Origin of the sequence: Paenibacillus sp. FSL K6-2524, assembly GCF_038005525.1 — a bacterium.
GTDB classification, from domain to species: domain Bacteria; phylum Bacillota; class Bacilli; order Paenibacillales; family Paenibacillaceae; genus Fontibacillus; species Fontibacillus anaericanus.
Genome location: NZ_JBBOSP010000001.1, coordinates 2359284 through 2416954, shown reverse-complemented (window position 1 = coordinate 2416954; position 57671 = coordinate 2359284). Strand labels below are relative to the sequence as shown.

General features: G+C 42.8%; 57 protein-coding genes, 1 tRNA gene and 1 other RNA gene (2 of these 59 cut by a window edge). 21 read left to right on the top strand and 38 right to left on the bottom strand.

The features are described 5' to 3' along the window. From NST85_RS10760 to NST85_RS10725, 8 genes are all read right to left on the bottom strand, one after another. Positions 1–479, bottom strand: the 5' portion of a protein-coding gene (locus NST85_RS10760; RefSeq protein ID WP_246054313.1) for a glycoside hydrolase family 43 protein. It extends 412 nt beyond the left edge of the window; the window shows 479 of its 891 coding nt (coding positions 1–479); the start codon lies at positions 477–479; its stop codon lies beyond the left edge, outside the window. 26 nt (positions 480–505) lie between these two features. After that, positions 506–2347 carry a glycoside hydrolase family 127 protein gene (locus tag NST85_RS10755; RefSeq protein WP_127193856.1) on the bottom strand — a complete coding sequence of 614 codons (1842 nt, stop codon included), beginning with the start codon at positions 2345–2347 and terminating at the stop codon, positions 506–508. A 27-nt stretch (positions 2348–2374) separates the two neighbouring features. Then, positions 2375–3205 carry a carbohydrate ABC transporter permease gene (locus NST85_RS10750; protein WP_246054312.1) on the bottom strand — a complete coding sequence of 277 codons (831 nt, stop codon included), beginning with the start codon at positions 3203–3205 and terminating at the stop codon, positions 2375–2377. Then, positions 3202–4089: a carbohydrate ABC transporter permease gene (locus NST85_RS10745; RefSeq protein ID WP_127193854.1), complete on the bottom strand. Its 888-nt coding sequence runs from the start codon at positions 4087–4089 to the stop codon at positions 3202–3204. Before NST85_RS10745 ends, NST85_RS10750 begins: the two co-directional genes overlap by 4 nt. A 92-nt stretch (positions 4090–4181) precedes the next feature. Continuing rightward, positions 4182–5585 carry an ABC transporter substrate-binding protein gene (locus NST85_RS10740; RefSeq protein WP_127193853.1) on the bottom strand — a complete coding sequence of 468 codons (1404 nt, stop codon included), beginning with the start codon at positions 5583–5585 and terminating at the stop codon, positions 4182–4184. 120 nt (positions 5586–5705) lie between these two features. Beyond that, a complete protein-coding gene (locus tag NST85_RS10735) occupies positions 5706–7478 on the bottom strand; it encodes a cache domain-containing sensor histidine kinase (protein ID WP_246054310.1) in 1773 nt (590 codons plus the stop codon). Beyond that, complete coding sequence (locus tag NST85_RS10730; protein WP_127193852.1) at positions 7475–9070, bottom strand: response regulator transcription factor; 1596 nt, start codon at positions 9068–9070, stop codon at positions 7475–7477. Before NST85_RS10730 ends, NST85_RS10735 begins: the two co-directional genes overlap by 4 nt. 97 nt (positions 9071–9167) lie before the next feature. Next, entirely contained in the window at positions 9168–10934 is a 1767-nt protein-coding gene (locus NST85_RS10725) for a glycoside hydrolase family 2 protein (RefSeq protein WP_341189267.1), read from the bottom strand. Positions 10935–11107: 173 nt separating this feature from the next. Here NST85_RS10725 and NST85_RS10720 point away from each other — a divergent pair, with 173 nt between their 5' ends. Continuing rightward, positions 11108–12022 (top strand): ArsR/SmtB family transcription factor, encoded by a 915-nt coding sequence (locus NST85_RS10720; RefSeq protein ID WP_127193850.1) that lies wholly within the window; start codon positions 11108–11110, stop codon positions 12020–12022. Positions 12023–12260: 238 nt separating this feature from the next. On the opposite strand, the gene NST85_RS10715 is transcribed toward NST85_RS10720, so the two are convergent. The 3 genes from NST85_RS10715 to NST85_RS10705 form a co-directional block, all read right to left on the bottom strand. Continuing rightward, positions 12261–12476: a hypothetical protein gene (locus NST85_RS10715; RefSeq protein ID WP_127193849.1), complete on the bottom strand. Its 216-nt coding sequence runs from the start codon at positions 12474–12476 to the stop codon at positions 12261–12263. 351 nt (positions 12477–12827) lie between these two features. Continuing rightward, positions 12828–13673 carry a hypothetical protein gene (locus tag NST85_RS10710; protein WP_127193848.1) on the bottom strand — a complete coding sequence of 282 codons (846 nt, stop codon included), beginning with the start codon at positions 13671–13673 and terminating at the stop codon, positions 12828–12830. Positions 13674–14352: 679 nt separating this feature from the next. Continuing rightward, complete coding sequence (locus NST85_RS10705; protein ID WP_127193847.1) at positions 14353–14580, bottom strand: hypothetical protein; 228 nt, start codon at positions 14578–14580, stop codon at positions 14353–14355. Between the two features lie 250 nt (positions 14581–14830). Between NST85_RS10705 and NST85_RS10700 the strand changes: the two genes are divergently transcribed. From NST85_RS10700 to NST85_RS10660, 9 genes are all read left to right on the top strand, one after another. Then, positions 14831–15520 carry a response regulator transcription factor gene (locus NST85_RS10700; protein WP_127193846.1) on the top strand — a complete coding sequence of 230 codons (690 nt, stop codon included), beginning with the start codon at positions 14831–14833 and terminating at the stop codon, positions 15518–15520. 124 nt (positions 15521–15644) lie between these two features. Then, positions 15645–16526 carry a sensor histidine kinase gene (locus NST85_RS10695; RefSeq protein ID WP_341189266.1) on the top strand — a complete coding sequence of 294 codons (882 nt, stop codon included), beginning with the start codon at positions 15645–15647 and terminating at the stop codon, positions 16524–16526. A 90-nt stretch (positions 16527–16616) separates the two neighbouring features. After that, entirely contained in the window at positions 16617–17372 is a 756-nt protein-coding gene (locus NST85_RS10690) for an ABC transporter ATP-binding protein (protein ID WP_127193844.1), read from the top strand. Continuing rightward, the gene (locus tag NST85_RS10685) at positions 17362–19218 is read left to right on the top strand and encodes an ABC transporter permease (protein ID WP_341189265.1); all 1857 of its coding nucleotides are present in this window, start codon (positions 17362–17364) and stop codon (positions 19216–19218) included. The genes NST85_RS10690 and NST85_RS10685 overlap by 11 nt, the downstream gene beginning before the upstream one ends. A 36-nt stretch (positions 19219–19254) precedes the next feature. After that, the gene (locus tag NST85_RS10680) at positions 19255–19806 is read left to right on the top strand and encodes a VanZ family protein (protein ID WP_127193842.1); all 552 of its coding nucleotides are present in this window, start codon (positions 19255–19257) and stop codon (positions 19804–19806) included. Positions 19807–21337: 1531 nt separating this feature from the next. Then, entirely contained in the window at positions 21338–21835 is a 498-nt protein-coding gene (locus NST85_RS10675) for an RNA polymerase sigma factor (protein ID WP_246054308.1), read from the top strand. Between the two features lie 100 nt (positions 21836–21935). After that, positions 21936–22283: a DUF4179 domain-containing protein gene (locus NST85_RS10670; protein ID WP_127193868.1), complete on the top strand. Its 348-nt coding sequence runs from the start codon at positions 21936–21938 to the stop codon at positions 22281–22283. After that, positions 22280–22690 (top strand): tyrosine-type recombinase/integrase, encoded by a 411-nt coding sequence (locus NST85_RS10665; RefSeq protein WP_170220247.1) that lies wholly within the window; start codon positions 22280–22282, stop codon positions 22688–22690. The genes NST85_RS10670 and NST85_RS10665 overlap by 4 nt, the downstream gene beginning before the upstream one ends. Beyond that, entirely contained in the window at positions 22656–22931 is a 276-nt protein-coding gene (locus NST85_RS10660; RefSeq protein ID WP_127193840.1) for a hypothetical protein, read from the top strand. The genes NST85_RS10665 and NST85_RS10660 overlap by 35 nt, the downstream gene beginning before the upstream one ends. 126 nt (positions 22932–23057) lie before the next feature. Here NST85_RS10660 and NST85_RS10655 read toward each other — a convergent pair. Then, positions 23058–23141: transfer RNA gene (locus NST85_RS10655), tRNA-Leu, on the bottom strand. 217 nt (positions 23142–23358) lie between these two features. Here NST85_RS10655 and NST85_RS10650 point away from each other — a divergent pair. Continuing rightward, a complete protein-coding gene (locus tag NST85_RS10650; RefSeq protein ID WP_341189264.1) occupies positions 23359–24546 on the top strand; it encodes an IS256 family transposase in 1188 nt (395 codons plus the stop codon). Between the two features lie 441 nt (positions 24547–24987). Here NST85_RS10650 and NST85_RS10645 read toward each other — a convergent pair whose 3' ends face one another. From NST85_RS10645 to NST85_RS10630, 4 genes are all read right to left on the bottom strand, one after another. Next, on the bottom strand, positions 24988–25209 hold the full coding sequence (locus NST85_RS10645) for a hypothetical protein (protein WP_127193839.1): 222 nt from the start codon (positions 25207–25209) through the stop codon (positions 24988–24990). A gap of 95 nt (positions 25210–25304) precedes the next feature. Beyond that, positions 25305–25637, bottom strand: coding sequence for a hypothetical protein (locus tag NST85_RS10640; protein WP_127193838.1), 333 nt, complete (start codon positions 25635–25637; stop codon positions 25305–25307). An 83-nt stretch (positions 25638–25720) separates the two neighbouring features. Next, positions 25721–26296 carry a xanthine phosphoribosyltransferase gene (locus NST85_RS10635; protein WP_127193837.1) on the bottom strand — a complete coding sequence of 192 codons (576 nt, stop codon included), beginning with the start codon at positions 26294–26296 and terminating at the stop codon, positions 25721–25723. Between the two features lie 54 nt (positions 26297–26350). Next, on the bottom strand, positions 26351–26980 hold the full coding sequence (locus NST85_RS10630; RefSeq protein ID WP_127193836.1) for a DedA family protein: 630 nt from the start codon (positions 26978–26980) through the stop codon (positions 26351–26353). Between the two features lie 117 nt (positions 26981–27097). Here NST85_RS10630 and NST85_RS10625 point away from each other — a divergent pair, with 117 nt between their 5' ends. Further along, on the top strand, positions 27098–28135 hold the full coding sequence (locus tag NST85_RS10625; protein WP_127193835.1) for a YkvI family membrane protein: 1038 nt from the start codon (positions 27098–27100) through the stop codon (positions 28133–28135). Positions 28136–28191: 56 nt separating this feature from the next. Here the strand turns inward: NST85_RS10625 and NST85_RS10620 are convergent, their stop codons facing one another. The 3 genes from NST85_RS10620 to NST85_RS10610 are packed head-to-tail and all read right to left on the bottom strand — an operon-like array spanning position 28192 to position 33841. Further along, the gene (locus tag NST85_RS10620; protein ID WP_341189263.1) at positions 28192–31377 is read right to left on the bottom strand and encodes an AAA family ATPase; all 3186 of its coding nucleotides are present in this window, start codon (positions 31375–31377) and stop codon (positions 28192–28194) included. Continuing rightward, positions 31374–32720 (bottom strand): metallophosphoesterase family protein, encoded by a 1347-nt coding sequence (locus NST85_RS10615; protein ID WP_341189262.1) that lies wholly within the window; start codon positions 32718–32720, stop codon positions 31374–31376. Before NST85_RS10615 ends, NST85_RS10620 begins: the two co-directional genes overlap by 4 nt. Then, on the bottom strand, positions 32720–33841 hold the full coding sequence (locus tag NST85_RS10610) for a glycosyltransferase family 4 protein (protein WP_307393287.1): 1122 nt from the start codon (positions 33839–33841) through the stop codon (positions 32720–32722). Before NST85_RS10610 ends, NST85_RS10615 begins: the two co-directional genes overlap by 1 nt. A gap of 271 nt (positions 33842–34112) precedes the next feature. On the opposite strand from NST85_RS10610, the gene NST85_RS10605 reads away from it, so the two are divergent. After that, positions 34113–34205 carry a YjcZ family sporulation protein gene (locus tag NST85_RS10605; RefSeq protein WP_211350208.1) on the top strand — a complete coding sequence of 31 codons (93 nt, stop codon included), beginning with the start codon at positions 34113–34115 and terminating at the stop codon, positions 34203–34205. 103 nt (positions 34206–34308) lie between these two features. On the opposite strand, the gene NST85_RS10600 is transcribed toward NST85_RS10605, so the two are convergent. From NST85_RS10600 to NST85_RS10580, 5 genes are all read right to left on the bottom strand, one after another. Next, positions 34309–35106 (bottom strand): Cof-type HAD-IIB family hydrolase, encoded by a 798-nt coding sequence (locus NST85_RS10600; protein WP_341189261.1) that lies wholly within the window; start codon positions 35104–35106, stop codon positions 34309–34311. A gap of 401 nt (positions 35107–35507) precedes the next feature. Continuing rightward, positions 35508–36263, bottom strand: coding sequence for a pseudouridine synthase (locus tag NST85_RS10595; protein WP_341189260.1), 756 nt, complete (start codon positions 36261–36263; stop codon positions 35508–35510). A 146-nt stretch (positions 36264–36409) separates the two neighbouring features. Then, a complete protein-coding gene (locus tag NST85_RS10590; RefSeq protein ID WP_341189259.1) occupies positions 36410–36868 on the bottom strand; it encodes a DUF309 domain-containing protein in 459 nt (152 codons plus the stop codon). Further along, entirely contained in the window at positions 36858–37673 is an 816-nt protein-coding gene (locus NST85_RS10585) for a GTP pyrophosphokinase (protein ID WP_341191098.1), read from the bottom strand. Before NST85_RS10585 ends, NST85_RS10590 begins: the two co-directional genes overlap by 11 nt. A gap of 33 nt (positions 37674–37706) precedes the next feature. Beyond that, positions 37707–38801 carry a quinone-dependent dihydroorotate dehydrogenase gene (locus tag NST85_RS10580; protein ID WP_341189258.1) on the bottom strand — a complete coding sequence of 365 codons (1095 nt, stop codon included), beginning with the start codon at positions 38799–38801 and terminating at the stop codon, positions 37707–37709. 188 nt (positions 38802–38989) lie between these two features. On the opposite strand from NST85_RS10580, the gene NST85_RS10575 reads away from it, so the two are divergent. Further along, the gene (locus NST85_RS10575) at positions 38990–39124 is read left to right on the top strand and encodes a hypothetical protein (RefSeq protein WP_281278206.1); all 135 of its coding nucleotides are present in this window, start codon (positions 38990–38992) and stop codon (positions 39122–39124) included. A 2-nt stretch (positions 39125–39126) separates the two neighbouring features. On the opposite strand, the gene NST85_RS10570 is transcribed toward NST85_RS10575, so the two are convergent. The 3 genes from NST85_RS10570 to NST85_RS10560 form a co-directional block, all read right to left on the bottom strand. Next, on the bottom strand, positions 39127–40563 hold the full coding sequence (locus tag NST85_RS10570) for a L,D-transpeptidase family protein (RefSeq protein WP_341189257.1): 1437 nt from the start codon (positions 40561–40563) through the stop codon (positions 39127–39129). A gap of 203 nt (positions 40564–40766) precedes the next feature. Beyond that, positions 40767–41009, bottom strand: coding sequence for a ferredoxin (locus NST85_RS10565; protein ID WP_127193826.1), 243 nt, complete (start codon positions 41007–41009; stop codon positions 40767–40769). A 122-nt stretch (positions 41010–41131) separates the two neighbouring features. Further along, the gene (locus NST85_RS10560) at positions 41132–42418 is read right to left on the bottom strand and encodes a DNA polymerase IV (RefSeq protein WP_341189256.1); all 1287 of its coding nucleotides are present in this window, start codon (positions 42416–42418) and stop codon (positions 41132–41134) included. Positions 42419–42603: 185 nt separating this feature from the next. Between NST85_RS10560 and cimA the strand changes: the two genes are divergently transcribed. Then, on the top strand, positions 42604–44223 hold the full coding sequence (cimA, locus tag NST85_RS10555) for a citramalate synthase (RefSeq protein ID WP_307393313.1): 1620 nt from the start codon (positions 42604–42606) through the stop codon (positions 44221–44223). 50 nt (positions 44224–44273) lie between these two features. Here the strand turns inward: cimA and NST85_RS10550 are convergent, their stop codons facing one another. From NST85_RS10550 to NST85_RS10535, 4 genes are all read right to left on the bottom strand, one after another. Continuing rightward, on the bottom strand, positions 44274–44864 hold the full coding sequence (locus NST85_RS10550; protein ID WP_341189255.1) for a TlpA family protein disulfide reductase: 591 nt from the start codon (positions 44862–44864) through the stop codon (positions 44274–44276). 279 nt (positions 44865–45143) lie between these two features. Next, a complete protein-coding gene (locus NST85_RS10545; protein ID WP_341189254.1) occupies positions 45144–45878 on the bottom strand; it encodes an exonuclease domain-containing protein in 735 nt (244 codons plus the stop codon). Then, positions 45875–46972: a DUF294 nucleotidyltransferase-like domain-containing protein gene (locus NST85_RS10540; RefSeq protein WP_341189253.1), complete on the bottom strand. Its 1098-nt coding sequence runs from the start codon at positions 46970–46972 to the stop codon at positions 45875–45877. Before NST85_RS10540 ends, NST85_RS10545 begins: the two co-directional genes overlap by 4 nt. A gap of 21 nt (positions 46973–46993) precedes the next feature. Next, complete coding sequence (locus NST85_RS10535) at positions 46994–48388, bottom strand: ammonium transporter (protein WP_341189252.1); 1395 nt, start codon at positions 48386–48388, stop codon at positions 46994–46996. A 277-nt stretch (positions 48389–48665) separates the two neighbouring features. Between NST85_RS10535 and NST85_RS10530 the strand changes: the two genes are divergently transcribed. Both NST85_RS10530 and NST85_RS10525 read left to right on the top strand, forming a co-directional pair. After that, the gene (locus NST85_RS10530) at positions 48666–49097 is read left to right on the top strand and encodes a MerR family transcriptional regulator (protein ID WP_341189251.1); all 432 of its coding nucleotides are present in this window, start codon (positions 48666–48668) and stop codon (positions 49095–49097) included. Positions 49098–49136: 39 nt separating this feature from the next. Then, entirely contained in the window at positions 49137–49814 is a 678-nt protein-coding gene (locus tag NST85_RS10525) for a zinc metallopeptidase (RefSeq protein WP_341189250.1), read from the top strand. Positions 49815–49918: 104 nt separating this feature from the next. Here the strand turns inward: NST85_RS10525 and NST85_RS10520 are convergent, their stop codons facing one another. Then, positions 49919–50830: a LysR family transcriptional regulator gene (locus NST85_RS10520; RefSeq protein ID WP_341191097.1), complete on the bottom strand. Its 912-nt coding sequence runs from the start codon at positions 50828–50830 to the stop codon at positions 49919–49921. Between the two features lie 62 nt (positions 50831–50892). Further along, the gene (locus NST85_RS10515) at positions 50893–51507 is read right to left on the bottom strand and encodes a rhomboid family intramembrane serine protease (RefSeq protein WP_341189249.1); all 615 of its coding nucleotides are present in this window, start codon (positions 51505–51507) and stop codon (positions 50893–50895) included. 114 nt (positions 51508–51621) lie between these two features. On the opposite strand from NST85_RS10515, the gene tpx reads away from it, so the two are divergent. Further along, on the top strand, positions 51622–52143 hold the full coding sequence (gene tpx / locus NST85_RS10510) for a thiol peroxidase (RefSeq protein ID WP_127193815.1): 522 nt from the start codon (positions 51622–51624) through the stop codon (positions 52141–52143). A 78-nt stretch (positions 52144–52221) separates the two neighbouring features. Here tpx and NST85_RS10505 read toward each other — a convergent pair whose 3' ends face one another. From NST85_RS10505 to NST85_RS10495, 3 genes are all read right to left on the bottom strand, one after another. Then, positions 52222–52611, bottom strand: coding sequence for a DUF1499 domain-containing protein (locus NST85_RS10505; protein WP_127193814.1), 390 nt, complete (start codon positions 52609–52611; stop codon positions 52222–52224). A gap of 186 nt (positions 52612–52797) precedes the next feature. Further along, positions 52798–52988, bottom strand: a non-coding RNA gene (gene ssrS, locus NST85_RS10500) — 6S RNA. 38 nt (positions 52989–53026) lie between these two features. Further along, a complete protein-coding gene (locus NST85_RS10495) occupies positions 53027–53818 on the bottom strand; it encodes a YesL family protein (protein ID WP_127193813.1) in 792 nt (263 codons plus the stop codon). A gap of 186 nt (positions 53819–54004) precedes the next feature. On the opposite strand from NST85_RS10495, the gene NST85_RS10490 reads away from it, so the two are divergent. Continuing rightward, on the top strand, positions 54005–54100 hold the full coding sequence (locus NST85_RS10490; RefSeq protein WP_341189248.1) for a YjcZ family sporulation protein: 96 nt from the start codon (positions 54005–54007) through the stop codon (positions 54098–54100). 70 nt (positions 54101–54170) lie between these two features. Here the strand turns inward: NST85_RS10490 and NST85_RS10485 are convergent, their stop codons facing one another. Further along, entirely contained in the window at positions 54171–55772 is a 1602-nt protein-coding gene (locus NST85_RS10485) for a DEAD/DEAH box helicase (RefSeq protein ID WP_281278207.1), read from the bottom strand. A gap of 277 nt (positions 55773–56049) precedes the next feature. On the opposite strand from NST85_RS10485, the gene NST85_RS10480 reads away from it, so the two are divergent. Both NST85_RS10480 and NST85_RS10475 read left to right on the top strand, forming a co-directional pair. Next, on the top strand, positions 56050–56871 hold the full coding sequence (locus NST85_RS10480) for a YitT family protein (protein ID WP_341189247.1): 822 nt from the start codon (positions 56050–56052) through the stop codon (positions 56869–56871). 182 nt (positions 56872–57053) lie between these two features. After that, positions 57054–57248: a hypothetical protein gene (locus NST85_RS10475; RefSeq protein ID WP_127193866.1), complete on the top strand. Its 195-nt coding sequence runs from the start codon at positions 57054–57056 to the stop codon at positions 57246–57248. Between the two features lie 223 nt (positions 57249–57471). Here NST85_RS10475 and pfkA read toward each other — a convergent pair whose 3' ends face one another. Beyond that, positions 57472–57671 carry the 3' portion of a 6-phosphofructokinase gene (pfkA, locus tag NST85_RS10470; RefSeq protein WP_341189246.1) on the bottom strand. The gene runs 772 nt beyond the window's last position, so the window shows 200 of its 972 coding nt (coding positions 773–972); its start codon lies beyond the right edge, outside the window — the gene reads right to left on this strand; it ends in the stop codon at positions 57472–57474.

Genomic DNA, 57671 nt, shown 5'->3' with positions numbered 1-57671 from the left:
ATCACGGCTACATTGCAATGGCTCCAGCCGCCATAATATAAATAGATCGAACCGTTATCGTCTTTGAAGAGATGAGCATCTATCGGTTGGGCATTGTGGATGAAACGGTCAATGATCGGTTTCCCGAGATAGCCTCTGTACGGGCCTTCTGGAGAATCCGCTACAGCGATCTCCAAGCCGCCAACCTCATCGTTACATTGAATATCGTTCGTCGCGAATACAAGGTAGTATTTTCCATTATGTTCAATATGAGTAGGTGCCCATACAGCTCTCCACACCCAAGGGAAATCTGACATTACAATGATACTTTCGTGTTTGTCCCAGCGGATGAGATCTTCTGAACTAAATGCGTCTAAATTCAGCTGCTTCGTATATTCCGTGTATGACCGAGTTGCATATACCCAATGCTTCCCTTCGTAAGTCCTTGCCTCTGGATCTGCATACCAACCTGGTACAAGGGGGTTCGTTATTCCTTTCAATGAAGACAACTCCTTCTTTCCATCATTTACAAGCTATAGAGCCCTTCATCCTCCGCTTCACGAACCCAAACTTGCATAAAGCCAGGCTCCCTGTTGTCCCAAGCATAGTAAGGGATGAATTCACAAGGTTTACCTTCTCCATTCTTACCTACCAGAATGGTAACGCCACCGAGTAGCTCCGGTAGATGATCCACTTGCAACCTCTCATGGGCAGAAAATGTATACTCATCATACGAAAGCTCAGAATTATCCGTCTGCTCTAGACAATACACGATTGGACCTCGTTGAATAGCAATACGACCTATATTCTCCGATACCTCTTGTCTCGCACGAACAATTTCTACGGGCATATCGAGCTCGAGTACAATCGTATCATCCTGTGACCAAGTTCGACTTATTACGATATACCCTTGTTCCGTCTGTGCCTCCACTCTTGATAGGTATTTCCCTCCGACCTGTACCTTATAGCCCCTGCACCAGCCTGGTACTCGCAAACGGATACTGAGAAAACCACTTGACTCTGGGTTTACAGAAAGCTTTACTTTACCGTCCCATGGATATTGAGTTGTTTGTTTTAACTTAACGTTCAGCCCACTCTCAATCACGAATTTAGCTTCACCATTCATATATTGATTTACAGCGATGCCCTGACCTGTTTGAGCATATGAATATTGACCGATGGAAGGTAGAAATCTTGCTAAATTCGTTGGGCAGCATGAGGTGTCGAACCAGGATACACGATGGTGATCGCCTTTCGAAGCCAACGGATTTACATAGAAAAACTTGTCTCCTGTCAACGATATTCCAGCCAAAGCGCCATTGTACATTTCCCGTTCTACCACATCAGCATATTTGGCATCCCCAAATAATAGGTTCATCCGATGGTTCCAAAATACCATGGCGATAGCGGCACAAGTCTCACAATAGGCCGATTCATTCGGCAAATCATAGTCATGCGTGAATCCTTCATTATGACGGGATGGTCCGATTCCTCCGGTCACATACATGTTGCGCTCTACCGTATGTGCCCATACCCTATGCAAGGCATCAACATAAGCCGGATCTCCCGAAGCGTGAACAACATCTGCCATCGCCGTGTATAGGTACATGGCGCGGACAGCATGACCGGTCACCTTCTCAATGTCCCTAACCGGAACATCATCCTGGCAGTACGCAGGCCCCCATTCCTTCTTATCCCATATCTCGCCAACTCCATGTCCATGCCCCCGTTCCTCAAGCAACCATAGGGACAGCTTCCAATATCGTTCTTCTTGGGTAACGCGATATAGCTTCACAAGAGCAAGCTCAATTTCCTCATGACCTTCCACCCAATGACGCTTGCCTGGACCAAACAGACGATCGTAATGATCAACCAAGCTACAGGCAACATCGAGAAGCGTACGTTTGCCTGTAGCTTCGTAATATGCAACCGCGGCCTCAATTAAATGGCCGCCATTGTACATCTCATGCTTCTCCATATCCGTCCATTTGCTATCAGGTGCTTCTAACGTATAATAAGTGCACAAGTAACCGTCCGATTCCTGGGCTGCGGCTAAGAGTTCAATAATCCGATCAGCCTCAGCTTCCAACTCCGGGTCCCGCTCCGACATTAGCGAATAGGCAATACCCTCGAGCACCTTGTACACATCAGAATCATTGAAATAAATACCTTCAAACTTTCCTTCCATTAATCCGCCTGCCCTGGCGAAATTCGATATACGTCCTGTCTCCTCACATTTCGTCAAGCAGGTTGGTAACGTAACTTTTCTTAGCACCTCAAGCCGCGGACGCCAGAACGCATCATCAATGATAACATTCGTGAACGGCACGCCCTGCCAATTCTTTAGCTGTGATTGTATTTGTGTCATTCTCAGATTTCCTCACTTTCATTTCAGTTATCCCTTTAGACCTGATAATGTAATTCCCTCAAGGAAATACCGTTGACCGACTAGGAATACGATAACACAAGGCAGGACAACCGCCGCTGAAGCCGCCATAAGCAAATCCCACTGCGCGGTATAAGAACCCTGAAACATCTGCAATCCAAGCGCCAAGGTAAAGAGGTTATCACTCTTCAGATAAATAAGCGGTCCCATGAAGTCATTCCAAGATCCCAAGAAGCTGAATAGCGCAACAACAATAATCGCCGAACGGCTTAATGGAAGTATAATTCTCCAATAGATTTGAAAATAGTTGGCTCCATCCACGAATGCCGCTTCATCGAAATCTTGTGGAATCGTTAAATAGAATTGCCGTAATAGAAAAATATTGAAGATTCCCCCCCCGAAATAAGCAGGTACGATTAATGGATAATACGTATCGTAGAAACCAAGCATCTGCCAGCCGAGAAAGCTTGGAATAATCGTGACGGCTGCAGGTAGCATCATGCTTGTCATTAGAATGGCAAATACAGTGTCTCTGCCCTTCCATTTGATCCGTGAAAATCCGAAGGCCGCTATGCTGCTTGTCACGACTGTACCAATAAGAACACTGACGACAATGATAATTGTATTGATGAAGAAAGTGTCAAACGGCAGCACCGTAAGTGCTCTCTGGAAATTATCCCATTTAAACGGCTCTGGAATCCATTCTGGCGGCATCGTAAATATTTGCGATAAATCCATGAGAGAGCTTCGGATTAACCAAATGAACGGAACAATAAACAAAACAGAGATGCTTATCAGGGCTACATAACCTGTCACAAGCGAAAGCTTCGATTGTCTCAAGAACGCTCTCCTCCTTCGTAATGCACCCATGACTTCGAGGTTTTGAATATAATAAAAGTAAAGAACAGAATGATGATAAACAGGACCCAAGCCAGAGCGGACGCATACCCCATCTCGGTATCTCTAAAGCCCGTACGCCAGAGGTAAAATACATAGAACAAGCTTTGGTTATTCGGTCCGCCTTCTGTTAAAATATAGGCTTCATTAAACACCTGGAAGGAGCCGATAATGGTCATAATGGTATTGAAAAATATCGTCGGTGTGACCATTGGAATCGTAATATGGCGTAGCTTGCTGTACCAGCCTCCACCATCAACGTCGATTGCTTCGTAATACTGCTTAGGAATACCTGAAATTCCCGCCAGAAAAATAATGACGGTATTTCCAATTCCCCATAATGTTGTAAGAACGACAGAAGGGATAACACTACCCTCTGAATACAACCAATTACTAGTCGGTAAATGTAACCAACTAAGTACCGAATTGATCAGTCCTAGATCAGGATTCATCAGCCACATCCAGATCATCGCTGATGCAACGGCCGGCACAATGCTTGGAAGGTAGATAATAGTCCGAAATAGGGCTCTACCCTTGACGTTCAAGTTAAGCAGCAAAGCTATAAAGAAAGAAAGAATAATAACAGCGGGTACCCGAAGAATAACAAAGTAGAAAGTAACACCTAACGATTTGTAGAACAGTTCATCCTCACCCGAGAACATCTTAATATAATTATCGAATCCAACGAAGGAAGTATTCTCCTTGAATACGTTATAGTCCGTCAAGCTTAGCACCAAGCTTGCGATCATAGGACCCAGTGTGAAAATGAGAAACCCGAGTATAGCCGGAACCGTGAACAACAACCCGTAGAACAGTCCTTTTCGCATACTAACCTCCGATCTCGAAGCTCTCTAGTAAGGAAGACGACGATCTATAATCAGAACGCCGTCTCACCGCATCGCAGAAATTGTATTTTCAATTATTGTGCAATATCACGACGCCCTTGAACTTGTTCTTGTGCCTTGGCAGCGATGGAATCCAACGCTTCTTGCGCAGTTTGTTGGCCAAGCCATACTTTGTCCAAAGCGGGATTCACGATATCCATAATTTTATTGAAGTTTTTCACATATCCAGTTGGTGTCTGATGGCTATTCGTCAATATGACTTCAACAATAGCGTCTTTATAACCAGAAGGTCTTGAATCCAAGTTCTCCGTCCATTTAGCTAATAATGCCGGATCCGTATACCATTCCTTATACGATGGCATCCAAGTACCAGCCGTAATCATATCAATAGAAGCTTCTGGATCAAGCAACGCTTTTATAAGCTCCCAAGACTCTTGGGGATACTTGGTTGACTTAAACATGGAGAACATTCCGGCAACAACGGTAGTCACTGGCTCTTTCAGTACAGGCAATACCCCTACATTGAAGTTAAACTTCGATTGCGCCAATCCAGTGCTTGCCCATTGCCCATCGATAGCCATTGCTACCTTTTTGGTTTGAAGAGCTACATTTGTTGCTGGAATATTCTTCGATTGCACGGGTGAAGGAGAGACATGGTGTACATTCATTAAATCTGATACTTTCTGTATAGCCTCCACTGCTGCCGGCTGGTTAAGCCCAAAGGTCTTCCCATCCTCAGAGACGAAATCCCCGCCATTGGAGTAAATAAAGTTACTATAGACGCCCCACCACGTAGAAGCGTTAACTCCATATTGCTTAATATTCTTAGCATCAAAGTCCGCATCATTCGCCGTTCTGCCTTTGTTATCGATCGTTAATTGTTTAGCAATTTCAACAAATTCATCCCATGACCACGCTTCTAATGCCTTAGCAGGTGGAGGTGAAATGCCCGCTTCCTTAAAGATATCTTCGTTATAGAATAGACCGAACGATTCCGGACCAGGAGCTATACCGATCACATTGCCCGGCTCAAGCGAGTACATAATGTTGGGTATCAGTTTGTCTGTACTGATATCCGGGTCAATTTCTAGAAATTCCTGAAGGTTATAGAATTTCCCCTGCTCTGCTAATGGGAACGCAATGCTACCAGACTCCATCATGGCAATATCCGGTACATCATTACCAGCTACCATTGTTGTCAGCTTCGTATCATAATCCGATGCAATATGCTGAAGATCAACTTTGATATTCGAATACTGCGTTTCAAACTTCTTAATCGCTACTTTGTAAGCAGCTACTTCATCAGGCGCGCCCCACACCGTCATACGAAGGGTAATGGGATCCTTCGATATTTCATCACCGGATACTGAGGGTGATGTATTATTGCTAGTATCGGACTTCGAGCAAGCTGACAAAATGGTGACAAGCATTAACAGCATAGCCATAAGAACGGATATCGACTTCCTTTGTCTTGACATATCCCGAACCCCTCTCAATTCCAATCCCTTTTGGTTCATAGCTGCAGTCTATGATGTTTCAATTATAAACTCTAGTTAGCGCTTACATAACCCGAACTACTTTGGATTGGTGGACTATTATTAGGTATTCAGTGGCAATGTGATAACGACCTTAGTTCCCGATCCAGGTAAGGAGCTAATCACGACACCATAGCTGTTGCCATAGGTCATTTGAATGCGAGCAATTGTGTTCTTAATCCCTATCGAAGAGGATTCCTTATACAAAATCGCATTTATAGTGTCCTTGCTCATTCCTCGTCCATTATCTGCAATCTCATAATACCGTGTTCCACTGTCGATCCAGCCACGAATGCGAATAAGCCCTCCCGCTTCTGTCTGATCGAAGCCATGTAGGATCGCATTCTCGACAAAGGGTTGAAATAGAAGTCTAGGCATTTTGTACTCATAGAGTAATGGATCAATCTCGTAACTCACGGTAAACTTGTCTTCGAAGCGAAAGGACATAATATAGAAGTAGTTGTTCATCCACTCCGTCTCTTCAGACAAATGAACGGCTCTCCATTCTTTCCTTGCAGTATAATGTAGCATATTGGATAAACTGACAAGCATCTTGCTTAATTCCTTCTGATCGTTCTCTATAGCTGTCCAATTCATCACATTTAACGTATTGTATAGAAAATGGGGATTCATCTGCATGCTCAGCGCTAGAATCTCGGCCTCTTGTTCCTTTAATTTAATCTCGTAATTTTCTATAACCAAGAGCCGAATCCGATCGTTCATCAGATTAAACCGTTGAAGGAGAATACCAAACTCATCATTCGTGCCGACGACAACATGCTTTTGAAAATCCCCATCACCAACGGACCTCATTGCACCAAGCAGCTTCTTAATGGGCTTCGTAATCCTGCCTGCGATAAAATAAGCGTAAATAAGCGCCACAATTCCCATAATAGCGGCTAAGAGTATAATAGACGTTTGGATGACTTGTACCAGACCACCCACTAGTGCGGATTCTGGCGTCCATACAATCGATATCCACCCCGTCACTTCCGAACGATCGAAGCAGACAATCATAGCCTCGCCCTCTAGCGTCATTCTTCGCGTACCGCTTCCCTCCAAGCGAAGTTGCTCTACCCATTTTTCCGTATAGATTTGTGTAATTCTTCCTTGCTCGCTGCTTGCAACGACTTTACGGTCCGCATCCATTACTAAGTATCGCGAACCTTCAGGAATACTTTCCTCGTATAGGGATTTCAGTGTATCTGGTTTGAAGCTTATCGTCAGAATGGGTCGTTCAATATGAGCGTCCATCTTCTCCAGTGTCGTATTATTCAGATGAGAGAAATCAAGCACTCGAGTCGCTGAGTACAAATGGCGGAAATCTAGCTTTCCTTCCTCTAGATAAGGCTGATCGAACATATCAACGAAATCATAAGTAGGGTACCATACCATTTTCCCGCCTGCCTGCTGCGCCTTACGGTATATATCCGACTGCGTAGGATCTCCTTGTGGTAACATTTGACCGAAAGTGAAATAGGACGTCCACAACTGGTAAGAATAAACATCCTTATTGTTGGAGAAATATTTACTCAACACAGGCGTAACCTGTCGGTCTGCTTCAAAAAGCTCAGCTTCATTCTGGGGATCCAGTTCGTTAAAAATTCGGAATAAATCCTTATCTACGAATAATGATAGGCTGTTCTGATCAATAATCTGCAGCTTAGTATCCATGATCTCATTGTTTTTCCTAACAATCTCATATACGTTTTTCTGTGCTTGTTCCGTCACGACCTGTAGGCTGGTACGGTAGAAAAGAACTCCTAATATGATGAGAGGAATTACGATCATAGATATATAGCTAGCTAACAATCGAGAGCGAAATGTCATCTTCATTCCTCGCTGCTCCTCTGTGGAAGTGACGTGTGCCTATAGGCTTCGGGCGACATTCCATTATGCTTCTTAAACACTCTGCAGAAATATTTCGTATCTTGATAACCGCACTCAGCGGAGATTTCATATATTCTGAGCTTATTCGCAGCAAGCAACACCTTAGCCTGCCTCATTCTAGCTTCCGTCACGTGATCAGAGAACGTCTTTCCTGTCCGACTCTTAATTAAGGTGCTGAAATAGGAGGGATTGAAGAAAAAGTGTTCGGCAGCTCGTTCAAGTGTCAGATCTTCCTTCAGCCTTTCATGTATCCAACTCAGGCAGCTCGTAACGATAATTTCGGTCTTATCCAGCTTCGCTTGCTTTAATGCAGCGTGTACCTTCTGAAGCGAGACCTCTAAAAGAGCTAATAACTCCGTATTAGACCCGCAAGCTTGAATATGCATCATGGCTGTATTCGTTAGAAGGCTTCCAACCTTCTTGTCCACAATATCACGAATCCTGCTCTTAACCTTCATAAGAATAAGCGAAGCATTCTCTTTCATAAGTAGCGGATTCGTATGCCCACCATCTGAAAGCTGCTCGAACGCCACCCTACACATTTCTATAGCTATGTCCGCATCGTTTCCTTGCAGAGCTTCGAATAGTCTCTCCGTGTCAAGAGTCAATAGCTTATGAGAAGGGCGTAGCTCATCCTGAAACAGAATACCCTTCCAGCAATCATGAAAGTTATACTTGTTTACCGTTTGGGCTACTCGGTATGCTTGCGATGCTTCCTCCAATAAAAACTTACATTCCGGTCCTATCCCGTGGGTAAGCTGTCCAACATTCGCCCATTCTGATGATAGAGCGGAAACGATGATGCGAATGTGATGTCTATGACCTGGGGTAAGTGGTGGGGTCCGGATTATCGTAACGGCTTGGAATCCATCTTCTTGAAGCACATTTAATGGAATCGTTATCGATTCTCCGATTGCTGACCATCCTTGCTCCAAGCTCCTCAAGAAGTAAGCGTTATCATAATTTTCATTGCTATCCCGTCGAATTCTGAGTTCAGAGAAAATAACCACACCGCCACCTTGTAGCCAATCATACGATTTCAGTTCATTGCGCTCTAGGGTCGTTGAGCTTCCATTTAGCCAAGTTAATAATAAGCGATTACTATAAGCTGAAGATGTGAGATCAAGCCGTTGCTTCAGCTCCTCTGCTTCCAAGTTCTGCATCGATTCTGTAACAAGCTCTTGTTCAATACGTCTCAATACGTCTTCTATCTTCTCTGCTTCCACAGGCTTTAATAGATAGTCATAAGCTCCATGTCGAACCGCAGTCTGTGCATATTCAAATAGATTATAGGCCGACACCATTACAACCTTCGTATGAAGTCCTTCTTTTTTAAGCTGTTGCAAAAATGTAAGCCCATCCATGTTGGGCATTCGGATATCCGTAAACACGACATCCGGACGGTCTGATCTTACAAGCTCTAATGCGTCAATCCCGTCTTTTGTAACAATGACCTGGGCATCGGGACGTAGATGGTTAATCAATCTCAACATACCTCTAAGGTGTCTTGGTTCATCATCTACGACCAATACTTTCATCCCATTCAGCCCCTTTGTTCACTTTTATTTAAGTTTTATTTATTATAACTAAGAAAGGCGCCTTCATGTGGATAGGCACCTAAATTGTAGTTTATATTTAATTTCCCTCGTTAATCGCTCTGATTACATCCACAGGCAACTTAGGCACGCGATCATATGTCAGCAATCCGTTGATTTCCTGCTCCACGTCCGTCAGCTGGGTGTAGCAATATCCCTGAACTATGCTGGATTGCAGCAAGGGTTGGATAACCGCGCGTAGCTTGCTCGCGAAGTCTTCATCATTCTCCGCCCCGGAGTATCCCCAGCCTTCCCATTCACTTTTCTTATAAGCAATGCCGCCTAATTCGGTTACAAGAATCGGTTGCCCCTCGTATGGAAATCCTTCGACGGATAATCTGCGATTAGCCGGCATTGCATTCACTGCCTTGTCCGTAGAACTATAGCGTTCAGTCAATACCTCTTGACGCCATTCGTAATCGTGAATATTGAACAGATCCGTCTTGACCATTTCCCAACCATCGTTAGATACAACAGGCCGCATCGGATCCAGCGATTTGGTGAGGTGATACATGGTCAAAGCATGCTGCTGTTGAAGCTTGTCGATCTGAATATTGGGTACTCCCCAGCTCTCATTCAGCGGCACCCATGCGACAATACTAGGATGGTTGTAATCTCGTGCGACTGACTCCTGCCATTCGTTCATGAATCGACGAACGTACACTTCGGAGAACTCAAAAGCATTCGCCGCTTCACTCCATACCAACAGGCCTAGGCGATCACACCAGTAAAGGTAGCGGGGATCCTCTAGCTTCTGGTGTTTTCGAGCGCCGTTGAAGCCCATCGCTTTCATTAGCTCAACATCCTGCTTAATCGCGTCGTCGCTTGGCGGTGTCAAGTTCCCGTCAGGGAAATACCCCTGATCCAATACAAGCTTCTGGAAATAGGGCCTGTTGTTCAGATTAAATTTACCATTCTCGATTGACACCTTACGCATGCCGAAATAACTTGATACTTCATCGACGACCGTGTCACCTTCCAGCACGGTAAAGACCACATCGTACAAATTCGGATGCTCCGGTGACCACCAACGGCCGAGACCATGATCATTGAAATCAGCCAAGTGAATCGTTCTCACCTCATTCGGTGTATTCACTTGGATTACGTCTTGGGAGATGTGTTCTCCCTTGAACGAGATGTCAATCTTCACCCGTAGGTTTTCTTCTCCCTTCAAGCCTTGAAAGATCATGCTCATCTCAATCGCGTTCTGGTCGATATCAGATGTAAATTTGACCTTATCCAGATAAGCCGGTGCTACAGCCTCCATCCAGACGGTTTGCCATATACCCGTCGTACGAGTGTAGAAGATACTCGCAGAATCGGACAGCCAGTGCTGTTTGCCTCTCGGCAATGAGACATCACGACTGTAATCCACTGCCTTCACAACGATCGTATTTCCGTCATTTCTCAGTGCATTGGTAATGTCAGCGTGAAATGGAGTGTGTCCGCCTTCATGCTGAGCGACGAGATTGCCGTTCACCCACACGGACGCACAGTAATCGACTGCGCCGAAGTGGAGTAGAACACGCTTACCCTTAAACGAAATCGGAACGGAGAAATTGTTGCGGTACCAGACTGTATCATGAAATTCTGGATCTCCGATTCCGCTTAATTTACTCTGAAAGGCAAATGGCACTTGAATCCTGCGTGAGAAGACACGTTCGCTTGAATGCCATTGCTCCTGGTCACCAACTTGGCTGTCGTCATATTCGAATTCCCATTCTCCATTCAAATTCACCCAAGCCTTGCGGATAAATTGAGGGCGAGGATGTTCGGACCTAAGTTGCTTGGACGCTTGATTTGTCATAGGATAGTACCTCCAATATTAATGATTAGGTTAACAAATAAAAATAAAAAATATGAAATAAGGGATATTACATAGGTATCTTATTCTTTACTCATTGTATTGTCAATTAAATAGTTGTATAATTAACTAAATAGTTAATGAATAAAACTAAAAACTTATGGAGGTATAATCGTATGGAAATCGAAGTAAGTACGAAGCATATGTCCCTATTAGAATGCTTATCCTCCGAGACGCGGGTTCGAATGATCGAGATGCTCCGTGAACGCACGATGTATGTTAAAGAAATCGCGGACGAGTTAAAGCTCTCATCCGCGATCATTACGAAGCATATTCAGAAAATGGAGAAGGCAGGAATTTTGTCTACTAAGCTTGTATCCGGCACGAGGGGTAATCAGAAAGCATGCACCCTCAGTCTGGATCAGTTGGTACTGCAGTTCCGTTCTCCTGTAGAGACAACAAATCCCGTTGAATCTACAAGCTACTCCGTATCTATTCCCATTGGCCATTATACGAACTATCAGGTCAAGCCAACCTGCGGTCTTGCTTCTCCCTACAAGGTCATCGGTATGCTGGACGATCCGCGTTACTTCGCTGAACCGGAGCACGTGGAAGCCCATCACCTCTGGTTTAGCAGCGGTTTCGTGGAATATTTGATTCCGAACTACTTGATCGGCAAGACACAAGCCAGAAGCATCCGTATCACGATGGAAATCTGCTCAGAGTCTCCTGGCTACAACGAAGACTGGCCTTCGGACATCGTATTCTCCATGAACGGAATCAACTTGGGTATTTGGACCTGTCCCGGAGATTTTGGCAGTCAGAAGGGAAATCTGACACCCGATTGGTGGAGAAAAACCGATACCCAGCACGGTTTGCTCAAGACGATACTCGTCACAGAGAAGTGCACATTTATTGACGGTGTGGAGTTATCGGACATCAATTCTACCGATTTGACGCTAACACCCGGTCAAGACATCCGATTCCGTATCACATCTCCGGAGGATGCCCGATATCCCGGTGGTATTAGCATGTTCGGGAGCCAGTTCGGACATTATGAGTACGACATCGAAGTAACAGTTAGTTATTGATAATTACAGGGCTATCGTTCAAGTTTGAATGGAAATTCTTTATCAGAAATTGTTACCACTGTAACATTAGAACCTGAATCTTTGACACTTACGCTGCGTATCGGAATCATCGACTGTAAACCCAAGCAGGACAAGGGATTACAGAAGATGACTCCGACTTTTTTATGATGTATTCATGGATATGCTGTTTTAAGAATGTTAGAAAAAATGTTAGAAGAAAATCTTTCGATAATTTATTCTAGGATGTACGTTTAACAAAGACAACATTTGATAAATTAGCTTCTGGTAAATGGTACATCACTAACTTCACTTCATTCCAGGCCTTCTCCACGATGCACTCGCTCATTGGTGGTATGCTTCTGACTACTAGGTATATTCGCTGTACGGTATTAGCAGGCGCTTCTTGCATCCGAGAACTATGCGCCGCTGGAGATCCTAGCGCTTGCTCCACCATCTGTTTACGAGCATGTTATTAATATACTGGAGTGGTATCTGTCATTTCCTTTTGTTGTGGGGTCGGAGTTACAAAAATACAGGATTTACAGATGTTTTTCTAATTTTAACCTCAACTATCTCGTCAACCGCTAATTTCGGTTTCGAGTCTTAATTTCACCTAAAAACTATATATCTTCCTGCTGTAATATGTACCAGACAATTTAACAAATTCAGGAGTATACTTTTGAACCTATTCGAAAGAGCTTCCTCTATTTTTACAATCCTCCTGATCTTCTATTGCGTATACTACTTGATGAATTGTAGCAGTTAAGAAACTCTTCATCATTATTCAAGATTTTCTTTCTATGTTTCATTCATTTTTTTCCTCCCTTGATACAATAGAGATAATTTTTTCACCCAAGCTAAAATTGCTAGCTTTCAACAAAGATCCCCAATTAATTTGACTTATTGTAATAGCCGTAATAAAACAATTGTTTACAATGTTAGAATAATTAATGCCATCTTGCTCATATAAAAGTCCTGTTGCATTAATTAAGATAAAAATAACAGTGTAAATTAGCATCATATGCATCTTTAGTAATTTTCTATCAAAACTTTCTGAACGTTCTGCTTGCCCCATAATTCTCGAAATAAAAAATTTATTCAATTTAACTCCAATAAATTGATAAAGGACTAAGTATATAGTGACTATTAAATATATGGCTGCTGAAGGTCTCTCAAAGTAATATGGAATATTCAAAAGAACTATACCAATAACAATCGTAGACAAAACTCCTAAGCTGAACATTGTCATCACAGTAGAATACAATTCCAACAAAGTTATAATTACAATGAATATAAAAGCATCAATTATTAATCCTAATAAAATAACCCTAGTATTAGAATTAGATATGACTATCCCCACAATGATACCTAAAATAAGGATCAAAGTCATTTGTACAGATTTTAATTGAATATTAAAAACTATAAATATAAATAAAATCCCTAAAATTGCTGATATGCCTAGAAGACAATATGTAATTACTTTTTCTATCAATTCTGGGTATACCATTTTCGAAAGTAACCCATCTGGCTGATGAATTGAGAAAAAGCCTGCCGTAACAAGAAATATAACACCAAGAAGAGGTAAAATTATTTTTGCCCAACTGGGTAAGTTATTATTAAAAATAGAATTATTAATCGTATTTTTTTTCATAAATCGATCTCTCCTACAAATAATTATTCATTCTTTACATATTAGAAAATTTGATCCTTCATAAGAGATTTCACCCTTACTTCTTACTTTTAAATTTTCCTTTTATCCTAAAGCTCAACACATTTCTTAATTTGTTCTTTAAAAAGATGAAACAAATCATCGACTCTTAGTATTGATCTAAACTATTTTTTGTTTACTTACTGATTGGTTTTGCTTTTCAACCTTTTATTCTTACTTAGAGTCACTTACAATAACTAATAATTTTCTCTCCACTCTGTATCATTATTTCTATAGCAGCACTTCTTGATTGAGATACATTTGTATTCGATCAACTCACTTATTTAAATCGATACCAAGGACCTACATATAAATAGGCCTAATTACTTAATGTAAGGTATTATTCTATGTTAGGCATGTTTTTCCTTCTTGAAGTTAATCTTAATTATTTGAAAACCGCCTCATATCATCGTTCTACGATATTCGTTGCCTTTCATCATACTGGAAGATACATGCAGATAGGCATTTGCAGACCTTCTATCCATCCCGGTTTGCGACTCAATCTCATCTAAGGCCTTGTTCAAATCAACTTGATTGTTTAAACTTTACAACCGTAATAATAAGTAGCCCTTATCATCTCTTCGTTAATCATTTTTCCCACAAGTTCAACTTCCCTTCACTTCTACTTGATTATATCTATTAATTGTAGTACTAATTTTGAAACGAATTCAGCCAATCTGTCTCCATTTTTATTGGCAGAGCTCGTTTTTTCATATTTTTCAATGACATCTAGTGGAATGTATGCCGTTGTCTCATATCCAAATGAAACATGAGCATAACTTCTATTTGAATTCTCAAACTGCTTCGCAAAACTGGCACTAAAGCTGTTAACATTTCCAGCTCCAACCAAGCCACACACTCCACATGTGTCGAATGTGCATAACAGAATAATGTACCTATCAGCTGTATACATCATGTTTTCAATAAAGAGGGAAAATAGAACCTGAATAATGAAGGCGAACTTAGATGCGTATGAAATATGTAATTATGAAGGATACCCAGCCGTTCCCATATAATTGATACATATATTATTAAGTGGGTTATACTGATAGTATCCAAGTTCATGAATCAATCCATCATTTCGGAGGAATAATTTAATTATGGAATATACCATTTTTATAGTTGAAGATGATTTGTCTATCTGTCGACTTTTAAAAGAACATATAGAGAAGTATGGGTTCTCAGTGAAGGTTGTACAAAACTTTGAACAGGTCGTAGAAGAATTTTCTTTACACCGTCCTAGTTTAGTGCTGCTTGATGTGAACCTTCCTAAGTTTGACGGGTTCTATTGGTGTAGAAGGATCAGGGAAATATCTAAAGCTCCAATTCTCTTCATCTCGGCTAGAGAAAGTGGAATGGATCAAGTGATGGCTCTTGAAAACGGCGCAGATGACTACATAACCAAGCCCTTTTCTTACGAGGTGATCATGGCCAAAATCAAAAGCCATCTTAGACGAGCTTATGGCGATTATGCCCGTTCGAATGAGCGGGTTATGACCTGGGAAGAGCTAACCTTATATCCCGAAAGATTGGAGCTCGAATTCAAAGGCCAGGCATTAACGCTTACGAAAAAAGAAGCTCTGTTGCTCGAAAGTTTGATTCAATTTTATCCGAATGTGGTTTACAGAAACTATCTGCTCGAAAAGATGTGGGATGACTCCCAGTTCGTCGAAGAAAACACCCTGAATGTAAATGTCACAAGACTGAAAAAAAAGATGCAAGAACTTGGTATTCAAAACGGAATTATAACGATCAGAGGCCTCGGTTATAAATTAAATAAATGCTGGTAGGTGTGTACCTTCAATGCGATTATTTCTAAAAGAACATCAGGGATATATTCTTCTCTATTATTTCTCAGTGATATTGTCTGTTTTTTATTGTGTGCTCGTGATAGATTTTCCATTCCAGAGTATCATGTACATATTCATATTTAACACTTTTATTCTTCTCGTTTTTTTAGTGTGGAAATATGCCAAAACGAAAGAGGTTTATGCCTTACTATATCGTGACTTCCATGCTCTAGAGGAAATTTCGTTGGATAAGGGGAGCTCCTTTTGGAGCCATCAAATCTCCATGTTGCTCAAACAACAACACCGCTTATATGAATTGAAATTGCAGCAATCCAATCAAAAACATCAAGAGCACTTAACATTCATCAACCAATGGGTGCATCAAATGAAAACGCCTCTTTCCGTTATCCAGCTGCAGTTGGAGGCTCAGGCTGGTACCATATATGTGAGCGGCATCCAAGAAGAGCTGTATAAGATTGAAAAAGGGCTTAAGATGGCCTTATCATTGGCGCGTCTGGATGCCTTTGAGAAGGACTTCGTCATTGAGAAGACACGCTTGCAGCCCCTTATTATAGATTGCATCAATCAAGAAAAAAAACAATTCATAACTAGCGGCATATTACCTAGAGCAACCATTGACGAAACCATTGAGGTCTACACGGATGTAAAATGGCTCAAATTCATCATTGAACAGCTGATCACAAACGGCATCAAATATTCCAAAGGAAAAGGGAAATATGTGAGCATCTCCGCTTATCGGAGAGAGAATGAAGTTGTTCTGGAGGTCACAGATGAAGGCATCGGAATTCATCCTAAAGATATTCGAAGAGTGTTCGATCTCTTCTTCACTGGCGCAAATGGAAGAGTGCGGGGGGAATCTACAGGGATGGGACTATATATCGCCAAAAAGGTCTGCGAGAACTTGCATCACAATATTCAAATTCAGTCAGAAGTGAATCGAGGTACAAAGGTCATTGTTCGATTTGGCAACCTTACATCCATGTAAGAAAAGTGTAATGAAGATGAATCGCTCAATGGGACTCGACCGATTACTATAGAGGATATCGCGATTAACCACAAAGGGGAAGATATCGTTATGGAAATGTTAAAGGTCAGTCAATTAAGCAAATCTTATGGCAAACAAGTGATGTTCAGCGCTTTGAATCATATCAGCTTTTCAATTGAAGCCGGTGAATTGGTTGGGGTTATGGGACCTTCCGGCAGCGGCAAAACAACCTTGTTAAATATGATCTCTACGGTCGATCAACCCACATCAGGTGAAATTTATATTGAGGGTAATAACCCATTAAGCTTAAATGGGGATAAGCTTGCTCTTTTTAGACGCAGGGAACTGGGTTTTGTTTTCCAAGACTTTAATTTGCTTGACACACTAACACTTGGTGAAAATGTAATCTTGCCCTTGGCCCTAGACGGAGTACCTGTTAAGGAGCAAGACAGAAGGCTGACGAAAGTCGCCAATATCCTTGGCATCAAGCATCTGCTGAGCAAGAGAACCTTTGAAGTCTCCGGAGGAGAAGCTCAAAGAACGGCTATTGCCAGAGCCATCATCCATAAGCCAGCCCTCCTTCTTGCCGACGAACCTACAGGAAATTTGGACTCCAACGCATCGAGGATCGTAATGGAATTGTTCGAGAAAATCAATCAGGAGGAACAGGTTACTACTATGATGGTGACTCATGATCCCTTGGCAGCCAGTTATTGCAACCGGATCTTATTTATTAAAGACGGCAGCATCTATAATGAAATATATAAAGGCAGCAGCAGGCAGCAGTTTTATCAACAGATCATCGACGTACTTTCTCTCTTGGGAGGTGCTTCGCGTGAATTTTAAGCAATTCGCCATAAAAAATGTAACGCGCAATGGGAAAGCCTATTTTGCTTATTTCCTGAGCACCTGCATTTCTGTCGCTTTATTTTTCACCTTTACCATGTTTATACTTCACCCCGACAAAGGGGCATTCAAATCCTATATTGAGGTATCTCTTTACGCAGCAGAAATCATCACTTATTTCTTCCTTTTTTTCTTCGTGTTTTATTCCATTAGCGTATTTCTGAAGAGCCGGTATAAAGAATTCGGAATTTTATATATGATCGGGACATCGAAAAAGCAGATTTTAAAGATGATATTTATCGAAAATATGTTGATCAGCATTGCAGCAACCGTCTGCGGAATTCTAACAGGATTAGTTTTCTCAAAACTCTTTTTAATTATGATCGAGAAACTGTTTAGGATTCAAGCTCTGCCGTATTATTTTCCAATTAAAGCTATTCTGATTACCTCGGTTGCCTTTATCCTTCTATGTGTCTTGGTATCTTTCTTCACTTCATGGATTATCAAGGAGAAGGACATCCTCCACTTGCTCAAAGGAACAATAGCTCCAAGGCTCGCGCCTAAGCCATCCGTGCTTTTAGCTATCTTGAGTGCTGTGCTGCTACTCATCGCTTACTATATATCCTTTACCAGTAATATTGAAAATTTAGAAAAAATCATCTTATTGGTTATGGTAATGGTTGTCATAGCCACCTTCTTCCTATTTTCGCAGTTTAGTGTTTTTTTTATCGCATTCCTTAAAAAGAACAGGCTTTTTTATTTGAAGCACACGAATTTGATCTGGGTATCCAATTTGTTCTATCGCATGAAAGATAATGCTAGAGTGTTTTTCATCATATCGATCACATCCACAGCAGCATTCATATCGATCGGAACTTGTTATGCCTTCTGGGATAATACATTAGGCAATATCGAAGAGAGATATCCTCTTGCCTTTACTTATCAAACAATTGGCGAGAACCTGACCGTCCATGAGGAAATCAATTTTATTGATCAGCAGCTGAAGGAAGGCGGTTTTTCCTATACCCCAATAACCATCGCTAACAAATCGGTTACCGATGCGGAAGAGATTTCTTATACCCTGATGAAGATGAGTGTCTATAACCAACTGGCCGAACAATTAGACCTCCGAACTGCTTCGATTCAAGAGCATGAGACGATAAAAGTAATGGCCTCTGCCGAATTCGGCAACGATATCAATCGCATGACGATTGAAGGAAACCCCATCCGGGTAACCGAGGAAATACAGGCAAAGATCATGCAAGACCAAGCATCAACCCTATATGTCGTTGCCGATACGCTATATGATCTCATTGAAAGCGATGAAGGGATTCAATATGCCTTCCATGTCGAGGACTGGTCCGACACTTATGTCGTCTATGATGAATATGAAGCCAAGTATGAAAGTAATCCTAACGGTATATTCTTATCCAAGTCGCATATTTTTGAGACAGAAAAAAGTGCTTACGGTACGATCATGTTCTTGTCCATATTTATTGGAATGATCTTCTTCGTGACTTCAGGCAGTTTTATCTATAACAAATTTTTTATCGATGTGGAAACCGATAAGAAAAAATATAAGCAGTTGAATAAGGTTGGCTTAACCTTCAAAGAAATTAAAAGGATAACCACAATCGAGATGGGAATCTTGTTCATGCTGCCCTATATCGTTGCATGTATTCATTCCTCAGTCGCACTGAGCACGCTAAATCGTATATTTGAGATAGAAGTCGGAACCGCCGCCTTTTTAATCATGGGCAGCTTTTTGATCCTGCAGCTGCTTTTCTACGTATTTATACGAAGAAACTATTTAATTGAAATAAAAAATGAACTAATCATCGACTGATCGTTCATTCACGAGCTGAAAGGAGAATCCGAGCTGATGTCTATCCAATATACAATTGAATCTTATTATGTCTTGGCACCGCTGTTTCTTATATTTCTGGTCACTCTGTTGGGCTTGACTAAATTGAAGATCAAGAGGTTTACAGCTCTGCAATATACCTTACTCGTCACGTTTGGCTTCTATTTACTAGCTGTCTTCCATTTAGTACTCTTCCCGATTGATGTCAATATTGGCCTATATGTGAACCAAACGCCTTGGTATAAACATATTAATTTCATCCCTATATTAACAATCGATATAAAATCATTTATTTTGAATATCATCATGCTAGTGCCGCTGGGAATGTATCTGCCTCTCTTGAATCCTAAATACGATAGCACTAAAAAAGCGGCAAAGTTGGTACTAATCTTGAGCCTCTCCATTGAAGTTATACAAATGGTTATCGGGATCACTCTCGGCAGCAGCAGAAGTACGGACATTAACGACATTATCGCCAATACCCTCGGGGGAGTGCTTGGCTTCCTTATCATGAACAAGTTGATGCAAGCGAATGCTATTCAACGCCTCGCGGCCAAGTTCAATCTGTAGCGCTGACAACGTCCCACATTAAGCGGCCTATTTGAGCTGGGCAAAGAGAAGGACGATGTTATTCATCCTTATTGGTTTCAGTGGCGGCAAGAACTTCCCTTTAAAATCTAATATCAAAGGACTCATTGAATATAGCTGTCCGCTATCTTAATAGCGTGCCTTAGTGTATACAATCATTAAAAACAATGCATTTGAGCAATACTGCCACATCTCAACTATTATTGAGTATCATCAATATTGAGCACTCCACATGTGTCGAGTGTTCAGTGTGAACAAATCTTATAAGATGTGCCCCCATCCAATGACTGTGAAATACCAATTGCCTTCAAGAAGTTCAGAAAACAAAATTTTGTTAAGCAACAAACAGACCCACACGTGAAGGGTGGGTTTTATTCACACTTTTTCCGGTATTTTCGCTTTGATTTCCTGCATTATTTTCTGCACTTCCAATTCGCGGTCAAACAATACTTCTAACAATGGTCCGTTATCTGAGGCAATCTCAATCCCTCATTAGTTTCAATGTTCGGAATTGACTCTAAAAAGGAATTATCATCCAACTAGAGACTCCCCTTTTTGGTAGGAAAATATCTTAGTTCGATAAATTCAGAGCAAATCCCTTCCAAATGGTCATATTTTCCTGATACTTGCGAGTCCGATCTTAGTGGTCAGAGCTAGTAGAGGAGAATTTATCGATCTGGAGCGGGTAGGTGGCAATTATGATGTTAATAAAAACTAAAGACTCCCAACGTTCTAAGAGCCATTCTGATACGTCGTAATAATTATAGCCAGTACTATTTTATGATACGTTTGTGAATATAGGAGATGGTAGGTTCGGATAAGCCCTGAATACTTGACGAAATACACTTCAGTATTCTCAATCGCTTCATCCTCAGTAAAACTCTATTACCTATGTCGCTAAAACGCTCGCACGCTACAACCTCAATAGTAATCTAAATATATTGAGCGTCATTCTTTCCGTATAGTCCTAATTACTCACTTTTAAAACTATCTATCCCGTCCCTTAATACGCATATTGATACATATTGTTGCATATTAAAAGAACAATAAAATCCAATCAATATGCACCTTGCACCATTCTCTCGCTCCAACCGCGATAACAAAGCTTAGTAAAAATCCAGCAAGGAAGACGATACTTGTGTAGATCACCAAATAGGACAATTGCCAGTTTCCCAGGTACCTTCCTTTATAATGCAGTTTTCTTGTTGCTCAACAAACGATTCTCAGGGTTGTGTGGAGCCAGTCGAAGATGGTCTGATGAAGTAGACGCATTGCGCCCATATGGCAGTGATCGCCTGCACCATCAGCGTTCCGCATCACAACATGCTTGTGCGGAGCTTTTAGCTCGGACGCAAGCTTGCTTGCCTGGCCCTTGTTTGGTCCCTGTCTCACAAACGGGGTGCAGTCCTTGAATACGTGGTTTTTTTCATGTAACCTTCTAGCTACCTACCCGATCTAATATATACGTAACGTTACGAACAATTTAATACTTCTAGTCAAGAAAGCTGAACCCTTGCATACAGATCCTATTGTCGTCAAAGCCAAAGCTGGGGACCCTGAAGCATTCATGCAGTTGATGCAAGAGATAGAGTTACCTTTATATAGAACTGCAAGGTCCATTGTCAACAAAGACGAAGATTGTGCAGATACCCTGCAGGAGACGATGCTTAAAGCCTTTAAGTCCATCCATACACTCAGAGAGCCCGCTTTTTTCAAAACGTGGATCTTCCGGATTCTGATTAATGAATGCAACAAAATGGTCAAGCAGCTCAAGAGCCCTTCCACTTCCAAGGATTATGAGAAAATCGAATTATGGGATGCCGTTCAACATCTTGATGAGAACCTACGGATTGTCATTCTCCTTCATTACCTACAGGACATGCCGATCAGTCAAATTTCCGACATTCTCGAAATTTCTACGGTAGCCGTGAAGACCCGGCTGCATCGCGCCCGCAAAAAGCTAAAGCATTCATCTCAAATCAATCAAGAAAAGGGAGTTGCGACATCGTGAACCACTAAGTTAGAAGAACAATTAAAGAACTGCCAAAGCCTACTTCCTGATCAGTCATCTAATATTTATTGCCGGCTCCAAGCTGAATGAGACTTAACAAATCATTAGAGAAACCGATAATTCCATTTCCCCCATTCAGAGAAAGACAAATGTATCAAGAACTTTTAATAAATGGTGGGTTTCCACTGCAGCCGCTTCAATCCTTGGAGTTACACTCATTGCTTCCGGCTTTGTATCGCCCGCAATGGCTGATGCACTCAAGCAAATTCCAGTTCTAGGACAAATCTATTCATTTTGGGGCGAAAACAACGGAGATCCCGGTGTTCAACAAGCCGAGGATTTCATCACAAACGTAAACCAAAGCGTGACACATGGCAAGGTGACTATGAATATTCCAACGTTGTTATTTGAATCGAGAAGATTAAAGACTATCTTGAAATCCTCTTGAAGCAACAAAAGCACAATAAGAAGGTCTACGGAAATGAATATGACAAGTCAGGTTTTGTGTGTTGTTGGCCTGATGGATCTCCCCTAAAATCAGAGTACCTTAATCATAAATTCAAGCAAATTCTTGCTGAGAACGGTTTGCCACCGATAAGGTTCCATGATCTCAGGCACTCAACGGCTAGTTATTTATTAAAGCATGGTATGAGCCTCAAAGAAATACAAGTCTGGCTTGGTCATGCTGACATTGGCACCACAGCGAATATTTACGCACACATTGATACCGAAATGAAAGTGAACACCGCTCAAAAAATTAATGACATCTTCTCAAGGAATAGACAATCAGAAACTCATCCAGTTGAAGGAGAGATAAACGATGAAGAAAGCAGTTTGGACAATGCTAATGAGTGATGAGACAGATAAAGCCCTAGTAAGACTCATCCAAAGGCAATATAGGCTTTCACTCGAGTTCACTCATAAGAACACTGGTCTTAATTGCAAATTGGCTATACAAGGGGAAATCAAGACTCTAAGAAGGGAGGTTAAACAAATTATTAATCAAGAAGCAGACCTTCAGGGGAACATACAAATTACATCAACTGAGAGTATCGAGAATCTGCATTCTCTCGCTTCAAATAACAAAATAAAATGAATGTTAGAAAAATGTTAGAAAACCATCTTAATAAATGACCTTTCCAGTCCTCTTGTCCAACGATCCCACATAGACAAAAATAAGAGAAGCCTTATAAATCAAGGCTTCTCCGGTTTAAATCTCTAATGCGGTCAAGAGGACTCGAACCTCCACGTCATTGCTGACACTAGAACCTGAATCTAGCGCGTCTGCCAATTCCGCCATGACCGCGTATTATTAGGCTTTAGAAGATGTTTCCTTCCGCAGCGACAAGATATATAATATCATATCGCTGGGAAGAGAGTCAACATTTTTATTAATCATCATCTATACTTAAAGTTCACGATGGCGTAAAATAAGTTGTGTACCAAGATTTGGAGCCTAGTCAAGGCACAAAAAAGTAGGGTATTCTCGGGATTACGACACCACCAAGAAGGGACCCTACTCGATGACTATTTTACCCGAAAATGCACTTAATAATCTATTTGAAAATCTTGTAACTCAATTTGTGAAAGACAATCTTGAATCTATTATGAAAGCAGAAATTCAACAGTTCATGGAGACCGAACAAACAGGCGAACGCAACAGCCGCAACGGTTACTACAAACGCAGTCTGCACACGAAATATGGAAATCTAGAGGACCTTGAAGTGCCGAGAGACCGTAACGGTGCTTTTCAAACGCAAATGTTTGAGCCCTACCAACGGCGAGACGGTTGGCTTGAAGAAGCCGTCATTCAGATGTACAAAAGTGGTATGGGTACACGAGACGTTGCTCGTTTTATTGAAAGCATGTTTGGTAGTCACTATTCGCCCACCACGGTCAGCAACATTACTGCCACTGTGCTGGAAGATATCCAAAAGTGGCAACAGCGTCCCTTACAAAAACGTTACTCAGTGATCTACCTGGATGGTCTGTACGTGAAACTCAAACGTAGCACGGTCAGCGGCGAAGTCGTCTACTTTGCCATGGGAATCGACGAGGACGGACACCGTCAAATTCTCGGATTCTATGTAGGTGGACAAGAGAGTGCGAACGGTTGGAGAGACGTGCTTAACGATCTTTACAACCGCGGAGCTCAAGAGGTCCCTCTGGGTGTATTTGACGGACTACCAGGACTTGATGCAGCGTTTCGGGAAACGTATCCGAAGGCGGATGTGCAGCATTGTGTTGTCCATAAGGTTCGCTCGACGTTCCCAAAAATCCGCATTCAGCACAAGACTGAAGTGATAGAGGGCTTGAAGACTATTTATACTGCAGCAGACCATGATCTAGCGCTGGCTGCTTTTGACACGGTGAAAGCGAAATGGGGCAAGTTGTATCCGAAGGAAATGCGATCTTGGGAAGAACAATTGTCCACTTTGTTGACCTTTTACAAATATCCTGCGTTGATAAAGGAAGCTATCTACACCTCTAACCCAATCGAGCGAATGAATAAAGAAATCCGAAAACGACTTAAGCCGATGAACAGCCTGACCAATATGGATGCGGCGGAGAAGATTGTCTACCTCGACGTTATAGACTACAACGAACGCTTCGCAGAACGAGTCATTCGCGGTTTTGGTGAATTAGGGGTTAGAAAGAAATTAAATGAGATGTTTGAGTCACGTTATCCCGCTTCGCCTATGCAAGCGTAACTAAGGTCGGGTGTTCTTTGGGGTGGGGTTCTCCCCACCCAAAGAACACCCAACAACTTAATAATCCGAAGAGATACTTTTACTTTGCTTACACAAACTTCTTGACGCTACCAAGTTCACCATTAAAATCACAGATTGGCGGACACTGAGTACGCTAATAACCTAAAAAGCTCCCAAATTTGAATTTATGCGGACCTAGAATCCGCTATTATCCAAAATCCCGGTAAAACAGGCATCTTTTTAGCAAATAACGGAACCTATGTCCGCCTCTGCTTTCCCGCAGGTAGAATGGGCGGAAATAAGGTACCTACAGTCCGGAAAGTTAATTTCTCAACGTAACGCTCATTGAAATTCACTCATATTCTAGCAGCAGTCTTCGTTATAGAACTCACTAAGAACCAACTCTAGCACGCGCGATAGCACGCCCGAATTTATTAATTACTACACTAAATCCAGGGGCGATACTCTTGGTTCACGTGAAGGACGGTAAATGTAATTCCGATCCAGCTTAACAACGTTTCGATTCGGTCTACGGATCATCACTTGGGTATCATTCCAAGCTACAACGATGCCTCTAATATCATTAGCTTCGATCGCATCGCGTGTGACCCGTACCTTTTCACCAGATAAACGAAAGGCGTTCAATTCTTCATCTGTTATCATGTGGCATCCTCCTTTATCTATTACTTCAAAGAAGGACCCCGCGATTACCTCGACGGAGTCCTCTGTATGGCATGTGCAATATGGCTCTTAACCGATCAACGCTGTGCGTGTTCCTTACTGTCATTCTTCTCAAACCAGAAATCAAGTACCTTAGCGGACATTACTCGTTGTTCCAGATACCCTACTTGTTGTGAGCTAAACTGCTCTTTCCAAGGAATTGACAGCTCCTCACACAACCCTGCAATGGTCAATAATTGTGACCAAGCCACGTAGCGTTTATACCAGAAGAACTGAGGGTGTTCAAGCATATAGGGATAAAGGTCATCAAATTCCGTATGTTTACAATCTAAAGCACGCTCGAAAGTAACCTTTGCATCGGCAAGTTTTGAGATGAAAAATTCCACGCTCACCACTGATTCATTCCCCATTCATATTTGCCTCCTCTCCTAGTACCCCAATTATACCGAAAAAATGAATACCTGCATAGGATTGTTGCAAATTTGCTCTGAGTTTAGTCATTGGCAAATGTTACTTTACCACCTTCAAGCGAAGTAATGACAACCAATGATTCAAGCCGGATTCCTTGCTCCCGTATTGCATTTGCACCGAGTTGGAAAGCTTTCTCTACCACGATACCAGCTCCTACAAGTTCTGCACCCGCACGTTGAATGATCTTGATCAATCCTCGCGCAGCATCCCCATTTGCAATAATATCGTCAATAAACAGGATCCGATCATTCTCTGAGATAAACTCACGGGAGATCATTATATCAGTTACAATTCCTTTGGTGAATGACGGTACCCGTTCGCACAACATATCTGACTCTGCAAGAAGTGTCTTCTTCCGACGTGCAAAAATTAAGGGTACCCCTAATTCGTATGCCGTTGCGAAAGCTATTGAAATACCTGATGACTCCACAGTTACTACTCGCGTAACACCCTCATTACGAAACCGCTCTGCAAACTCTTTGCCCATCTCCATCATCAACTGTGGATCCACTTGATGGTTCAATAGCGCATCCAGCTTTAACACTTGATCCGAAACAACCACACCATCTTCTACAATTCTTTGTTTTAGCTTTTCCATAATTAATCTCCTCCAGAATACATTTGTAGCCATTCATTTTCTCTCTACCACTTTTCAAGATGCAGGTTCTTCTCCTGTCACCCTCTGCCTCTGTTTACGCGAAATCATAATCATAACTGCGGAAATAATTAGCACCACTAGAATGAAAACCAATGTTATAAGAAATCTTCTATGTCCATGAACATAAGGCATTATCCTATGCCAACGGTGTCCAATAGCTCGTCCGATTAGCATGAAAGTCCCACACCAAACGACAGAGCCTATTGAAGCATAGAGGATATAAACCCGAAGCTTTAATCGATAAACCCCAGATAAATAAGACGTCACCTGGCGAATACCTGGTATAAAGTACCCGATCAAAATACTCCAGGTACCAAATCGTTCAAACCATACTTCCGTTTTATTCAATCGTTTGGGTGTAATCCAGATCCATTTTCCATATTTATATAGAATCGGTTTGCCAACAAAACGTCCAAGACCATAACTTAGCATCATTCCTGCCAAGCTACCTAGCACCGAAACCAAAAATGTGATCCAGAATCCAAAATGTCCCTGAGTCGTTAAACCACCAAACATCATGACCAGTGTCTCATCCGGAACAGGAATACCTAAAAATCCTAATGAGAGCAAACCGAACATCGCTAGATAACCGTACTGTGTAAGATAAGACATGACTTCACTCATCGTTTTCTTCCACCTTTCCGGGAGCGGCAGCAACTGCAGAGGACAAGTTTAAGTCATGTCCTGTTCCCGGCCAACATACCTTGTACTATATATAGCACATTCATCGGGGGGAAGACCATGAAAAATGCCGTAAAAGTTCTACAAATTTCTTTCACCTATATCGGCACCGTCGTCGGAGCCGGTTTTGCTACAGGACAGGAAATACTCCAATTCTTTACTAAATACGGGAAGTGGGGAGTACTTACGATACTCCTAGCGACCGTTCTATTCATCTGGCTAGGCACCAAAATGATGTTGCTTGCCAACAAAATCAAGGCAACTTCCTACGAAGATTTAAATCGTCGTTTATTCGGGGATACGATCGGGCGATGGCTCAGCCTCTTCACTCTTATCGTCCTGATTGGAGTCAACAGTGTCATGCTGGCCGGAGCCGGATCGGTATTCGCTGAACACCTTGGTCTTTACTATCAAACAGGACTTGCAATAACGCTAGTCGCTACCTATTTGCTTCTGGGTAAAGGGATCGGTGGCGTCATGAAACTAAATTCCATCGTTGTTCCTATGATGCTCATTCTATCGATTACTATTATTTTCAATACCGTTGGATCTCCTGGAGCTACTCACTTCATTACACTTGGCACCGATAGTGGTCTCGTTGCTACTTGGGCTTCTCCCCTTATGTATACGGCCTTCAACCTTTCCATGGCTCAAGCTGTGCTCGTTCCTATTGGCAGCCATACCAAGAGCCGCAAGGTCATTATATGGGGTGGCACTCTCGGTGGCTTAGGTGTTGGATTCATGCTGATGGCAGGTCATTTCGCCTTATCCGCTTATATGCCGGGAATCGTTCAGTATGAGATTCCAATGGGTAACATCGCCCAGCAATTAGGTACGACAGTCCAATTGATCTACGTTTTTCTTATTTTCATGGAAATCTTCAGCACGTTCGTCGCCGATGTTTACGGAGTGACCTTGCAAATAAAACAACATCTCAAACTGTCACCCCGTATTATCTCATTACTTATTCTGTTTATCTGTTACTTAACTAGCCAATTTGGTTTCAGCTCACTGCTATCCGTGTTATATCCAACATTTGGAGTGTTCAGTCTCCTTTGGGCAGTCATGCTGGCTGTTTACAAACCAAAAAAAAATTAAACGTAAGGTGTTAATTACTACTTGATCATGATCCACGGCTGACTTTAAAATACTAACTATAATTGTACAATTTGTGAACCTGGGATTCTTGCCATGATTTCATCTACAACATGCTTGTGACAAGTCATCATAATAATTTGGTGTCTGTTTGACACCTCTTTCAGTACAGAAATTGCTCCTCCCATACGAGAAGCATCGAAATTGACAAACAAATCATCAAGTAGGATAGGGAGTTTAGCATGTCCTGAAACTGCTTCTGAAAGCGCCAATCGCATCGCCAAATATAACTGTTCTGCACTCCCTCGACTTAGATAGGTGCTTTCAATAGCTCCGTGTTCCCGATGCTCTGCCATGAGTTCTTGGCTGCCCATTTTCAGCACAATTCGGCGATATACCCCGCCCGTCATTTCGGCAAAATAACCCGATGCCATCCGTAAAACTTCTGGTTGGCGCTCTTCCTCATATATGCGCCTAACCCGCGAAATCAATTCATTACAAACCGCCATAACGGCATAATTGTCTATACTCTCACTCAATGCCGCCTTATTCTCCGCAAACCGTTGGCTCAAATCCTCTTGCTTGCAACGTGCTTCTAGACTGTCCTGCTCTTGTAGTAGCCTACCACGTTGTTCCTGGAGATTCTGCCAGTTTCTCTCCGTTTCTTCCGCTGTCTCCCTGGTCTCTTTCACCTGCCTCGAGAGTTCCTCACCCGTAAGGTTTTGTAGCAACAACTCCAATTGTTGCCTCCGCTCATCATCTAATCCACCAAACATAACTAGATCACATTGCCGGATTTCCTTCTCTAGGGTCTCACGTCTGGCTGCTATAGCTCCGCGGCGCAAATAATCTTCTCCTTCTTCAGCATGTGCCTCCGCAAGTAAATTACCCTCTAGCGTCAACACTCGACCTAAGCGGTCTTCTAACCTACCTCTTTCTTCTTCAAGAGGAGGCAATTGTATAGCCAAGATGTCTCGGCGGGATTTAATTTCTTGCTGTGCTTCCAGTTCCAGAAGCATTTTCTGTAGTTGAGAGATTACAGAGGTCCGGGCTGCTCCTTCTGGAGTCTCACGAAGAGATCGGCATCTCTCCTTAAAATCTTCATTTTCCTTCTGCATTCCAGATATCTTGTAAGATAACCCTTCAATTCGGCTCAGCAACTCCCCACCTTGTTCTGTAAGTCGGAAGACTTCCAAAGCCGCCTCTGGTGAGAGATCCCGTGGTAACTTCCGTTCCGATAGCCAAGACTCCCATTCCTGCACTAGATCATCGAAAGCAGCTTCCCGCCGGCTCAACTCTCGCTCCAAGTTCTGTAATTCATCTATCGCTGTCGTAGCTCGGCTACGACAGTTTAAGACTTCAGTCTCCAAAACTTCATACCGCTGATCCCAAAGATACCAGCCTTCCATCAGCTGACGCAGTTGACGTTCTTCAAGGTCCCAATCCTCAGGGTCCATCGAGGAGACACTACTCATGTCCTTCCCTGCCGCCGTCAATGGATGACGGATAAGCTTGGACAATAACGTACTCAATCGCGCTTCTACAGGTGATACATCTCCGGTATGTCCATTACGTCGCGAGGGATTTTTACCCTTAGCTCTCCCACCTTTGAAACCTAGCCATAAGAACAAATCAAATAAAATCATTAATCCGCCGCCAATTGCTGCATTCCAAAGTTCACCGGTTGTCATCCAGAGTCCAGTTGGAAGTACCACCGTCAGGACTGCGCCACCACCCAGTAGCCGGTAATATAACGAACGCATACGATCCTGTGTTAAAGCCTCAGCAGCCGTAGCTCTGGAGTCGAGAAGATTTGACATCGATATTTCGCGCCAGCGATCAAGCTCAAGCTTAGTTTCACTCCACAGACTGCGAATCTCAGCCCGATCTTGCGGAATTAGGACGTCAAATTGATGAAGTCCATTCAACTTACTCTCTTCCATTCTTGAGACCGCACTCGTATATGCAGATTTCAAAGAGGTAATCTCCCGTTCCTGCTTGAAACGTTCAGAGTGCAGCCGCTCCATCACTTTGTCATATTCAGCGAAACGGGATATGTACTTCCGCACGTTTTCTCGCTCACTTACCGTACCGGCAAAGTTTTGCAAATCCTCAACCCGCCATACTGGATCAATACTACGGAGACATTGGGCTAGTTGACCACGGAGAGTCAGCGCTTCCGATTCCAATTCTGCAATTTGTTTCACCCTGGATTCATACCCAGGCATAAGACCAGCTAGCGTAATTAACTCACCTGACTGACCAAGAATATCCTGATTCAAAATAAGGGAAGCCATTTCTGAGTGCAGAATTTCACACCGACGATTCGTCTCTTGAATCTCTAATAATAGCCGTTCCTTCTCACCTTGAAGTGTCTCCCAACGGATTAACCCTTGCTCTGGGAATCCTCTATGTAGGGGTAGCGCTTTGAGCTCAGTTAAGAGCGCTTCTCTTTTAAACCAGTCGGTTCTAATCTCTGCTGCCTTCTCTAGCTTGTTTGCTTCATGCAAGCTAAGGGTACGTTCTATTGTACATTTGGCCCGTTTGGCTTCCACATCTTCTAGTTCTACCAACACCTCGTTATACCGCGGCAACAGGGCCTTCGTTGCATCTGTTTCCTGACGAAGCCGATCTAAGGACTGCAGCATTTGAGCCATTTCCTGATTACGGCCACGCGGCTTGTACAATTTATCCATCTCCTGTGCCAGCTTCTTCTCACCACGAAGAACAGCGGCTCCACCGCCAATACCAGCGTGAAACAAAAACCTGCTCATCTCTTCTGACTGTAGGGCTGACACCTCTTGCAGTTCACTTAGTGACACGGCAAATAACTGCTTGAACATCTCTTTGGACATACCACCAAGTAGTTCTCGCTGCATCTCTTGTTGTGTGAGTTCCTGTAGGCGCCCATCTAAATCGCTCTTAGTGATTCGAAGTCGATCACCCCGTGTACCTGATAAAGCTCGCCCTTCTGCGTGACCAGCATAACGTTCAATACTCCAAAGAGCTCCGTCCTCTCCTTTGATCGTCAGCATTCCGCCATGTACGCTCCCCTGTGTAGGCTCGTATCGTAAGTGACCAGACGCCCGGCTCGGTATCCCAAATAATATCGCTCGAACAAAACCTAGAAGAGTACTCTTTCCTGCCTCATTGGGTCCATACAGGACAGTCACAGGTCCTTGCAGTTCCACATCAACCCCATGCAGGTGTCCGAATCCACTCACCTGTAGCTTCTCCAACCTCATAGGCCCATTCCTCCTCTGGAGTCCTCTTCTACCAATAAGGAGGATGCCAGCTCCTGTGCCCGCCGCAGCAGTTCAAGTTTGGGATTTGAATTTTCTCCTTCTTCCTTTATCAACCCTCGAAGAGTCGAATTATCCATCAATGGAGCCAATGCCGATTCCACAATTGAATCTAACAACTCAAGATCCCCCTCGGCACGAGCGGATAACCGGAATAACTCACCCAGGAAGCTGTCCTCCTGTAGTAAAGTACTAGTGTCAATATCCATTCCAGTAGCTACCTTAAACCCCGCTAACCATACGATAGAGCCAAGACTGCCTACTCCAGTTTCACTGCCCTGAAGACGTACATTCTCCCTTCTCCTCAGCTCCTGAAGTAGTTCCCCACTCTCCCGTCCGGATTGAAGTAGTGAGTGTAGCGGTCCTCTACCAGTAAACGTAATTCTTACTACCTGAAGCCTTCCTACACTATTCTCACGTAACTCTTCTATTTGTTCTTCGACTGCTTCTTTCCAGTCTTCCTCCGTCAACAAACGTTCAATCGATATCTCGATTTCACTCCACCGAATATGATCAAGCTCATGAAAAATCGGATGGGCTTCTCCGTTCTCACCCACATCTACGACATAACATCCTTTTGGTCCTGTCTCTTTTAAACTCCGACCTTGGATGTTACCAGGATAAATAATCCACGGGGATTGACTTAGAACCTGACGTTTATGAATATGTCCAAGTGCCCAATAATCATATCCTGTGTTCTGTAACTCACGTAGTGAACAAGGAGAATAAGCATCATGACCTTCTTGCCCGTCCACATTCGCATGTAGTAAGCCAATATGATACAACTTTGAAGCCGAATCCCGGCGAAATTGGAGCGACGTATTCTCCATCACAGCTGCGCTTGGATATGAAATCCCACTTACAACAGCTACGGTTTCACCATCGCTACGGCGAGTCGCATTTACGCTCTCCACCTTTGCACCAAAGATAGTCACATGCGGTGGATGGGCCAGACGTAGGCGCCTACTATTCAGCGGATCGTGGTTCCCGTGAATGACATAGACCGGGATTCCATGCTGACCCAGTCTCTCCCACGCCTCTCGTAATCTAAGCTGTGCACGGAGTGATGACTCTGAAGCATCATAAACATCTCCGCTAATGACGATAAAATCAACTTCCTCGGAAATAGCAAGGTCCACCAAACCTCCTAATGCGGCAAAGGTGGAACCTTGCAAATATTGGCGTAGTTGCTCAGGTACACCGGACATTCCCGAAAAGGGAGTATCCAGATGTAAATCAGCAGCATGAATGAATCGAAATGGTAGCATACAGTCCCACTCTTTCATTATTTGTATTGCAAATACACTTTCTTTAACTGATGGACTACGCGGTTAAGTGAATAATGGTCCTTCGCTTGATCTGAGCCACTTCGAGCCAACTCGTAACGAAAAGCTGGATCAAGGATCAATTTCTCCAGTGCCGTTGCTAGGGCAACAGGATCTTCTGGAGGGACAAGCAAACCGTTTATTCCATCTTCAATCTGCTCGGGAATTCCGCCAACTTCTGTACCTACCATAGCTAGACAACAAAGAGCTGCTTCAGCAAATACCGAACCAAACGCCTCGGCGCGTGATGGCAATACGAATATATCAAAGAAAGGCATGAACTCTTCCGGGTGAAGGGTATATCCATAAAAAATAGTTTCATCATAAATACCTAAACTTTGCGCCAACTCTTCTAATTCTTTGCGGATCGGTCCGTCACCGATAATGTGTAGCACATATGTTAATCCACGTTTTTTCAGCTCGGCACAAGCTTTCAACAAAATGTCGAGCCCCTTCGCAGGAACCAATCGACAAACAGTCACCAGTTGCGCTACCTCATTTTCATGTGGCACGGGCTTAAATCGCTTCTCATCGAAACCGTTCGGAATAATACTAATTGCCTCAGGATGGTCAACATAAGGTGATAAATAGTCCATAAAAGATCTTGAAGAAGTAAACATCCGATCACATCGATGTTCCAGTTCCTTATAAATGGAAGTCAAAAAACGATGCTCTAATCCATTCTCTTCAATCACACCGTTCAAGATCAACTCACGCTCATAGCTGGAGTGAATACTCATTAACACGGGAGTCTCAGGAAATACTTCCTTCATAACTAATCCGACTATCGGATGATGTGCATGAATGAGATCGTAGGGTTGCTGAAGACGTAGCTTCGTCCACCATAAGTAATCGCGATAAGTTTGTATATATTTTTGCACGACAGGACTTTGTTCGTACTCATGCCAATCAAAGGTGTGGAATTCCACGGACTGACTTCCCTTGTTTCGTATACGTTTAGGCAGAGAAAACATTTCCATCTCCCAGTGAGGAGGATTAAATCTGTCTTGCAAATAAGGGATCATTGAAGATACGCCTCCGGGTTGTTCCGGAGGAAAAAATAACGCCTGTAACAATTTCATAAGCGTTCTCCTTTACACTCTCTGTATTCTTGCTCGAGTCAATGGGCTTGCATCTCCATTATGCCATAGGCAGTAAAGAACATCCATTCCCCTTTCACGATGATAAGATATTTTATTCAACTAAACATTTTACGTAAGATTGTCCAATGACAGATGACCTGATTTTAACCTTTCAGGTTCATTAGTCCATACATAATTGCTACTTAAACATACAATACCGTATCCCGCTAATGACGGGGAGAACATTCCAGAATATGAGGGAGGAATTACAATGGGCGAAATTTTAGGCGGAGGCTTTACTTCCACTGGTGTTATTTTGGTGTTGTTCATCTTGCTCGTTATCGTATCTCGTGCATTCATCTAAAGGCATGATCAGCAAAAAAAGCGGAAGGACCCTGCTAAAGGGTTCTTCCGCTTTTTGCATTAATTTCACTTATTCCATGTTAACATGACTACAATCGATTCAACTATAAGCAGTATTTTTGTAGTGCTAATTTAACGCCCTCATCGTTATTTGAAGCAGTTATAGCATTCGCCGCAGCCTTCACCTCAAGTGGGGAGTTATCCATAGCAACGCCAAGGCCTGCAAATGTAAGCATCGTGAGATCATTATAGTAATTCCCGATTGCCATCACATTCTCCGCAGGAATTCCTCGCTTCTCGGCCAACTTTTTCAATGCCGCACCCTTCGAAGCTTCTTTATGCATCAAATCGATGAAAAAGTCGCCACTACGCAGCATATTAAATTCCTGCGTCCAGAGGCTCCAATCCGCATAAACCTTGTCTAGTTCTTCCATCTGTCCTGTTACCGTAAATTTAACGATAGGCTCACTCATATCAGCCCATCCTGGGAGTTCTTTCGGCACCACCATAAATTTACCATACAGATCCAAAGCTTCCTGACTAAGACCAGCTGCGCCTTGTACGTAAAGAGCAAAGGTCGTATTAACGTCGAAATGTACATTGTTCTTGTGGCAATAATCAATATAACTATCTAGACCATGTGGATTCATTGCAAACTCATGAATAATTTCCTCAGTCCGTACATCTACGGTTGCCGCCCCGTTATGAGTAATAATGTATCCTTCCAAACCCATCTGCTTCATAAAAGGAATTGAGCTACCCGGAGCTCTTCCCGTACATAACACAAATTCTGTTCCTTGTTCCGCGATCTTCTTGATTGTTTCCATCGTACCTTCTGTCAACTCATGATTATCGCTAAGTAATGTTCCATCTACGTCTAATGCAATCAGTTTGTAATTCATCTCTGTCTCCATTTCTTCTAATTATAATCCCATCCCTCCCAAACCCTCCCTTATCGTAAGGGAGGGCCCCAAGGGCCTGCTGCCCCCTGGACTCCCGCCTTAAGTAATATGGGAGTTAGAGAGGCACTCCTGCTCGCTGTCCCCTACGGGGAGTCGCTCTACGTTGGTGCAAGAGCTGCTTCCTGCGTTTTGCTTCATTGCCCCACCATCCGAGCTCTTCTTCGCTGAATCGCTACACAACGTGGTGAACAAATAGCGGAGCGAGCCGTTTGAATCTAGAGAAGCGATAGCGTTCGCCTTTACAGCCGGATTGTTACCCTGTAAGGGTTAATAAATCAGACAATCTAGCTGTAACAGCGATCGAAGGATCAAACGGCTTGCGTAGCGTCTATTATTCACCATTACTTTTTGTATTGCTTCAGCGCCTCCAGCTCGGATTCGCTTAATTCGCGAAAAGCACCCTTCGGAAGCGTCTCATCCAGTAGGAGCGGGCCCATAGAAACTCTCTTCAAGTAGATCACCTTAGAGCCAGCAGCTTGGAACATCCGCTTTACCTGGTGAAACTTCCCCTCCGAAATTGTCAAAGAAATACGGGACAATACATTCCCATCCTCCTGTGTTACCCGTTCCAGCACCTTCAAATCGGCAGGAAGAGTAACATACCCGTCATCCAGTTCGACCCCTTGCTGGAATAGTTCCACTTCACGATCCCCCACGTGGCCAAGAACATCCGCTTCATACGTTTTCGGGACATGCTTGCGTGGAGAGAGCAGATCGTGACAGAGTTGTCCATCATTGGTGAGTAGCAACAGGCCCTCGGTATCCTTGTCCAAACGCCCAACAGGAAAAGGCGAAAATACTTTAAACTTGGCTGGAAGCAAATCTATAACGGTACGATCCCGATTATCTTCAGTCGCCGATACAACACCCGGCGGCTTATGTAGCATCAGGTATACATGCTCACGATACATGACGGGCTCACCATCTACCTCAATTTGATCGCTATAAGGATTACTTTGCGTACCGCTATCTTTTAAGACAATACCGTTTAATTTTACTTTGCCCTGCTTTACCATTAGCTTGATATCTGATCTGGATCCGTATCCTAAGTGCCCTAATATTTTATCTATACGCTGTCTTTTTTTCGCTTCACTCATCTTCTTCGTCATCACCAACCTTAACCATTCCATTGAAACCCTTGGTAAACTTATGTCTATTGTATCATGGCCTCTCAAGAAAATGAAAAGAAACCCGACCCCGTCATGCAAATCGGAGAGTCGGGTTCTTCATTTACCACTATGAGCTACCTCTGACGTAGTTCATGCTTGGCGCCTCGCTGAGGCCCTCGCCGCTGTGGCACATTAGGGGAAATATCCAGCGATGTGCTCGCAACTATACGTAGAAGTTCAGCATCACAAATTTCAATCGTCAAATCATAATAATCAAAGGGTTGGTCCTGATAATGCTCCAACGCCGTAATATATGCTGAAACCTCGGTGCGAAGCTTCGTCAGATTAATTCCGAGAATATCCCCAGGATACGGTGCAAGGCGTTCAATAGAGGAACGTAACATCTTCACTCCACCCGTCACATTCCCGTTCCGGAAGTGATACAGACCAACTGCAACCTGAAGTAATCCTTTGTATAGAGGATCTTTATCTTGTTTAAGCCAAAGCTCCTCTAATACCTCGTGGCACTCAAAGTAATCGCGATCCCGGTTAAAATATATGAGGTACGCTACATAGAGCGGCTCATAACTCATCTCCTGGCTCCTTGACTTTCTTTACAGCTTTAATCTGATTTTTCACTGTGGTGAGTAAATCCTTAAGCCCATCCATGTCACGTTCTTCCCATAAGACGTTGAACTGTCGCTGAGCTTCAATCGCCTCAGATACTAAATGATAGAAGTATAGCTTGTGGATGGCAGCCAGAAGAAGTGTAATCACATTCGAATCATCTTCAAAGCTCTTCTGAGCTATCAAAATTTCCTGACGTATACTGGACATTTCATTATCTAGTACAGCAGCAGCTTCGGCTGCTTTCTTAAGTCGTCTACGCATTTCATCCGGTAAGCTCTCCCGGTATTTATAATTGAGTGAGTGCTCAATCGTCGCCCAGAAATTCATCGCAAGCGTACGGATTTGAATCTCAGCTAGCACAATCTTCTGTCCCAGAGCCGTCTGAACCGGATATTCTACGATCATATGAAAGCTACGGTACCCGCTCTCCTTATAATTCGTTATATAGTCTTTCTCAAAAAGAACCTTAAGATCTTTACGCATCCGGATATATTCTGCAACTCGGCGGATATCCTCCATGAATTGGCACATAATGCGAATTCCAGCGATATCTTCAATGCCCGTCTCCAAATCATCCATAGATACATTGAGCCGTTTGGCTTTGTCCAGAATACTCGAAATTTTCTTAACCCGACCGGTTACGAACTCGATTGGTGCGTATTCCTCACGTTTTTTGAGCTCTGATCGCATAGTTTTAAACTTGACTTTCAATTCCTCAACGGCTTGATCATAGGGTAGTAAAAATGTTCCCCAATCCCTACTGTCCATCATACCTGTGCCTCCTATCTTGTGTAACTCGGTTTAACGATGATCGGCGCCCACCGCTTCCGAAATATGGGATAATCCATCCCTACGCAACAATTCTTTCAGACCGCGATGTATCTTACGGTTAATCTCAGGACCTTCATAAATCAGCGCCGTATAAATCTCAACCAAGCTAGCCCCCGCCCGAATTTTCTCGTAAGCATCGTCAGCGGTAAAAATTCCACCTGATCCAATAATCGGTAGACGACCGGAAGTTTGGCGGTAGACACGCGATATGATCTCAGTTGATCTTTCACGTAGAGGTTTCCCGCTAAGCCCACCCATTTCCTTAGCATTACTATGGCTAAGCCCTTCACGGGATAACGTTGTATTGGTAGCGATTAAGCCAGAAACACCGCTATTTTGGATCGTATCAATCATATATTCCAACTCTGCGTCATTAACGTCAGGGGCGATCTTCACCAGTACTGATTTAGAGGACCCCGACAACGCAGCCTGCTTGGACATTTCCTTCATTACTGCATCAAGTAATACAGCAAGCTCGCTCCCATGCTGTAAATTACGCAAATCAGGTGTATTCGGTGAACTGATGTTCACCACAAAGAAATCGGCATAAGGATACAATACCGAAATGCATTTCTCGTAGTCATGATGCGCTTCTTCATTTGGCGTAACTTTATTCTTACCAATATTGACAGCGATCGGAATATGTCGTGATTTCAATGATCCTAAAGACTTAGCCATTTCTTCAGCGCCAAGATTATTAAATCCCATTCGATTGATTAGTGCCTCATCCGATGGTAAACGAAACAAACGAGGTGAGTCATTACCCGGCTGAGCCTTGGGAGTCACCGTACCTACTTCCATAAAACCAAATCCAATAGCGGAGAACCCGTCTACTGCTTCACCATTTTTATCCAAACCAGCAGCAAGGCCGACCGGAGAAGGGAAACGAAACCCAAACAAATCGGTGGATAGTTCCGGTGAGTCCGGAATACCATACATCCCACGCATCAAGCTGGTGCCCCCTGGAATTTTTGAAGCTTTATGTAGACCATTGATTACAAGATGATGAGCCGTTTCCGGATCCAATTTGAAAAATAACGGTTTTCCTAGATGACGATACAACACAATTCCACTTCACTCCGTTCTCTTTCTCATGCTCTCTATATACTATATCCAGTTTAGCGGTTTCTTCGCCAAAAGAAAAGATTAACGTTCAGGTTCAAAGAAAGTCCTACATCTATAGTAGAATTTTAAAATGAAAGCCGTTACAATAAAGATGTATATCTTGTATGACACGAGAGGGGAATGGTTTCATGTCTACCGCTAAACGTAAACCGCCGACACTTCAACAAAAAAGAGATGAGGTCAACAAAAAAGCACTCATCTGGGCAGGCTCTGTCATCGGAGCGATTGTTGTTGTAGTTACTGTCCTACTTATCGTAACGTAGTCCTAGTCAAGCCAATGATATGTTCGGTGGGGATTGCTCTGATCCTGACGATTGTCCAAAGCGAACCGTTGCTTAGGCACGTTCTCCAGATCACTTAGAATCCCCTTTCCTACCGTAACCTTCGTTCCCATCGGTATAAGATCGAATAATTCTTCAACATCCTCCCCGAACATACGGATGCAACCAAGCGATTCGTCCTTACCTATGCTGTCCGGCTCATTCGTACCATGAATCGCATAATTTGTATCCGATAATTGCATGCCTCGACTACCGAAATCCCCATCATCCCGTCCATTAGGATTCACTACCTTGTCCGATATCTTATATATACCTTCCGGGGTTCTATCGCCACCAAGCCCAACAGGATAACTTCGTAATATAACTTTACCGCTGACAACAGCCAATCTATGCTGTTTCAAATCAACAATGACTTCCAATGGTTGAGTAAAATAAGGCATTGCTCCCGCTTGTGACTTCCCTTGTTCAGTCTGAGAATTACCTGTAGTTCCCTCATCCTCGGTATGGCTATCTCCATCTAATTTCCCCATACTTTCGCTATTACGTAATTGGATTAATAAAGGCTTAAACGATTGCTTCATCACCACATCCGTACCTGCGATCCAATTGTTAGGAAACGGTTTATTCAACTCACTCAACTCAGAAGGCCAATTACCGTACTTTTCTTTATAATGTTTCATTGCCGACGAAAGTACGGCTAGCGATTCCTCTGCTGAAATCCATTGTTCAGCTAACTTTTGCAGCTTTGTAGAATCAGGTGGTGTGCAATCACAAGTTAAAGGATCGTAAGATTGAAGGGTTGTCTGCCCATTTTGCGTATTACGATCTATCCCGAATACGACAGGCATATCGTCTAACCAAATTAACCACTTCCCTATGCGTTCCATTCCTAATACATGGATAGAAGGGACATTGCTGGTTCTAACATCAAGAAGGCTACCAACAGCGTTAATCCGGTCCTCAGCATTTCCGAAGTAACCTTTGGCCGTAAAAAATGGAACATTAATCGTTGAAACCGTAGCAGGATCTTGTGACTGTTCACTTGATTCTTCGTTATATGTATCCTGGTTCCAACCCATTTGAACTCCGACTCCGAGATTTTGTTCACTTGGAGTATGAACAGAAGGCATCCAGAAGATCATCATAGCAAAGAGAAAGGACACACAGATCTTACGTACCAATCGCCCATGCTTCTCCCGTTGACGTGATTCATGCAACAGTCCGTCTCTGTATCCATCCCACATTTCCTCAGTCACTTTACTTGATTCAAATGCTTCATAGATAGTCCCGGCTTGCATATAGCAATAATGAGCTTTCCCCTCTTGCCCAGTTGCTTCATACTCTTTTCCAAGCAAGTACCAAGCCATTTTGTTATTCGGATGATTTTCTACGTATTTTTTGAGGTAAGCCGAATTTTTCATCGAAATCCTCCATAAAGTTGATATCAGATAAGTTACTCCTTATTTATATCGGCATTTAAATCCCTGTTTCAAAGAGATACAACTTATATATGTAATTTTGTGACTTAATACCTATTAACTTGCTTGACAACAAAAAGCCGACACCCGTGTAATACAGGCCTCGGCTTATTGTGAAATATCATTATCCCAGTGATACTATTTCCTTAGCCTTCTTTATTAAATGGGCTATCGGCGATTTTGATGGAATCCGTCGGGCATCCATCACATGCATCTTGAAGATCGTCGAACAAATCATCTGGAATTTCCACATTACCTTTGTTACCGTCACTGTTATAAATGACTTCAGCCAAACCTTCGTCATCATAATCATAAATATCTGGTGCCGTTGCACCGCAAGCTCCACAAGCAATGCAAGTATCTTTCTCAACCCAAGTATATTTCGCCATATTAATCTGCCTCCTGATAATAAACGGTACAAGTCCCGTGCATTATTATTAACTACACCAATATAATATAAACCGAGAGCAATTTCAATTCATTATCCAGATAATCCCATTGATAATAGTTATCATTCCTCCTGATTTTCTTGGATATCGAATTTTTGCAGTGATGTACCTCGAATTTTATGATTTCTTATCAGTGTAGACGGGTCATCTCCTAGCATTCCAGCGGTCAGAATAGCATCTTCACCAAACTTGTCACGAAGCAAATCCATTACCTTGGTGAGCGAATCCTTCTTAGGTTGTTTCTCGTAATCGAATAAATCGAGCTGCAAGGCCGCTTCCTCCTTCGGTAGAAGATTTTGCAGTGTAATACCTAATAAACGAACGGGCTTCCCCCCGCGAAAATGACGACGATACAAGTCGCAAGCTTCTCGGTATATTTCTTCAGCCGAATCTGTCACGTTGCCTAGACTTTGGGACCTCGTCACCGTTACCATATCGGGTGTTCGAATCGTAATTTGAATCGTTTGAGCCATAAGATTCTGCCTGCGAAGTCTCCGTGCTACCTGATCAGCCAGGTTGAGCATAACACGCTGGACATCCTCCATATCGCTTATATCACGCGGCATGGTTGTCGTATGACCAATGGACTTGTTCTTCTCCCGTTCTTCTATTACAGGCGAATCATCGATTCCATGTGCAGCTTGTTTCATCCAAAGGCCGTTCACTCCGAATCGCTCTATCAATAAACGTTCATCCGTCGCAGCTAACTGACCTATTGTATAGATAGACATCCGTTTTAATTTTTCCGCTGTCTTTTTACCGATGCCGAACAGATCATTACATGGCTTGTCCCATAATAACTGAGGCACATCTCGAAGCCTTAATACTGTAATCCCTCGGGGCTTCTTCATATCAGAGGCCATTTTAGCTAGCAACTTGTTAGGTGCGATCCCAATGGAACAAGGTAATCCCAGTTCACTGGCAACCCGTGATTGAATTTCATGGGCAATTTCCAAAGGAGTACCGAACTGTTTGGAACCCGTAATATCTAAATAACATTCGTCTATGGACACTGCCTGTAAGAGAGGTGTATAACCGTATGCTATAGCCATAAATGCTTTGGAGTATTTACGGTATAGATGAAAGTCAGGAGAAATTACAATTAATTGTGGACATTTCTTCATTCCCTGACTGACTGTCATTCCCGTAGAGATACCCAATCTGCGAGCCGTATAGGAACAAGTCACAATGACACCCTTACGGAGTTCCACACTACCGGCTACCGCCGTCGGTTGATCCTTATATTTCTCTGGTTCCTCCGCTTCATGGACAGAACAATAGAAGGCATTCATATCAACATGAAGAACAACTCTACCTTTAGTAGGGTAATAATCCTCAACATTTCTCATGAGCGTTCCCTCATTTTTCATGGGTTACTGTTAGTGTCAGCATACCTTTTTTAGATTTAACAGGTCAATATGGTCATATGCAAAATAATAAAAAGCATGTTACATTACATTAACAGATGATATAATTAGAAAATTATTATTCAGAGCTTACAATCTGAGAACATCCAAAGGAGGGTACTTCCATTATGTCAAAGGCCTTATCTATCTTCGATACTACGCTTCGCGACGGAACTCAAGGAGAAGGCATCAGTCTGTCCGTGGACGATAAGTTGAAGATTGCCAGGAAACTGGATCAATTGGGTGTTCATTATATTGAAGGCGGCATCCCGGGAAGCAACAATAAAGATATTGAGTTTTTCAATAGGGTTAAAGAGCTTGGTCTTTCGGCAAAGATCACAGCATTTGGAAGCACTCGCCGTAAAGATAGCAATACCGAGCTTGATTCTAACCTGAACAGCTTGATCCAATCAGGCGCACAAGCCGCTACGTTGGTCGGTAAATCGTGGGACTTCCACGTACATACCGCTCTCCAAACATCACTTGAAGAAAATCTTGCCATGATTTACGATTCTATCGCTTATTTGAAACGCAAAGGTCTTGAAGTTATTTTCGATGCTGAGCACTTCTTTGACGGCTATAAGAACAATCCAGAATATGCACTCGCCGTTATGCGCAAAGCAGAAGAAGCCGGGGCGGATTGGCTTACCATGTGCGATACAAATGGAGGATCTCTTCCTCACGAAGTTCATGACATCGTTACCGTACTGGCTGGACAGGTTACCACCTCCAGAATCGGTATTCACACACATAATGACTGTGAATTAGCTGTCGCTAACTCCATCAGCGCAGTTCGCGCTGGAGCGGAGCAAATTCAAGGCACGATGAACGGATATGGTGAGCGATGTGGTAACGCTAATCTCTGTTCCGTCATCCCTAGTTTGCAACTGAAGCTCGGTTACAACATTTTGGAAGCCGACCAACTCAAACAATTGACGAGTACCGCACGCTATATCAGTGAGATTGCTAATGTGAATATGCCTATTAACCAACCCTATGTCGGATCCTCAGCATTTGCCCATAAAGGCGGGATTCATGTATCTGCGATCCTTCGCGATTCACGAACTTATGAGCATATCGCTCCGGAAACTGTAGGAAATCAGCAGCGCATACTGGTCTCTGAGCTCGCTGGACAGAGTAATATTTTATCCAAAGCTCAGGGAATGGGCATTGAACTTCGCTCGGATAACGATAGCACTCGCGAAGTAATGTCTAAGATCAAAGACATGGAACATGAGGGATACCAATTCGAAGGAGCAGACGCTTCCTTAGAACTACTTCTGCGTCAAGCTAACGGTGAGCTCAAAGAATTATTTACCTTCGAATCGTTTAAAATGTTGGTAGAGAAATCTGCCGATAAACCCGTTGTCTCTGAAGCTTTTGTTAAGTTGAACATCGACGGGGCAAGCGTCTATACAGCTGCCGAAGGAAATGGACCTGTGAATGCTCTAGATAATGCACTTCGCAAAGCACTGATAAGCTATTATCCTGGATTACAGAACATTCACTTATCCGACTATAAAGTTCGTGTCTTAGACGACAAAGAGGCTACGGCTTCCAAGGTAAGAGTGCTCATCGAATCCAAAGATGCCGCTAACTCGTGGAACACTGTCGGAGTATCAGGCAATGTAATTGAAGCGAGCTGGGAAGCATTAGTCGATAGTCTCCGTTATGCCCTATTGCGACAAACGAAGCGAGAAGATTATGAAGAGATCCCCTCGGCCGGCCGGGGTTTAATTAATCATTAATTATGAAGAAGGGGACACCTAGTTGGTATAGGTATCCCCTTTTTTAATTTCTAATCTAACAACTTTTTAAGTTTAGCTTCCAATTCATCCGCGGGTAGAATGCCAATAATTAGGTCTTGTATGACTCCATCCTTATCCACAAGCACATTCGTCGGAAAAGCCGCTCCGTTAAATTTACGAAACACTTCCTCCTTCTCATCTAATAGAACCGGAAAGGTATAACCATACTGCTCCACGAACTTTTTAACGTTGTCCAATTTGTCGTACATCGTAACATTCACAGCGTATACATCAAGCTGGTCATTATATTTATTTGCCAGAGTAACCAAATCTGGAGCCTCTTCCTTGCATGGATCACACCAAGATGCCCAGAAATTTATCAGGAGCGGCTTATCACGTTTTCCTCCCACTTGATACGTCTTTCCATCCAATCCTACGAGTGAAAATTCTGGTGACAACGTCCCTGGCTTAGGCGCTCCCTGGGCAGCGTTAGCAATTAAAGATTCGCTAGTTTGATTTAATGTCGCCTCAGATTTGTCGTTAGCCTTTAGAAAAGACAACAGTCCTTTACCACTATTTCCATACAAAGCCGCTCCAATCAGCAGGACAAGAGCCACCATAATCCATCTATTTCGGTTCATTTAACAACGTCCTTTATGTTAATGTGAGTTTATTAACAATTCTAATGGTTATTGTACCCTTTTTTCGTAAAAGGTTTCAATTCAGAACATTTTCGCCAAAAAGTAATTCAGTGATTAGATTTCCCTATATCTATTTGGCTCACTTATACAAAACAAAAAGCCGTCCGAAAATTCGAACGACTTCAAAATGTGTGGTTATAAAGTAGATCAACAATAAAATGGGTTATTCAGCCTCCATGAGGCTCGTCCCGTAATCAACAAATGATTATGGAACTATCCTTAATTTTTACTTAAATAGGCATACAGATCACCTAAAGTGATGACTCCTCTATCTCTTAACTGCCGGATTAGAACAATCCATAACTCGGCAGTCATTTTAGAGTCCTCTAAAGCATGATGCCGCTGTGTAACAGGGATCTCATAAATCGCTAACCAATCATCAAGTCCTGATTTGCCTTGTTCTGGCTCCAATTTTCGAGCAATCATCATCGTATCCAATACGCGATGTCCTAAATGAGCCTTTGTTGTCTTCCACAATGCCACATCTAGAAACGCTTTATCATGGGCACTACCATGCGCAATCAAGACTCGATCATCAACAAATGACATAAATCCCCGTAATGCTTCCAACAGTTCCGGAGCATCTTGAACCATTTCCTGAGTAATGCCAGTCAAGTCAATAATTCGCTCTGGTATCGTACAAGCAGGCCGAGCCAGAGAATAATATACCTCTTGGCTAATCTTCTCTCCCTCAACTTTAACTGCCCCAAACGACAATATTTCATCTCCATAATGATAATGAAACCCTGTAGTTTCTAGATCAAACACTGCAGTCTTCAATTCAGTAAGCGGTACGCTTAACGTTTCAGGTCTCCGCTGGCCTTTGGTTAATGAACGAACAAATGCGATTTGTTGTGCACTGGGAGCCCCAAGCATAGATGCTAACCGCGGTGAACCCCCACCATTTTTTATTGTATCCCAGAACCCTCCATTCCCCTTCATCGGTTCCTTCATAACCAGTTCCTTTCCGCATACCGATGTTGCCGCTGTAACGTACGATACATTTGCCTCACCGTACCTAGTGCTTCTCGAAGCTCAAATTTAATTTCTTTCTGTTTGATCATACTCTGAGACAAGTAATGTGTCCCAGTCAAGAAGCCATTAACTTCCGCTTCAGGCACAAGCGACCTTAATCTAACTGCTGTATCAAAGGCTTTGCGACAAGAATCTAACCATCGGACCGGAACTGCTTCAAGCTGGTCTAGTTGCGATATTCTCTCCCAAGTAGAAGAGGATTGGATTCCATAATGCAACGCTAAGTAACGGATCGCATTCACAAGTGGGATATACAAACCATACTTAACATCGAAATCTCCTGCATGTTCTCCCGATTGTTCCGTTATTACCTGACCTAGCACATTAATCGCAGCTTTATGCCGGACCGTATTACGCAGAACTGCTGCACAAAGGTCATTATCTGGATCACCATTTTGTGCCATAATTGTTGTAATAGAGCGTCTGATTGCCGATGATAGCCCCTGATCCCCTGATATATGCCGTATATCTGCTGCGATCATTAAATAACGAACTTGTTCCCATCCACGCAGGCTACTCCAGTACAGCAATTGCTTCTCCCAATCCCTAACACTTTTTCGCCACAATGGATTTGATATCATTACGTTTCCAGGACATAGCGGGTAACCAACCCCTTCCAGTACATTCGAAAGCTTCTGCCCGAATCTTTCAAAATAAAGGGTCATCTCTTGCTCACTAACGTTCCCATCTCCAATGATTAGCCCGTTATCCTGATCACTCCACAGCGTTTGTTCACCGCGTCCAGCACTGCCAAAAGTTATAAAGGCGTAAGGAGCCGGAGGGGAGCCGAACCCTTCCTGAATAAGCTCCTCTTCGCAAAGTACTACAGCTCTGGACATGATGGCATCATGCATATCATTAACGATATGATCCCATTTCTGAATGGGCATGGTAGAAAATATCCCATATAATTCTGTTTGTTTGTTTATACGGGCCATCTTCAACAATTCAGGAGAGGAGGCCGACGAGATCGTTGTAAAACTAACGTTATCGGGGTCTATTCTTTGGCTCATCGCCGCACTCCCTTTCTTGTTTTATAAAGTATGATTCTTAGCATTTGAGTTCAACAAACTCATTTGCTCAGGGTATCCATACGTACCATGTTCACTTATATCAAGTCCCATCATTTCTTCCTCTTCTGTTACACGTAGTCCCATCAAGTATTTCATGCCGCCAAGTACTAAGAAGGAAATAACGAATACGAAAGCAAAAGTCCCGATAACTCCCAATACTTGAACTCCTAATTGTTCGAAACCGCCTCCGTAGAGCAATCCAGCTTTACCTACGCCGGTTTTTTCAACGAGCTCAGGTGTAGCGAATAATCCTGTGGAGATCGCTCCCCAAACCCCTGCAATACCATGTACCGAGAAAGCACAGATTGGATCATCAAGTCCCATACGTTCGAACCATCTTGCTGTGAAGAAAGTTAACACACCTGCAATGGCCCCAATAACAATGGATGCCCAAGCGTCTACAAAGGCGCAAGAACCAGTAATTGCAACGAGTGCAGCCAAGACACCATTTAACATACTCGGAATATCCGATTTACCAAGGACCATCCAAGAGATCAAGAGGGCAGCAACACCACCAGCAGCTGCGGCCAAATTTGTCGTCATTAGGACATATCCGAAAAATCCGTCACCAAGTGGTGTCAACGCACTACCCGGATTGAATCCAAACCAGCCGATCCACAAGATAATTACACCGAGAACCGTCAATACTTGGTTGTGACCTGGAATACTGTTTGGTTTTCCTTCTTTATTATATTTACCTAGGCGAGGTTTGAGCAGAATAATCGCTGCCAAAGCTGCCGTAGCGCCTGTGAGATGAACAACAGTAGAACCTGCATAGTCTTGCATACCAAGATTACCTAACCATCCACCGCCCCATACCCAGTGGGCTACAATCGGATAAATGACTATTGTAAATACTAAACCGAATATAATGTAAACACTAAGTTTTGCCCGCTCAGCCATACCCCCGCAAGCAATAGCTAACGATACAGCCGCAAATGCCATTTGGAACAAGAACATCAGGTTAAGTGAAACTCCCACTTCTGAGAAGACACTAAATGACCCAATGGCTCCGTCTCCTCCAAATAGAAAACCAGTTGTCCCCAAGAAACTATTACCATCCCCGAAGGCAAATCCAAAACCAAATGCCCACCATGTGATCACTGTAAGACCCAGTGTGAGTACCGTTTTACCGGCAACATGGCCAGCATTCTTCATCCGAACCGTGCCTGCTTCTAATAAAGCAAATCCAGCTTGCATAAAAAATACCAACATTGCGGCAAGAAATACGAATAACGAGTTTAAGCCAATCTCAAGCACCTGTGTTGTAACTTCGCCATCAGCGGCAAACGCCGACATCGGAAATCCAAATACCGCAATTGCACCTATTAGACCAAACATCAACTTCCTTTTCATTTAAACCCACCCCTTCAATGTCATGTTTCCTAACACAATTTAAATCGTTAAGGTGATTATAAGACCAAATAAGCAGAAATGACAACACTTTTTTGAAAAAAAAGATGTTGTTTGCACTATTCGTAACATTATATGTAACATATGAACACAAAATCGAGAAAGTTACTATATTATATAAAGCATAACGTTTGACTGTACTGTTATAATTCGGGTATCATATGTTACATAAAGATATATAGAATTAAGGATATTAGAGAGAGGTGAGCCTATTGGAGCAATGAAGTTGTACCGGATCGGAGAATTAGCTAAACTTGCAGACGTCAGCCAACGTACAATTGATTACTACACTAAACTCGGGCTGATCTCACCGGAGCAAAGAACCCAAAAGAACTATCGTCTGTATAGTTCTGAAACCTTGGCCAGGTTAGAACGTATTAATCAGATGAAACAAGAGAAATATACGTTAGAAGAAATTCGAGAAAAACTGGATCAATGGAACGAAGTGAGTCCTGAAGAACAAGTAACCGAGAAATTAAGTTCACTTGAGATTCATATGTTACAACTTCAACGCGAAGTGAAGGAACTCGAACCACTGATTTCCAGCTTACAGCCGAATCAAGCCCGTCGAGCCTTCTCTAACCTAATGCCGCAGAGTCTAGCATGTATCGAAGCCTTACGTATTTTGCTCAATCATGGACCTTTTACGTAATCATCAACAAGACAACCAATATTAATGGAGGAATGTTTTATGTATGGAGCAATGTTTATCCCTATCATCTTGGCTTTCGGACTCTCCTTATGGGCTCAGTTTCGAGTCAAAGGTACTTTCAACAAATATTCGGAGGTTCCAAATACGTATGGGTTAACAGGCCGCGAAGCTGCACGTCGTATGCTTGACGCTAATGGACTGTACGATGTTCCAATCGAACCCGTAAGAGGTAGCCTATCCGACCACTACGACCCCATTAAACGAGTCGTCCGGTTGTCCGAACCCGTCTATAATGAAAGTTCAATCTCTGCTGTAGCAGTAGCCTGTCATGAAGTCGGTCATGCCATTCAACACAAAGAATCCTACCCTATGCTTGTTATACGTCATCGCATGTTCCCTTTTGTTAATTTCGCATCGGGTGTAGCACCATTCATGTTGTTGGCTGGGTTCTTATTTGGAGCCTTCAACTTAGTAGGGCTAGGAATTGTTTTCTTCTCAGCAGCCGTTCTGTTTCAATTAGTTACATTGCCCGTCGAGTTCGACGCAAGTAACCGTGCACGTCGAATCATGATTAATAATGGACTAGCGACTAATCAAGATGAAGCCGGTGTAGCTAAAGTACTTAACGCAGCCGCATTAACCTACGTTGCCGCTGCCCTAGTATCCCTGCTTGAACTAATACGTTTAGTACTCATGTTCGTAGGTAACCGCGACTAAATTAATTGAATTATCTGTATGAAATAATAAGAGCTCTCCTGTCGGTAGATAATACTACCGACGGGAGAGCTCTTTTGTATGATAAGTGCAAAATAGTTTAATCGCTATCTAATCGGCGGGGTATCGACATCCAACCCGAAATACTCTAACAAAAATCCCCGAAACGATTGGGCTACCAAGGGTAATTTATCGTCAGTTCGATGAATCAAACCGATGGTACGAGTCACTCTTGGCTCCGATACTCGCAGTCTGCTCGGTTGCAAAGAGAAACTCTGATACAATGCCATCTCCGGCAGCAAGCTAACACCCATACCAGCAGCCACTAGGCCACGAATGGTATCGGTCTCTTCCCCCTCAAAAGCTACTTTAGGTGTAAACCCAGCTTCCAAACAAGCATGCCAAACAATGGGCCTTAGCGAATAACCTTTGCTAAATAGAATGAATTTATCGTCCTTTAATTGTTCTAATCGAATGCTTTGTTCTCCTGAAAGGTGATGATTCGGCGGAAGAATGGCGACCAAATCCTCTGTTAGTACGACATTACCCACCACTTGATCATGACTTTCCGGAAATGGAGAAATAAATGCTAAATCTACTTCAGCCGATATAACATCACGGATGAGTGTTGGATACGTCCCTTGCTTAAACCGGAACTTTACGTTAGGAAACAATTTACGAAATTCAGAAACGACACTTGGGATCAGATGTATACCGAGACTATTAGGAAACCCCAGTCGGATCTCACCATGTTCGGGATCAAGAAACTCATGAACTTCATTCACTGCGCGATCCAAATCTTTGAGAATGGCCTCTATTCGATTGCAGAACAACTGACCTACTGCTGTCAGATGCAAATTCCTTCCCTTCTGCATGAACAAGTTAACGCCAAGCTCTTCTTCCAATTGATGAATTTGCCTACTCACTGCGGATTGAGCTACATGAAGTTCCTCAGCCGCCTGTGTGACATGCTCTTTCTGCGCAACTTTTACAAAGTACTGTAGTTGTCTCAGTTCCACGAATTTGATCGCTCCATTTCGCTTCCTCTTTGTACCAACTTTACCATGTCCCCTTCTGGGGTTCAACGACGTTTTATAAATAGGTTCATAAATGCGTAGATCAGAAATCCACCCACTAATCCACCAAAATGAGCCACCCAGTTCACTTGAGGAGCTACGAATGAGAAGACGACACCGACTATCAGTAAGCTGTAAAGAGTTTTACGTGAGTTCTCATCCATTAAACTTCGTTGTAGCAAGGCAATATATAAGAAAGCTCCATAAACCCCATACACCGCTCCAGAGGCCCCTACAGATATATGCCAATCTGATGATTGAAGATACATTTGCAAGCTAATCAAATTACCAACGATTCCACTGCCCAGATACAGAAGTCCATACCGCCAGTGGCCTAACAAACGTTCCAATGGAGGTGCAAATACAAGAATAGCAAAACTATTTGAGAATAAATGATCAAAACCACCATGTAGGAACATAGATGAGATCGACCGCCACCAATCGTAGACAAAAGGCTCCACATTAGTTAAAGCACCGTATTTAAGCAGTGCAACATTACTTTGAGAGCCTCCGTGCGTTGCGACAATAATAAACATTATGATATTCGCAGCCAAAATCAAACAAGTGACAGGGTAATAACGAAGATAACTTCTCCAATTTTCATAACGAATAAAAATCATAGCATTCTTCCTTTTCCATTGAATATTTCCTTAAGTTGGACAAAAGCTTTTCAAAAAGTTTATAATTAAAATTGAACCAATATTAATTATACAATGTTTAGGAGGATAATAAAAATGACACAAGAACGTGCAAGCGTCGCTACATTTAAAGGTAACCCTATCACACTGATCGGTCCGGAACTGAAGGTTGGCGATACCGCTCCTGATTTCAAGCTCAATAAGAACTTGCTTGAAGAAGTAAGCCTTCAGGATTATGCCGGAAAAATTAAACTTGTTAGTGTCGTGCCCTCCCTTGATACAGGCGTCTGTGACGCCCAAACCCGCCGATTCAACCAAGCGGCTGCTGAACTCGGTGAAGAAGTAGTAATCCTGACAGTAAGCGCGGACCTTCCGTTTGCCCAAGCTCGCTGGTGTGGTGCTGCTGGTATAGACTCTGTCATCACCTTGTCCGACTACAAAGAAAATTCCTTCGGTAAAGCCTACGGCGTTCTGATCAAAGAATTCAAACTGGATCAACGAGCTGTGTTTGTCATCGATAAAGATAACACCATTCGTTACGCTGAATATTTGAAGGAAATGTCGGAACATCCAGACTACGAAAAGCCGGTAGCTGCAGTCAAAGCACTATTAGCTTAATATCAAGTATAACAACTAGTAACGAAAAGCGAGTAGGAGGAGCGATCCCCTCTACTCGCTTTTTTTGTATCTGAGTTCTTAAGACACCTTGTACGCCGAAAATTTCTTATCCAGAATCGCTAACAGTTGCATGATATTGCGATAATTCGCTCCCATATCACCTAGCGATCCACGAGTCGCAGAATAAATATCGACTGCTGTACGAACCGGTCCCGTTGAAATGACTGATACCGTAATATCCATCGTCCGACCAAAGGCACTACGTTTCTCCAACGTAATTTCGCCTACTGAAGGAACTTCATGTAACACTTTGTAACCTGGAATTTTCTTTAATGTGGAAGAGACATCCTCCCAAACTTTATCCTTGGATAATTGATAATATCTTGTTTTTAATTCAGGCATCTTCGCACGATCGCTAGTACCTTCCTGGCTGCGAAAAACACCGGTTAATGTTCTTTTGAATGACAACCTCTTCTTCCTCCTTCATTACTCCCCAAATAAGATAAGGTATGCGTTTTCTTTATACTATAGTTTACCATTGTTAAGTAACAAACGAAAGTAAACTTATCATTTCTTAACATACAAGTAACAAAAAAAAACAGCACCTCGTTACCTCCCAAAGGAAGAAATAAGATGCTGTTCAACTTAAGTAACAAAAGACCCGCCTATGCCGTCCGGTTACATTGTCTCGAACCTGCATTAGCAGGTGGGTGACCGCAGCGACGCTTTCGAAGTCCCCACATCCAGATGGATAAGGCATTTCGGTGACGACGCGATATAAGTCTCCCGAGACTTCGTCATTGGTTCAAAACAACATAGAACCGAAACGTACATCGCAGGACGTATACCTATTATAAAACTTCATGATATAAAAGTAAACCTTCTACAACTTCTTCGAATCGTTCTCACCAGGAAGTTGAAGTGCCGTATTGCCGTCTTCTACTTGCTCCGGATTGTCAATTCCACCATCATTCTCTTGCATCTTCTCCGCCTTGGCCTGCAGTTTTGTGTAGGCGCGATAGAAATTATAAAATGCGATATAAGCCGTCAAACTACCGAAACCAAACATAATAAGCCATGGGAATTTCACGGTTATAAGTGCTAGAGCAATTGTAGTGATTACAGTATAGATTACACGCAATGGACTAATGATCGTAAGCAAAATAGAGTTCTTAATTAACAGTATCACTTTCAAGTGATAGTGCGAAACAAGGGAAAAGAAATTAAATAAAGAAACAGAAAGTATTAGGAGGAACACCAGCATGATCATCCCGATAATCTGAAGGTTTTCAAATTGCTTCATGTAGACGTTATAATCAACAACCATGATCACAATTAATAAAGTATAGAAAATACCACCAAACATACTTTGCTTGTAATTCTCTTTATAACCTTTGAAGTATACTTTGAATACGCTTAAATCGCTTTCACCCATGACCCATTTACGAGCAACAGAGAACAATGCAGCCGTTGCCGGAAACAGTGTAAACGGTGCCAAAACTGCCATGAATAATAACGTTTGATCTCTAACGATAGCATCTGGGGACAACAACCAAGTCATCAAGAAGAACATGAACGGCAGCGAGCAGATCATCCAAAGCAAATTACTTCCCGATATTCTCATAATCCATTCCGTTATCTTGTAAAATCCACCCATTAATCCTTTGTATTCCAAAAATATTACTCCTCTCCAGAAATAATTTAATCTCTATAGTTATAACTATACATGATAACCCAAGCCCTATCTACAGCCTATTTTGACAGTTCTGGGTATGAGTCTAATCTAGAGGAATCTATGTGCCATAGTATATACCGTAACTTACAAATTTAAAATTCAAGAACCCATAAAGGAGGTTATTGTATGTCACATGTAGGCGGATTTGGATGTATTACATCCACAGGCACAATTCTGGTGCTTTTTATTCTACTCGTAATTGTTAGCCGTGCATGCATCTAGTCTAAATAAAGAACAAAGAAGACGAAAGTGACGGGCACTTCGTCTTCTTTGCCTATGCAATATCTAGTTGTTAGTTATCCTCTGTACGCTTTGGCGGTCTACTTGAACTACCGCTTGAGCTTGGACGAGGCTTACGATCTGCGGAAGAACGATAGGAATCCCGTCCGCCTTCTTTGTTATATCCACCTTTACTGCTGCTACCGCTATTGTAACCACCACGGTTGCCGCCTTCACGACTATCGCGACGATAACCACCGCTACCGCCACTTCCACCGCTACCACCAGTACGGTTACCATAACCAGAAGGTTTGCGTCCGCTTGAACGGATATCAGGATTACGACGTTTAACGCGAATCGGTTCTTCCGGTGTAAGTTCGATGTTTGCTTTGTCATTCTTCTCACCAGTAATGAGTTTGAATGCCGCTGCAAGCAAATTCACGGAATCGTATTGCTCCAACAATTGGATAGCCATACCTTTGTATTCGTTCAAATCGCCAGCTTCAACCAACTCAATGAAACGTTCCGCTGTAATCCGTTGTTTACCTTCGATAGCTTCAGCAAGACTTGGCAAAGGTTTGCGAGTAATCTTGTGACGCGTAATCCGCTCGATGAAGTGCAAATGATCAAGTTCTCTAGGCGTAACAAAAGACCAAGCTGCGCCTTCTTTACCAGCGCGTCCTGTCCGACCAATCCGGTGAACATAGCTCTCTGGATCTTGTGGTAAGTCAAAGTTCACAACGTGAGTAACGCCAGATACGTCTAGACCACGAGCCGCAACGTCTGTTGCTACCAATACATCAATGCTACCATCACGGAATTTACGCATTACAGCATCACGTTGGTTCTGTGACAAATCGCCATGCAAACCATCCGCGGAATATCCACGCATATGCAAAGCTTCAGCTAGCTCATCTACCCGGCGTTTAGTCCGACCAAATACAATGGCTAGTTCAGGAGATTCCATATCAAGCAAACGAGTCAAGCCATCAAACTTTTGACGTTCATGAACTTCGATATAAGATTGGTCGATCAGAGGGGCGCTAACTTGTTTAGGGATAACGGAGACATGCTCAGGATTCTTAAGAAATTGTTGAGCTAGCTTCTGGATATTCGAAGGCATGGTAGCTGAGAATAACATCGTTTGACGTTCAGCTGGGACAAGCTTCAGGATCGATTGAATATCGTCCATGAATCCCATATCAAGCATTTCATCCGCTTCATCCAATACCACGGTTTGAACATCATCAAGTTTGATTGTTTTACGATTGATGTGATCAAGTAGACGACCCGGTGTACCGATAATAATTTGAGGTTTCTTTTTCAAAGCACGAATTTGACGAACAATATCTTGACCGCCATAAATTGGAAGGGAACGAGTTCCCTTGAAACGTGCCAATTTGCCAATTTCTTCAGCAACTTGAATGGCCAACTCGCGCGTTGGTGTCATGATAAGGGCAACAATACGCTCTTCTTCTTTAGCGATTTTGTTGATTAACGGCAATCCAAACGCAGCCGTTTTCCCTGTTCCTGTTTGTGCTTGTCCAATCAAGTCGCGACCCTCCAAAGCTAGGGGGATCGATTTCGCTTGAATCGGTGTTGCTTCTTCAAAACCAAGTTCCGTGACAGCTTGTAATACCTTTGGCTCTAGGCCAAACTCTGCAAATGTGTTCAAATTTTTCATACTCCTTCTATATAGTGGACAATCCACATTCTTAACTGTATTCTTAAGTAGCGTTCAACGTCTATAGGCTTTCCAATTAACCTATAAAATTTACATACGGTAATAGATCATAACATAAACTTCCAACCTCTAGGCACTTAGGAAAACACAGTGACCAGTTGAAAAGGATCCCTACTCAAGAATATCTCAAACATTATAGCACATAACAACGAAGGAACACCAGCAAGCAGGTTGGGATACTTTCATATTCTCCGTGAGGTGAGTCATCATGATTAAACAAGTTAAAGATTGTATTATGGTTGTATTGGGAGCCGCTCTTATTGCTGTCGGTTTCAATTTATTTCTGATTCCGCATCATTTACTTAGTGGTGGCGTGTCTGGTTTAGCCATGTTAACGGGATATTTCACACCTCTTAACATTAGCGTATTATACTTTGCCTATAACATCCCCATTCTAATCGCGGGGTTATTTTTACTTGGTAAACGTTTCATCAGTTTTAGCATCATATCCGTTATTTCCGTAACTTGGCTGATCGCCTTGATTCCAGTTACTCCCCTAGTTACCGACATGTTACTCTCCTCAGTTTTCGGCGGAGTATTGGTCGGCTTAGGTAGTGGACTCTCGTTTCGCGCAGGTGGTTCTTCGGGTGGTTTCGATATTGTTGGGTCCATTATCTCGCGCTTTCGTGATTTCCCGATCGGGAATGTACTGGTAGCATTGAATGCCGTTGTCATCTTAGCCATGGGCTACTTAGAAGACGACTGGAACCTGGCGCTAGCCTCTATGGTATCTATTTACATTTGCGGCAAAGTGCTCGACTTAATCCATATTAGTCACATCAAGATCACTTTATTTATCGTTACCGACAAAACGGATGAACTACTGGCAAGGTTATTGCAACTTCCTCGGGGAGTTACCCTCATCAAAACCCAAGGCGCCTTCACACATAAAGAGAAGGACATGCTAATGACTGTGACCACTCGTTATGAATTAGTTGAGCTAAAAAATATTATTAAAGAAACTGATCCGAACGCCTTCGTCAATATTGTGGAGACTGTAGGCATCATGGGGTCATTCCGCAAGCGGTAATCTGGGTTTCTGTCCCTTACGAACAGACCCCCCATATAATTTCCTGCTTGATGTGGTATAATGAGTTTATGCGGTTCCTAAGTCAACCCTCTAGGTTACAGTTTTACCCTTAACAAGCTATATGCTTTTCCGATTTGAGAATGATTCCGTATGAATGATTCTAGGAGGAAAGGGTGATCGATGTGGACATGGAAACGGTAAAACTTGAGCAAATCGTTATGAAATGGTTCCCTGATATGTTGCCTTTCTTCAATCTTAAGGAGCTCAACTCCGAGATCGTCCTCCGTGATGGTTTGACCATCTTGGAATCGAATGATGCAATGGAGATCATCCAATTTAGCATTTGTGAGCATCAAAATGCTGCATATCTTCACTGAATACGAAACAACCGAATGACACCGGACCGTTTCTTTTCCCCTACGGAAGAGAGGCGGTTTTTTTATATCCTGAATCCCTCTAAATTGGAATAGTTTGGAGCATGATAAAAACGTGACATGTCGCCAGTATCTTCCTATATATACAAAAAAGGGAAATTCGATACCCAGTGATGGGTCTAACGAACTTCCCTTTTTCCAGTTAACATTTACCTGAGTTATTAAATTATTGGGACAAACGAGAAGCTAATTCATATAGATCCATATCAAATTTCTTCTTCGTAGTTACTACTTTTTCAATGTCCGTAAGAACCATTTCGCCGCCGATCATACCGCAGGCTTTGTTTGACTCACCGGCAATTAAGCTACGTACTGCAAAATCACCAAGACGACTTGCCAAGTTACGGTCGAACGGAGTTGGTGATC

Bases quoted from the DNA above. Each gene is read 5' to 3' on its own strand.
- NST85_RS10680 (WP_127193842.1), top strand. From the start codon at position 19,255: ATGTCTATCCAATATACAATTGAATCTTATTATGTCTTGGCACCGCTG.
- NST85_RS10710 (WP_127193848.1), bottom strand. From the start codon at position 13,673: ATGAAAAAAAATACGATTAATAATTCTATTTTTAATAATAACTTACCC.
- tpx (WP_127193815.1), top strand. From the start codon at position 51,622: ATGACACAAGAACGTGCAAGCGTCGCTACATTTAAAGGTAACCCTATC.
- NST85_RS10695 (WP_341189266.1), top strand. From the start codon at position 15,645: ATGTACATATTCATATTTAACACTTTTATTCTTCTCGTTTTTTTAGTG.
- NST85_RS10590 (WP_341189259.1), bottom strand. From the start codon at position 36,868: ATGAGTTATGAGCCGCTCTATGTAGCGTACCTCATATATTTTAACCGG.
- NST85_RS10490 (WP_341189248.1), top strand. From the start codon at position 54,005: ATGTCACATGTAGGCGGATTTGGATGTATTACATCCACAGGCACAATT.
- NST85_RS10565 (WP_127193826.1), bottom strand. From the start codon at position 41,009: ATGGCGAAATATACTTGGGTTGAGAAAGATACTTGCATTGCTTGTGGA.
- NST85_RS10755 (WP_127193856.1), bottom strand. From the start codon at position 2,347: ATGACACAAATACAATCACAGCTAAAGAATTGGCAGGGCGTGCCGTTC.
- NST85_RS10730 (WP_127193852.1), bottom strand. From the start codon at position 9,070: ATGAAAGTATTGGTCGTAGATGATGAACCAAGACACCTTAGAGGTATG.
- NST85_RS10740 (WP_127193853.1), bottom strand. From the start codon at position 5,585: ATGTCAAGACAAAGGAAGTCGATATCCGTTCTTATGGCTATGCTGTTA.
- NST85_RS10535 (WP_341189252.1), bottom strand. From the start codon at position 48,388: ATGAAAAGGAAGTTGATGTTTGGTCTAATAGGTGCAATTGCGGTATTT.
- NST85_RS10720 (WP_127193850.1), top strand. From the start codon at position 11,108: ATGGAAATCGAAGTAAGTACGAAGCATATGTCCCTATTAGAATGCTTA.
- NST85_RS10560 (WP_341189256.1), bottom strand. From the start codon at position 42,418: ATGAGAAATGTTGAGGATTATTACCCTACTAAAGGTAGAGTTGTTCTT.
- NST85_RS10630 (WP_127193836.1), bottom strand. From the start codon at position 26,980: ATGAGTGAAGTCATGTCTTATCTTACACAGTACGGTTATCTAGCGATG.
- NST85_RS10660 (WP_127193840.1), top strand. From the start codon at position 22,656: ATGAAGAAAGCAGTTTGGACAATGCTAATGAGTGATGAGACAGATAAA.
- NST85_RS10635 (WP_127193837.1), bottom strand. From the start codon at position 26,296: ATGGAAAAGCTAAAACAAAGAATTGTAGAAGATGGTGTGGTTGTTTCG.
- NST85_RS10725 (WP_341189267.1), bottom strand. From the start codon at position 10,934: ATGACAAATCAAGCGTCCAAGCAACTTAGGTCCGAACATCCTCGCCCT.
- NST85_RS10650 (WP_341189264.1), top strand. From the start codon at position 23,359: ATGACTATTTTACCCGAAAATGCACTTAATAATCTATTTGAAAATCTT.
- NST85_RS10605 (WP_211350208.1), top strand. From the start codon at position 34,113: ATGGGCGAAATTTTAGGCGGAGGCTTTACTTCCACTGGTGTTATTTTG.
- NST85_RS10610 (WP_307393287.1), bottom strand. From the start codon at position 33,841: ATGAAATTGTTACAGGCGTTATTTTTTCCTCCGGAACAACCCGGAGGC.
- NST85_RS10480 (WP_341189247.1), top strand. From the start codon at position 56,050: ATGATTAAACAAGTTAAAGATTGTATTATGGTTGTATTGGGAGCCGCT.
- NST85_RS10735 (WP_246054310.1), bottom strand. From the start codon at position 7,478: ATGAAGATGACATTTCGCTCTCGATTGTTAGCTAGCTATATATCTATG.
- NST85_RS10615 (WP_341189262.1), bottom strand. From the start codon at position 32,720: ATGAAAGAGTGGGACTGTATGCTACCATTTCGATTCATTCATGCTGCT.
- NST85_RS10640 (WP_127193838.1), bottom strand. From the start codon at position 25,637: ATGGGGAATGAATCAGTGGTGAGCGTGGAATTTTTCATCTCAAAACTT.
- NST85_RS10620 (WP_341189263.1), bottom strand. From the start codon at position 31,377: ATGAGGTTGGAGAAGCTACAGGTGAGTGGATTCGGACACCTGCATGGG.
- NST85_RS10690 (WP_127193844.1), top strand. From the start codon at position 16,617: ATGGAAATGTTAAAGGTCAGTCAATTAAGCAAATCTTATGGCAAACAA.
- NST85_RS10715 (WP_127193849.1), bottom strand. From the start codon at position 12,476: ATGGTGGAGCAAGCGCTAGGATCTCCAGCGGCGCATAGTTCTCGGATG.
- NST85_RS10515 (WP_341189249.1), bottom strand. From the start codon at position 51,507: ATGATTTTTATTCGTTATGAAAATTGGAGAAGTTATCTTCGTTATTAC.
- NST85_RS10625 (WP_127193835.1), top strand. From the start codon at position 27,098: ATGAAAAATGCCGTAAAAGTTCTACAAATTTCTTTCACCTATATCGGC.
- NST85_RS10570 (WP_341189257.1), bottom strand. From the start codon at position 40,563: ATGAAAAATTCGGCTTACCTCAAAAAATACGTAGAAAATCATCCGAAT.
- NST85_RS10525 (WP_341189250.1), top strand. From the start codon at position 49,137: ATGTATGGAGCAATGTTTATCCCTATCATCTTGGCTTTCGGACTCTCC.
- cimA (WP_307393313.1), top strand. From the start codon at position 42,604: ATGTCAAAGGCCTTATCTATCTTCGATACTACGCTTCGCGACGGAACT.
- NST85_RS10545 (WP_341189254.1), bottom strand. From the start codon at position 45,878: ATGAAGGAACCGATGAAGGGGAATGGAGGGTTCTGGGATACAATAAAA.
- NST85_RS10550 (WP_341189255.1), bottom strand. From the start codon at position 44,864: ATGAACCGAAATAGATGGATTATGGTGGCTCTTGTCCTGCTGATTGGA.
- NST85_RS10745 (WP_127193854.1), bottom strand. From the start codon at position 4,089: ATGCGAAAAGGACTGTTCTACGGGTTGTTGTTCACGGTTCCGGCTATA.
- NST85_RS10600 (WP_341189261.1), bottom strand. From the start codon at position 35,106: ATGAATTACAAACTGATTGCATTAGACGTAGATGGAACATTACTTAGC.
- NST85_RS10585 (WP_341191098.1), bottom strand. From the start codon at position 37,673: ATGGACAGTAGGGATTGGGGAACATTTTTACTACCCTATGATCAAGCC.
- NST85_RS10645 (WP_127193839.1), bottom strand. From the start codon at position 25,209: ATGATAACAGATGAAGAATTGAACGCCTTTCGTTTATCTGGTGAAAAG.
- NST85_RS10700 (WP_127193846.1), top strand. From the start codon at position 14,831: ATGGAATATACCATTTTTATAGTTGAAGATGATTTGTCTATCTGTCGA.
- NST85_RS10575 (WP_281278206.1), top strand. From the start codon at position 38,990: ATGTCTACCGCTAAACGTAAACCGCCGACACTTCAACAAAAAAGAGAT.
- NST85_RS10540 (WP_341189253.1), bottom strand. From the start codon at position 46,972: ATGAGCCAAAGAATAGACCCCGATAACGTTAGTTTTACAACGATCTCG.
- NST85_RS10530 (WP_341189251.1), top strand. From the start codon at position 48,666: ATGAAGTTGTACCGGATCGGAGAATTAGCTAAACTTGCAGACGTCAGC.
- NST85_RS10595 (WP_341189260.1), bottom strand. From the start codon at position 36,263: ATGAGTGAAGCGAAAAAAAGACAGCGTATAGATAAAATATTAGGGCAC.